This window comes from Streptomyces axinellae (genome assembly GCF_039532135.1).
Classification (GTDB): domain Bacteria; phylum Actinomycetota; class Actinomycetes; order Streptomycetales; family Streptomycetaceae; genus Streptomyces; species Streptomyces axinellae.
On sequence record NZ_BAAARJ010000022.1, the window covers coordinates 28832 to 86502 of the forward strand.

The window sequence follows — 57671 nt, forward strand, 5'->3', positions numbered from 1 at the left end:
CCGTTCTTCGGCCGACGGCCGTTCTTCGGCCGACGGCCGTTCTTCGGCCGACGGCCGTTCTTCGGCCGACGGCCGTTCTTCGGCCGACGGCCGTTCTTCGGCCGACGGCCGTTCTTCGGCCGACGGCTGAGCGCCGGGGGCCTGCTCGGCCCGCCGCCTCTCACATATGACCGCGCCCATCGCCCCCTTGCGGCCCGGCATCCGGAGCGCCGCCCCATTCCGCGCGGCATCCGGTGCGCCGCCATCTCACCCGGCATCCGGTGCGCCGCTCTACCGCCCGGCATCCGGTGCGCTCGCATCATCCGGCGCGGCATCCGGGCCCCGCCCGTATTCGGCGCGCTCTCAGCCGCGCTGCTCTTTCCGGCGGGCTCTGCGGCGGCGTGCCGTGAAGGTCACCAGCGCCGCGCAGCCCGCCAGCAGCAGGGCGGTCGGCAGTGCGGCCAGCGGCACCCAGAAGGGGACCTCCCATTCGCCCGCCGCGTCCATCAGGCAGACGGCGGCGACCCCCAGCATGGCCAGACCGAGCAGCAGCCGCGAGGGCTCGAAGGGGTGCCTGATCATCGGTTACCGTCCTCCAGGGTGGGCTCGGCAGGCGTCGCGGGGGGCTGCGGCGCCCGTACCTGATCGGAGCGGTCGCCCTTGGGCAGCTCTCTGACGATCTCGGCCTGCCCTACGCCGACGCTCAGCTTCAGCTCGACGGTGCCTCTCGGCTTCGCCCCGTCGAAGGGCCGCAGTGTCGCCTTGCGCTCCTGCCCGAAGCCGCCGGAGGAGTCGTCCGCGACGTTGCCGTCCGCGTCCAGGCTCCGGGGTACCCGCATCTCTCCCACGCCGACGTCCATGGTGGCCTTGACGAGCGCGTCAGCCGGTACGACGACCTTGAGCTGTCCGGCGCCGACCCGGGCCGAGCTGCGCAGCGTCTGGCCCTTCTTCAGCCCCGTCCCGCGCAGGTCGAGTTCGCCCGCGCCCGAGCCCAGCGCGTAGTGCGGCTTGACCTGTGCGGCGGAGGCGGGCACCCAGTGGCTCTCGCGCAACTGTGTGGAGATGTCGTGTGGCAGCGCGGCGGTCCCCGCCAGCAGCCCTCCGGTGAGGATGACGCAGAAGACGGTGCCGGGGCCGACCCGTCCCACGAACGCGCTGACCGCGAGGCCGAGTCCGAAGACGGCCAGGGCACAGCTGAGCCCGATGGTGAGGGTGGTGCCGAGGGGCTGGGTGTTCCAGCAGACCGCGGCGGAGATCCCTGCGGCGAGGAGAGCGAGCAGGAAGACCAGCCCGCCCAGCGAACCACCGGCGGGACCGCTCGGGCTGCCGCTCTGCCGGGCCGGGCGTAGGCCACCGGGGAAGCCAGGGGCGCCCGGAACGCCCGGGGCGCCGGGGAGGCCCGGGGGCCGCCACTTCCCGTCCCTGTCCCCGGGCCCGAACCCCCTGCCGTATCCGTACCCGCGCCCGGATCCGAACCCGAACCCGGAACCGAAGCCCGCCCCGCCCCGAACCGGTCCTCCGGCGCCCCGAGGCGCCGCGGCGTCCGGCGGGGTGTCCTCGGGGCCCCACAGGTAGCCGGAGACGGCGCCCGCGCCGCCCCGTCCCGGCGCCCGCGCCCCGTCCTTGGCCGCGCCCGCCTCCTTCGTGAGCGGTTCGCGCCACCACGAGGGGGACGCGGGGACCGGGGGTGCCTGAGTCTCGGGGGGCGCGTCGGCCACGGCGTGCGCCGTCGTCGGATCGACCTCCGCGCCCTCGGCGCCCGCCGCCTCGACCCGCCTGCGGTGCTGCGACCAGTACGCGGCCCCCGCCACGGCACCGATCAGCACGACCGAGAAGGGCACACTCCGGTTGCCGAGCGAGGCGAGGAAGAGACCGCAGCCGACGAGCGCGACGAGGATCGCCGACAGCGCCGGCCCCTCGACGCGCCCCGAGAGCAGCCGCCGCCCCTCGTTCTCCTTCTCGCCGTCGACGGGGATGAGCAGCCAGGCGAAGCCGTAGAAGACCAGCCCCAGCCCGCCGACGACCGACAGCACGACCAGCGGTACGCGGAAGATCACGGGGTCCAGGTCGAAGTAGCGGCCCAGCCCTCCGCACACACCCCCGACGACCTTGTGCGAACGGCTCCGCCTGAGCCTGGGCCCCCCGGAAGAGCCCCCCGCCTTGCCTGGCCCCTTTTCCCCGTCTTTCGCCGCGTCCTTCCCGCCCGGCTCCTTCGCCCCGCCCGCCGGTCCGGCGTCCACCGGGCCGGTGCCCTCCGCCCCGGCGCCGTCCGCGTCGCGCTGCTCCTCCTCGGTCATACGCCTATGGTCGCGTCCCGGCCGGGCGCGAGCATCGGGGCCTACCCGGAGCGATCCCTGAGATCGCCGAGACGCCGAGACGCCCTGAGATGCTCTGAGGTTCCCCGGGCTGTTCCGCGGGCCTCCGGGACAGCTCAGGGCTCGACCCTGATGTCGGGCGCGGCACGACATGTGACGATCGGAGCATGACAGCGCCCGCCCCCTCGACCGCGCGTGCGACCGCGCACCCGGCCTCTGCGGCCCGCCCGGCAACGGAGCCGCCCGCCGAAGAGCCGTCCCCGCGCAAGCTCTACCGCAGTGCGGAGGGCCGGATGCTGGGCGGGGTGGCGCGCGGTCTGGCCGGGCACCTGGCGCTGCCGGTCTCCTGGGTGCGTGTCGTCTTCATCGCGCTCACGGTCGCCAACGGGCTGGGGGTGCTGCTGTACGCGGCGTTCTGGTTCGTCGTTCCCCTGGGTGCGGGCGGCGTCGGCAGCGGGCGCCGCCTCGTGGACGGCCTGCTGCCGGAGTCCGCCCCGGGGCAGGGGGGCCGCCGCAAGCTGCTCCGCAAGCCGGACAAGGGCCAGTTGTTCGCCTTCCTCGCGCTGATCGCGGCGACGGTGATCATGGGAGACAACCTCCAGTTCGGCCGCGCCAACACCTATCTGTGGCCGGTGGTGCTGATCGGTGTCGGCGTCGCGCTGGTGTGGCGCCAGGCCGACAACTCCCGCCGCGCCCACTGGGCGGAGGTCAGCCGCCGCACCCGGCTGCTGCCGATCGCGCGCAGCGCGGCCGGTGTCGTGCTGGTCGCGGCCGGGGTCACCGGCATCGTCGTCGTCCAGGGCTCGGTCAGCCATCTCGGCGCCGTCCTCCAGGCGGCGCTCGCGGTGCTGGTCGGCATCGCGCTGATGGCGGGCCCGTATCTCGTCCGGATGATGCAGGACCTCTCGGAGGAGCGGACGATGCGCATCCGCGCGCAGGAGCGTGCCGAAGTCGCCGCGCACGTCCACGACTCGGTCCTGCACACGCTCACCCTGATCCAGCGCAACGCGGAAAAGCCGCGCGAGGTGGCCCGCCTCGCCCGCGCCCAGGAGCGCGAGCTGCGCGCCTGGCTCTACAAGCCGGACGGCAAGGGCGGGGCGGCCGACGAGGAGGAAGAGCCGAAGACGCTGGCGGAGGCCGTCCGCACGACGGCGGCCGAGGTCGAGGACTACCACGGGGCGCCCGTCGAGGTGGTGTGCGTCGGCGACTGCCCCCTGGACGACGGGCTCGGCGCCCAGCTTCAGTCCGCGCGCGAGGCGATGGTCAACGCGGCCAAGTACGGTGGCGAGGGCGGCGCCGTGCAGGTCTTCGCCGAGGTGGAGGGGCGTACGGTCTTCATCTCCGTACGGGACCGTGGCCCCGGCTTCGATCCGGACGCTGTTCCGGAGGACAGGATGGGCGTGCGCGAGTCCATCATCGGCCGGATGCGGCGCAACGGCGGCACGGCCCGGCTGCGCACCGCACCGGGTGAGGGCACGGAGGTCGAACTGGAGATGGAGAGGGCGGCGGAGTCGTGAGCGAGGCAACAGCGGGCGGGCAGGCGGACGGCGGAGCGGATGCCGGAGCGGCCGGCGACAGGGGCGGGGGCTGGGGCGGCGAGGGCCGCCGGGTGCGGGTCGTGCTGGTGGACGACCACCGCATGTTCCGCGCCGGGGTCCAGGCGGAGATCGGCCGCACCGACGAGACGGGCGTCGAGGTCGTCGGCGAGGCGGGCGACGTGGACCAGGCCATGACGGTCATCCAGGCGACGCGCCCCGAGGTCGTCCTCCTCGACGTCCACCTGCCCGGCGGCGGCGGCGTCGAGGTGCTGCGCCGCAGCGCCCCCCTGATGACCGATCCGGAAGCGCCCGTCCGCTTCCTCGCCCTGTCGGTCTCCGACGCCGCCGAGGACGTCATCGGCGTCATCCGGGGCGGCGCGCGCGGCTACGTCACCAAGACGATCACCGGCACCGACCTGGTCGGCGCGATCTTCCGCGTCTCGGACGGCGACGCGGTCTTCTCCCCCCGCCTGGCCGGCTTCGTCCTGGACGCCTTCGCCTCCACGGACGCGCCCCCGGTGGACGAGGACATGGACCGCCTCACCCAGCGCGAACGCGAGGTCCTGCGGCTGATCGCGCGCGGCTACGCGTACAAGGAAGTGGCCAAGCAGCTGTTCATCTCCGTCAAGACGGTCGAGTCCCACGTCTCCGCCGTGCTGCGCAAACTCCAGCTCTCCAACCGCCACGAGCTGACGAGGTGGGCCACGGCGCGGCGGCTGGTGTAGCCGGTCCCGAACCCCCTGCCCGCCGCACCCCGCCTCGCGGAGCGCTGATCACACCGTTACTCTGTGCGCGGACGCTCAGTGACGGGGCGGGACGCGGAGAGGAGGGCGCATGCTGCTGAAGTTCCGCGTGGCCAATTTCCGGTCGCTGCGTGACGAGCAGACGCTGGCCTTCGTCCCGCCACCCGATGAGCCCAGCACCATGACGCGAGACCTGGAGCTGTCGGACGGCAAGGCCCTCTCCGTCTTCCCGGTGCTGGGGATCTTCGGCGCCAACGCCTCGGGAAAGTCCAACGTGCTCGTGGCCTTGCGCGAGATGCGTAAGGCGGTCCTCACCTCGTACTCCAGCTGGACCGCGCACGAACGCCTCCCGCGCGAACCGTTCGCCCTCGACCCGAAGTTCGCCGCGGACAGCACGTTCTACGAGGTGGATTTCGTCCTCGCTGACACCGGAGTCCGGTGGACCTATGGTTTCGAACTCGGGGACCGGCGCATCGAGTCCGAGTGGCTGCACGCCTACCCCAAGGGCCGCCGACAGGTCTGGTACGACCGCGACGCGGCACGGGACCGGGTGTTCGAGTTCCCCGGTGGACGCCTGCGCGACCGGGCACGGCTGGCGGAAACGACTCGTCCCGACGCCCTCCTCCTCACCCGTGCGGCGAACGACAACCACCCTCAACTCACGCCGGTCTTCGCATGGTTCCAGCAGAACCTCTGGGACATCACCCCGGAGACCGAGCACCGGCAGCGCGAGGCGTACACCGCGGAACGGCTGCTGGAAGCGCACAACCGCGAACGCATCGAGGAGCTGCTCCGCGTCGCGGACCTCGGCATCAGCGGGGCCAGGGTGGAGCGGAAGCCCGGCGAGCAGCCACGAGTCCAACTCATGCACGGCACACAAGGCGGAGAGTCGTTCGCCATCGACTGGGCGCGTGAATCCTTCGGCACCCGCTCCTGGTTCGCGCTCATCGGCCCGATACTGCTCGCCCTGGACAAAGGCGCCGTCCTCCTGGTCGACGAGCTGGAATCGAGCCTCCATCCGAAGATGGCCGCCGAGGTCGTGCGCCTCTTCCAGACCCCTTCGATGAACACCAGCGGGGCCCAGCTTCTCTTCACCTCGCACGACGCGTCCCTGCTGAGCCTTCCCCGGGGTGGGCGCCTGCTCGATCCGGGACAGATCTGGCTGACGGAGAAGGACAGGGGCGGGGGCACGGAGCTGTATCCCGTGGCGGATGTGGATCCGGGCGAGGAGGAAGACCTCACCGACTCCTACCTCGCCGGGGCCTTCGGCGGCGTGCCGCGCCTCCCGGCGGGGAAGATCGGCCGCAGCCTGCGGATGACTGAGGAGATCCAGAACGCGATGGAGCGCGAAGCGATGGGGGCCGGCAACTCCTGATGGGCAGACAGCGGGGAGAGGACGACGCTCACCGGAAGCAGAGCAAGAAGCACGGTAAGCGCGTGCGCGAGGTGTACGTCTTCGCCGAGGGCGAGGTGACGGAGGAGGAGTACGCCGAAATCGTCCGGGAGCACGGGGCCCGGGGTACGCCGGGCCTCGACGTCAACTGCGAGTTCCGCACCCCGAGGGAACGCAAGCCGATGCCGATGGTCGAGGATGCCATCGACCTGGCCCGTCAGGTACGGCGGGCGGCTCGCAAGGCGAAACTCAAGGAGCACGACGAGCGCTGGCCCCAGGTGTGGTGCCTCTTCGACTGCGACCAGCACAAGCTCGTCCCCGAGGCCATGGCCCTCGCCAAGCGGGAGAACATCGGCGTCGCGTACTCCCACCCCTGCTTCGAGTTCTGGCGGCTCCTGCACTACCAGAACTACACCAGCACCTTCGCGACCGTATGCAACAGCGCGCGGGACAAGCTGCGCGGACAGGACGGCTTCGCGAAGACCTACGGCCCGACGTTCACCAGGGTCGACGACAACCTGGTGAAACACGTACGTTCCGGCCAGCTGCTGGGCAAGTACAAGCAGGCCAAGAAGTACGCGAAGCAGATCAACGAACAGCACCACCATCCGGACCCGTGCAAGTGGGACCCGTACACAGGCATGTGGATGTTCGTCGAGGAAGCCCTCGACATCACGGACTACTGAGCACTCCCGCTACCACACGTGCGCGGTCCATCACCCCAGCGTGACTGTTCCCCACTGGCCACCCCGCCGCGTCGGAAGCCGTAGGCTCTTCTCCGCACACCCCCGGACAAGAGCAGAGGGAGCCGTCACACGTGGCCAAGCTGACACTCGCCCAGCTGGAACGGCACCTGTGGGCCGCGGCCGACATTCTGCGCGGCACCATGGACGCCGCCGAATACCGCGATTTCATCTTCGTCCTGATGTTCCTCAAGCGCGTCAACGACGAGTTCGACGCGGCACGGGACGACATCGTCCGGGAGTGCGAGGCTCGCGGCGATTCACCGGAGGAGATCGCGGAGGAGCTGGCGACCGCCGAGAACTACGACGCCCGGGGCGTGCTCTTCGTCCCCGACGAAGCGCGGTGGGACCACCTCGCGGAGGGCGTCAACAATGTCGCCTCGGAGTACCTGACCCCCGCCCTCAACGCGCTCACCCAGCACGAGAAGAACCAGAAGCTCCAGGGCATCTTCAACCACATCAACTTCAACCGCATCGGTGGCGGCAATTCCGCGAGCAGTTCCGCCGGAAAACTCGCGGACCGGCGCCTCTCCCAGCTGATCGAGCACTTCTCGCGGCTGCGCCTGCGCGGTGTGGACTTCGAATTCCCGGACATGATCGGTGCCGCGTACGAATACCTGATCAAGGACTTCGCGGACGACTCCGGCAGCAAGGGCGGCGAGTTCTACACCCCGCGTGCCGTGGTCCGCATGATGGTCGAGCTGGCCCGCCCCTCCCAGGGACAGCGCGTGTACGACCCGTGCGTCGGCTCCGGCGGCATGCTCATCCACGCCAAGGAGTACATCGAGGAACGCGGCGAGAACACCGAGGACCTGCTTCTGGCCGGACAGGACGCGAACAGCAGCTCACGCGTCATGGCCACCATGAACATGCTGTTCCACGGGGCCAAGCACTTCAGCCTCGAAGTCGGTGACACTCTCACCGGCCCCATGCATCTGAGCCACGACTTCGACCTGGTCCTGAGCAATCCGCCGTTCTCCAGCGACTACGACAAGGCGCAGATCCTCGACATCAAGGACCGGATGCCGCACGGCGCGACCTCCGAGCGCGGCAAAGCCGACCTGATGTTCCTCCAGCACATGCTGTACATGGTGCGGAACCGAGCCGGCTCCGTCTTCACCGTCATGCCGCACGGCGTGCTCTTCCGCAGCGGCGAAGAGCAGCGGATCCGCACCAAGCTGCTGGACGCCAACCTGATCGAAGCCGTCATCGGCCTCGCCCCGAACCTCTTCTACGGCACGGGAATTCCGGCCTGCGTTCTCGTCCTCCGGGCCGGAGGAAGCAAGCAGAAGAAACACAAGGACGACGTCCTCTTCATCAACGCCGACCGCGAATACCACGCGGGCCGCGCCCAGAACTTCCTGCTGCCCGAGCACGTGGAAAAGATCGTCTCCACGTTCCACGCCTACCGCGACAACGACATCTTCGAGGACATCGACGGATTCGCGAGCGTCGTCACCCGCGAGAAGCTGCGCGAGAACGACGACAACCTCAACATCCGCCGCTACGTGGACAACAACCCGCCCCCGGAGCCGCAGGACGTGCGGGCCCACCTGGAGGGCGGCGTCCCCCGCGCGGAGGTGGAAGCCCGCAAGGACCTGCTGGACGCGTACGGCCTGAAGGTGACGGACCTCTTCGCGGAGCGCGACGGCGACAGCTCCACGTACCTGGACTTCCTCCCGGAGGGCTCCCGCCCCGACGCGGAACGGCTCGCCGAGCTGGCCCGCCCGAGGGAGGAAAAGCTGTGGGCCGCCTTCGCCGACTGGTGGAAGGAAGAGACGGCGACTATCACTCGGCTCGCTCCGGTGGAGGACGACGGCCTGACGGAGAGCGAGCGCCGGTCCCAACTCGCGCGAGCGCGGGGCGAGTTGCTGACGTCGTTCCGGAAGCGGCTGGAGGAGGTCGGCCTGCTCGACCGCTACGCCCTGGACGGCGCGGTGGCCGGCTGGTGGCAGGACGCCCGCTACGAGTTGATGGCGCTCAGCAACCACGGTTTCGAGGAGGTCGTGGACGGCTGGGTCGAGATGGTCGAGACCCTGCTGCTGCCGGAACGCGATCCGCGTACGGGTGGCGCGCGGAAGCGCAGCGGCGCGGAACGGCGCCAGGCGTACGACCACAAGGTGGTCGCCGCGATCGCGCCCGACTTCTTGAGCGAGTTGGCGCGGGCCGACGCGCGGAAGGCCGAGCTGGACGCGAAGTGGAAGGCCGCGCAGGCGGCGGATTCCGCGGAATCCGCTGACGCGGAGGACTCGGAGGATGAGGGCTCCTCGTCGGGGGAGGGTGCCGCTGCAGCTCTGTCCGAGGAGGATCTGAAGAAGCTGAAGCGTGACCGCACCAAGGCGAACGCGGAAGTGAAGCGGATCGAGGATGCGTTCTGGCCGCTGGATTCCACGCGGAAGTCTGTCGCGGCGGCGGAGGCGAAGGCGGAAGCCGCCGAGGCGGCTGGGCAGGGTTCGTTGCTGGAGTTGGTGGGGGCTGACGAGGATGATCGCCCGGGGTTGACGCGGGCGCGCGACGCGGTTCGGGGTGACGGTGATCGCGAGGTCGTACTCGGGATTCTCAGGGCTGACCTGGCGGGCAAGCTGGAGGGGCATGTGGTGCGGCGGAGACGGGACTTGGTCGAGGCGTATCGCAACTGGGAGGACAAGTACGCGGTGTCGCTACGCGTGATTGAGGCCCGGCGGGCTGAGGCGGCGGAGCGGATGGAAGGCTTTCTTAGGGAGCTGGGTTATGCGGAGTGAAGCCGATGTCACCTGGGTTCCAGTTGGGAATCTCGGCCAGGTTCGTATGGGAAAGCAGCTCTCCCCTGCTGGCCGCACGTCGGGTGAACAGTTTCCCTACCTTCGCGTGGCCAATGTCTTCGACGGCCACATCGACTACTCCGACGTTAAAACCATGGGATTCACCGAAGCTGAGCGGAAAACCTACGCTCTTCACCCCGGGGACATCCTTCTCAATGAGGGCCAGAGCCTCGAACTGGTCGGCCGAAGCTCTATCTACAACGGGAGTAGCGGAGAGTTCTGCTTCCAGAACACGTTGGTGCGATTCAGGCCGGGTGACGGGGTACTGCCGGGTTACGTGCAAGAAGTTTTCAGTCACTGGCTCGCTACAGGCGTCTTCGCGCAGATCGCAAAGAAAACCACGAGCATCGCCCATCTGGGCGGTGACCGTTTCGCCGCGTTGCCGTTCCCGGTACTTCCTCTCCCGGAGCAGCGCCGCATCATCGAAGTTCTCGACTCAGTAGCCGACTCCGAGCGGGCGATCGAGGCTTCCATCGCCAAACTGCGCGTAATCCAGCATGCGCGACTTGCTCAAGCGACTGAACCGACATCCGCCGTCGAGGTCAGCCCACTGAAGACTCGCCTGCTTCGCATCGACGCGGGGAGGAGTCCGGATCTGCCCAATACCCCGGCAGCTCCGGGCGAGTGGGGCGTGCTGAAAGTAAGCGCTATCCACCGAGATGGCTTCCGTCCCAGCGAAAACAAAGTCATCGATGTTGTCACCGAGCTGGACGAGAAGCATGAGGTACGCCCCGGTGATCTACTCATGTCGCGAGCCAATACCCCGGAACTTGTAGGCAGTTCCTGCATCGCAGCTGATTCGTCGACGCGCCTATTGCTCAGCGACAAGACTCTCCGCCTTGTGGAGAATCCACGCCGCGCGAACCGGGCGTACATCAATCTCTGCCTCGCCAGTGAGTTCGTGCGACGTCAGATTCAGAATCTTGCGTCAGGCAGCAGCCGAAGCATGCAGAATATTAGCCAAAAGGCCATTGAGAGCATGTCCATTCCCTGGCCGCATCTGGCGCAGCAACAACGGGTAGTTGCCGAGTTCAATAGCACCAGCGATCAAATTCTTTATGCGAAGGCCGAATTGGCCAAGCTCCGTACACTCAAAACCGGCCTCGCCGATGACCTGCTCAGTGGCAAGGTGCGGGTAGGCGAGGTCGCCTAGCTCACTTTCAGCGGCCGACGTGCCCGACGAAGGCCGCCCAGGCACCGGCCCCGAACGCAAGCTCAGGCTCGGTGAGGTCCTTGGAGTCGCGGACGTGGATGGTGTGGGGGCAGGTGGCGACCTCGACGCAGGCCCCACCCTCGCTGTTGCTGTAGCTGGACTTGTGCCAGGCGACCTCGACGCAGTTCCCGCCGTCCGTGTTGCTGTAGCTGGACTTGTACCAGGAGAGAGCAATCTCGACGCAGTTGCCGCCCTCCGTGTTGCTGTAGGTGGACTTGAACCACACCAGATCGGTGCTCATAGCTCCTCCGCCAACTTCCTGATGAACCGGGCCGACTCCTCGGGATTGAGGGCCTGCCTCAGGATCATTTCATGGCGCTGCCGCAGGGTGCCGATCTTCCCACCATCTCCGTAGAGCAACCCTGTGGTTTGCCCTTCCTCGTAGCCTAGGTACTCGTGCTCTGGTGTCTCCAGGAGCACGAAAGGACCCAGTCGGCCGGGGTGCGCTCCTCGCCCGTACGGCATCATCTGGATGGTCACATTCCGTCGGGCGCTCACTTCCAGCAGGTGGCCCAACTGCCGCTTGTTCGCCTCCTTGGAACCCACCCAGTCGTGCAGCGCAGTCTCCGAGATCACGAAGCTGAACGCTGTCGTCTGCTTGTTCAGAAGGACTTGCCGTTCCAACCTCGCGCCCGACCGCTCCGCGATGGTCTCGTCATCCAACGGTGGACAGTGCGCGTGAAGCATTGCCAGCACGGTCTCTTCCGTCTGCAACAACCCCGGGATGAACTCGTTCTCATACGAGCTATGCGCCACCGCCTCCCCCTCCGCCTCCATGAAGTCCTTCGAGTACGACGGGAACGGCTCCGGCCGGAGGAACTCCTCCGCTGCCGCCAACTTACCCTTCGCGCCGCACAGTTCATCCGCGATCCGCAGCACCCGCGCCTGCGGCTTGCGGACGCCGCGTTCCATGCACTTGATGGCCTCGTAGCCGTACCCGGCCTCGTCGGCGAGCTTCTGGCGGGTGATGCCCGCCGCCTCGCGCCACAGTTTCATCTGGTCACCGGCGTAGCGCCACGCCATGGGGCGGTCGTCGCCGTTCTTGCCCTGGGGCACTGCGGGCCACCTCCTGGCTCTTGGGACGCCGGGGGTACGTGCACCGTGCGTACCCATGCCGTTACTCCTCAACGTACGCCGTGACCAGCAGCCTTTGAGCCATGAATGACGAGATTCCCCCGGCCGGTGCGTACGCGGTGGACACCCGGACCGACCGGATCGGGCAGGTCATGGACGTGTGGGGGCCGTACGTCCAACTCCGGCCGCCCAAGGGCGGATGCGAGTGGGACGTGCCACGGGAGGCCATCCGGCCGGCGCGCGTCAGCGAGGAATTGGGTGCCCGGGTCAGCGATCTCAACTGGCAGAGCCGGTACCTCCCGTGAGCGGCCCACACACACCCCGCGCGGTGCTCCGCTTCGTGAACTGGACGCTCACACCTGACCGTGAGCCGGATGCCGCGCCGATGACGTACGCGATGCGGTGCGACGTGTGCGGCAAGGGGTCCGTGGCGGCGGTCGACTTCGGCGTCGGCCATTCCTGGGCCCTGCGGCACTCGGGGCGCAATCCGTCCCATCACACGTACACGGAGGTGGCGACCCGGCCGTGGCGGTGCTGGATGAGTGGGTGATGAGCCGCAGGCCGTGAGGGCCGCCCCCGCGTCCAACTGGCGGCTCTGGGCAGTGCCCAACTCACGGCTCTGGGCGGGGATTTACGGAACGTAGCAGCGTGTCGCACGCCGTACACACGCCGTGTACTCTGCCGCTTGTCAGCTCGTCTCATTCTGTACATGAGACGGCCCCCGTCGGTGCGCCAACACCGGTCCGGGGGCCTTCACCACCGAGGTCTACGAAGGAGACCCGGGATGCACCGGCATGTTATCGCGCCTACGCGCTTCTTCTCCCAGTTGCCGAACGACATCATCCGGCACCCGCGCCTGTCCGCGAACGCCGTACGGCTGCTGGCCTGGCAACTCTCGCTCCCCGAGGGCGCCGATGAACCACTGTGGAAGACCGCCGAGCGCGCCGGGATCGGGAAGATCGCGTTCCAGCGCGCCAAGTCCCAACTCCGCGCCGAGCGCTACCTCTTCGAGTGGCGCCGTCAGCGCGAGGGCGGACGGTGGATGACCGTACAGCTCGTCTCGAACACCCCGCTGTCGCCGGACGAGGCCCTCGCCCTCGTCCGACCGCCAGGCGCTGTCACACCGACAGCCGTCCCACCGGCCGCCGGTGCCCCGGCCGACCGGCCCGCCACCCCTCAACCCCGTAAAACACCCGTAGAGAACACCTCCCACCCGGCAAGCGAGCGCGAAGCCGCAGCCGAGGCGCTCCTCCTCTCCCTCGCACGTACCGTTCCCGCCCTGGCGATGCCCGCCCGCAAGGCCCGCCGCTGGGCTCCGCTCGCCGCCGTCTGGCTCGAACGCGGCATGGCACCGGACGACGTGCGCCGGACGCTCCTCTCCGGTCTGGAGCGGGCCCGTTCACCGCTCGGCGTCCTGCGTTGGCGGCTGGAGCACGCGCTGCCCGAACCGGCCGCACCGACGCCGCCACCCCGCGTCGCCGCCATGCGGGAGTGCGCGGGCCCGCACACACAGCCCCGCCTGTTCACCCCCGTCGCCGACGAGTCCCGGTGTCCCGGCTGCCGCGCCTCACAAGCGGCGGCGACGCCTCACTCCGACCCCCGCACCCCCGGCCTCGCCACCTTCCGCGCCGCGCGCAAGGCCCTCGCGGGAGCCCTCCCAAGGCCCTGACCTGCCACGACGCCCCGTCCGGCCAGGCCCCTCCCCCGCCCCCGCCGTACCGGGCGCACAATGGTGCCCCGGCGCGGGCGGGGTGCGGGTCAAGTCGAGGGAGGGGCGCGGCAGATGGTGGGGCGGCGACAGACGGTGGAGCGGGACGAGACCGAGGTTCCGTTCCTCGCGCAGCTCGAAGCGATGGGCTGGACGCACCTGCCCGGCTCGGCGCTCACGGAGGAGGACCGCGAACCGGGTCAGCCCCTCCTCACGGGCCGGATCAGGGCGGCGCTGCGGCGGATCAACAAGCTGCCCGGTCAGCTCGGCTGCTGGATGGACGACGCGGCACTCGATGAGGCCGTGGCCCAGTTGCGGCGGCGCACCGACGTGGCGACCGGCGATTCGCTGAAGGACCTGAACCAAGAGCTGACGGATCTGCTGACCCACGGCACTCCCCCGCTCCGTGGCCCGGACGGCAAGGATCATTCGGCGTACTTCATCGACTGGGAAGCGGGCTCGCCGCACAACGAATTCCTCGCGGTCAGCCAGTTGCGCGTCCGCAACTCCGGCGGGAAGCACGAGATCCCGGACATCGTGCTGTTCGTCAACGGCATCCCGCTGGTCGTCATCGAGGGCAAGAGCCAGGATCTTGAGAACCCGCTGGGCGACGCCGTCGAGGATCTGCGCGCGTACGCCGGGAAGCCGCTGGACACCGACGAACGGCCGGCCCGCGACCGTCCGGCCGGTATCCCCGGGCTCTTCGTACCGGCGCAGCTGCTCGTCGCGGCGAGCGGGGTGGACGCCGTGCTGGGGACGATCGACGCGGAGGTGAAGCACTTCGTCTCCTGGGGAAGCGCCACACCGGACCACGAGGACGACAAGGCTCTGCACCGGGCGCTGCGTGAGGCCCAGCACCTGCACACACCCCGCGCGTCCCCCTTTCTCAGCACCGAGGAGGACATCAACGGCCAGCACCGGCTGATCGCCCTCGTCCTCACCCCGCGCAACCTCCTCAACATCGTCCGGCACTACGTCATCGAACTCCCGGTGAAGAACGCCGAGGGCGAAGTCGTCAAGCACGTCAAGGTCGTCTGCCGGCATCAGCAATACCGTGCGGTCGAGCAGATAGTGCGGCGTCTGCGCGCGCATCGCAGCCCTCTCGACGCGGGCGCGGACGGCGACGAGCGCGGCGGCGTCATCTGGCACACCCAGGGCTCGGGCAAGAGCCTCACCATGGCGTTCCTGGCCCGTCGGCTGCACCAGAGCGACGACCCGGCCCTCAATCAGTTCACCGTCCTCGTCGTCACCGACCGCACCCAGCTCCAGGAGCAACTGCACGCCACGGTGCAGCTCAGCGACAGCGCGTCCGTGATCGCCACCTCGCGGGCCGATGTCGAGGGGCTGCTGGAGACGGCCGGCGAACCCGGCGGGCGGCGCGTCATCTTCGCGATGATCCAGAAGTACTTGGGGCACGTGCCGGGGCTGGTACTCGGTGACGAGGCCAAGGAGGAGCGGGATCTCGCCGAGGAGTTCCGGAAGGCCGAGAAGCGCATCGAGGCCGGACGGGAGCCGGGCGATGTGGCGGACCCGCCTCCGGACGAGGTGGAAGCGCGGCGCCGCGAGTTCAGGCTGTGCAGCGACTCGCCCCGCGTGCTCGTCCTGGTCGACGAAGCGCACCGTTCGCACTCCTCCGTGCTGCACGCCTGCCTGCGGGACGCCGTGCCGAACGCGGCCCGTATCGGCTTCACCGGCACCCCGATCCTCAAGGGCCGCAAGAGGCTGACCAAGGAGATCTTCGGCCCGACCATCGACACGTACCGGATGGACGAGGCCGAGCGGGACGGTGTGGTCGTACCCGTGGAGTACGAGGGCCGCACGGGCCCGGCCCACGTGAACGAGAGCGGGGAACTCGACACCAAGTTCGTCAATCTGCTCACGTCACTCACTGACGAGCAGCAACTCGCCCTTCAGGCCCGCTGGACGCCGCCCACCGACAGGGACGTGGCGGAGTCCGCTCCCATGATCCGCGCCAAGGCGAAGGACATGCTGGAGCACTATGTGCTGGGCCCCCTGCGGCACGGGTTCAAGGCCCAGGTCGCGGCCGTCAGCAGGGAGGCCGTGGCGACGTACCGGAGCGCACTCCAGGACGCGCGCGCCGCGCTGCTGGAACAGCTGCACACCTTCGACCCCGAGCGGCTGCGCGGAGTGCCACCGCACACGATCTCGTACCAGGACAGTGTCCTGCTGGCGGCGTGGCACCAGCAGGCGCTGCTACGCCGCATCGACTTCGTGCCGGTGATGTCGGCGGGCAAGGAGTGGGCCAGCGGCCGGTGGCGGGAGTGGACCGACAAGGACCGGCAGGAAGAGCACGTGGCGCGCTTCCTCCAGCCGATGCCCGCGCTGGCTCCGGACAACCCGTGGGCCGTCACGCGCCTCTCCGGAGCCGACCCGCTGCCCGCCGGACGTACCGGGCAGACGCTCGGGCGCACCGACGGCCTGAACCCCTGGAGCGGAAGCGGGACCGCGGCCCCGCCCCCCGCCGAGGCCGCGCCGATCGCCTTCCTCATCGTCAAGTCGATGCTGCTGACCGGCTTCGACGCACCGATCGAGCAGGTCCTGTACCTGGACCGGCCGATCCGCGACGCCGAACTCCTCCAGGCCGTGGCCCGGGTGAACCGTCCCTTCACCGGGAAGAAGAACGGGCTCGTCGTGGACTACTACGGGGTCTTCGCCGACCTCAAGCGCACACTCGCCTCCTACCGCGGCGAACCGGAGGGTGACAACGGCGGCATGCGCACCATGGGCGCGGCCGTACCGGACATGGAGGAGGCGGCCAAGGCACTGGTCACCTTCTTGCGCGACGAGCTGGGCATCACCACGCTCGACACGAGGGACGAGCGGAACCGGGCGGTGCTTGCTCTCGCCCAGGAGCAGGACAGGGCGATGTTCGACCGTCTCCTCGGCACGTTCCTCAGCGCGCAGGACCGGGTGCTGCCGCACGAGGCCGCGCTGAAGTGGGTCGCCAGGGCCCAACAGTGGACGGTGCTGCAAAAGCGTGCCCGACGCCTCTACCGGGACGCACCGAACGGGGACTTCTCGCTGCGGTCGTACGGCCGCCAGGTGCGGGCCATGATCGCGGACCACCTTGTACTCCCGGAGATCCAGCAGGAGATCCTGCCCATCTCCCTCAACGATCCCGGATTCGACGCGGCCGTGGAACAGCTCGGCAGCACGAACACCCAACTGGCAGCCGCCGAGCAGGCGCACGGCCTGCGCCACCACCTGGAACAGCACGAGCGCCGGGAACGGCCCCACGTGTACAAGGAACTGTCGGAGGCGCTGGAGGAGGTGCTCCGCAGGTTCGACGGCCGGTGGGCGGAGATGAAGGAGGCCCTTCGTCCCCTGATCGAGCGGGCGCGCAGCCAGGCGGAGGAGGACCCCGAACTGGTGGGCCTCACACCGGCCGAGCGGCTCCTGTACACGGAGCTGAGCGAGTTCTCCCCTCGCTACGAGTCACTGGCCATGCTGTCGCCCGAGACGCGGCGCGCGCTCGTTGTCGAGGTGCACGCCACCATCGTGGACAAGGTGTCGCTCGCGTCGTTCCGCAGCGATTCCACACACCTCGCCGGGCTGGAGACGGCCATTTTCACCGCAGCACGGAACACGGTGCGGGAAACCGGCGGACGCCTCGGAACAGAGCCCGCCAAAGCACTCGCCCGGCACTTGGGCGGCCACGTGGTGGAGCACCTGCCACGCTATCGGCGTGAGGGCGGCGCGATGCGCTGATGTCGGTGCCGGAGGCTAGTTTGGGTCTGTGCAGCCACTCGCTTTCTCCGCGGATCCCCCGTCGCAGCCGGACGAGGTGCTGTCGGAGGGCCAGATCATCACCGTCGACGGCCGGCGTTTCACGGTGCGTGTCAGCGGACGCCGCAAGCGGCTGGGACTGACCGTCGAGCGGGACGGCTCACTCACACTCCGCGCCCCCGAAGGCTGCTCCGCCGAGCGGGCCGAGAGCTTCGCGCGGGGAAGTCGCCGCTGGATCGAGGGGAAGGTGCGCCTCCAGGAGCAGCACCGTCCGAGGAACATGGTGCGACGGTTCGCCGAGGGAGAGATCTTCCGCTACCTCGGGCGGGACCACCGGTTGAGCCTGGTGGACGCGCCCGCCGCCCCCGTCCGCATGCTCGCGGGAGAGCTTGTCCTCGATCGCACGACCGCTGCCGACACCACAGCAGGCCGCCGGGCCCTCCTGGACTGGTACTGCCGGGTGGGGCTCCGCTGGGCAGGGGGGCGTACGCAGCCGTGGGCGGGGAGGATGGGTGTGCCGGAACCTGCCGTCGAAGTACGCGACATCGGCCGACGCTGGGGCGTCTACCGCCCGTTGGCCGATTCCGCGCCGGGACGGGTAGCGCTCCACTGGGCCGTCTTCCAGTTCCCGCCACCGCTCATCGACTACGTGATCGCCCACGAACTGGCCCACATCAAGGTGAGCGGGCACGGCACCGACTACTGGCGGCTGCTCCGCCGGGCGATCCCCGAAGCCTCGGATCTGAAGGCCGAGCTGGACGAGATGGGCAAGTACGTCTGGCTCGGGGACACGGAGAGTTAGCGGCTGTTTCGCGGGAAGCGGCCCCCTCTCGCCCACCCGGCCTGCGGGCGGGCGGCGGTTGTTGTACCCGCCGGCGCCGGCGTCCTTCGGACGCCCACCCTGCCCCCTCGCGGAGCGCTGATCGCGCCGTTACGTTCTCCCGCTCATCCGTACGGCGAACGGGCCTCGTCCCCAACTCACGCCGGTCTTCGCGTGTTTTCACCGGAAGGCGTCTTCCCTCTCGCTCGACACCACGGGCTACTGGGACAATCGCCGGTCCAGATGTTCTGGTGTCGGGGGGGCGTTGCGGCGATGTTCGAGCGTACTGACAACCAGCTCGTGAACTTCGTGCTCTTTCTGGTGGATGTGTTCCTGAGTGCTTGGTGGCTCTGGCTTCCCGGGCTCGTGGTGTGGTGGTTCGAGGACGGCCACCGGCACTTCTCCGGTGGTTCGGGAGGTTCCGGCGGTTCCGGCTACCGCCACGACGGTGCCGGTGGTGAAGCCGGCCGGGGCGAGGGCGGGTTCGGCGGCGGTGACGGCGGCGGAGGGGACGGCGGCGACTGACGCGCAGGCGGGGGAGAGCGCCCCCAGGGTGCGACACCTGGCCGGGTCACGGCCGGGGCACGGTCTCGGGGCACATGGCCGGAGCACACGGCACACGTCGCGAAGGTCATGCGGGATTCGCGAAGGTCGTGTACGGGTCGCGGAGAAAAGAGGGGTGATTTTTCGCGACGCGTACAACTATTCGGGGTGTTCGGGGATCTCACCGACGAGTCACCAGACTCCTTCGAATCTCCGGGCCCATCGGAACCTTCCGTTCCAGCGGCCCCTTCTCCACCTGGGGAACACATGCGTATGCGAGCCACTGCCGTTGCCCTGAGCAGCGCCCTGGCCCTGTCCGCCCTCGCCGTACCGGCCGCGCAGGCCGTCACCGGTTCAACCGGTGACGCCGCCGCGAAGGTGTCGGCCGCCCGCGAGGCCGCCGTGCACAAGGCCGCCGCCGCCCACAAGGCCGCCTCGTCCGCCAAGCGGACGGCCCGTGTGGCCGACACCGGCTCCGGCGACACCGAGATTTCCGACGCGGTCGTCAACGGTGGCAAGGACGTGGTGCTGGGCACCACCAACACCAAGAAGATGACCGTCAGTTTCACCGTGCGGGACAACTCGGGCGTCGACTGGGCGCAGGCGATCCTGTGGCACGGCACGGACTTCGAGAATCTGGACACGGGCGTGGTCCCCTTCGACGACGCCGCCTGCACCAAGACGTCGGCCACCACCGCCAACTGCAAGCAGACGTTCGAAATCGACCCGAAGATCCACCTGTTCAACGGCGCTGCGGGCACCTGGAAGGTCACGGCGATCGCCGTCGGCAACGACGAGGACTTCACCGACCAGGACAACATCAAGTCCTTCAAGATGCAGCGCAACTCCCGGCTCACGGTCAACGCCGCACCCGAGCCCGTCAAGAAGGGCAAGACCCTCACCATCAGCGGGGCCCTGACCCGCGCCAACTGGGACACCCACAAGTACGCGGGCTACACCAAGCAGAAGGTGACGCTCCAGTCCCGCGCCGCCAGCGGCAAGACCTACACCTCGCTCAAGAGCTACACCACGGGCAGCGGTTCGTCCGCCGGCAAGGTGAAGACCACCCGCACGGCCACCACCGACACCTGCTGGCGCTACACCTTCGCCGGCACCTCCACCACCCCGTCGATCACCTCGACCGGCGACTGCGTGGACGTCCGCTGACCCGATCGCCGATGGCCCGCTCGCCGATGACCCGAAGCAGCGTTCCGGGCTCGCGTACGTACGACACCGAGGGCCGGTAGGAGATACGACGAGGGGCTGCGCCGATTCCGGCGCAGCCCCCTTCCGGCTCGGCCCGACGGTCACCAGCACGGTGCCTGGCCGCTGCCCGCTTCCCGCTTCCGCTGCCCCCGTTCCCACTCCCCGTTCCCCGCAGCAGGGCGGTCACCAGCGGCCCCAGTTGTCCGGAAACACCGGTAGAGGCGGGAAATTGCTCTTTCCCCCGCCTCGCCCCGGGATAAAGCTGAGGCGCATGACTCACTTACCGAGACCCGGCACGGGTCTGTCCACCAAGCGGCTCCGGGCCGGGAGCAAGGGGCGGCCCCCAGCCCGGCGCGCGGCGCGGCGGGTGGTCGCGGCGCTTGTGACCTGCGTGCTGGCGGGCACTCTGCTCGTCGCGAGCGGCGGCACGGCGCAGGCCGCAAACCCCGACACCCACCGTACGGCGACGTGGAACATGCAAAACGGGCGGGACCGGTGGGCCGGCGCGTACGGCCTCGCGCGGACGAACTCCGTGGTGGCGCTCCAAGAGGTCCCCGACGTCCAGCCCGCCGCTGCCAGATACCTCGGCATGCGCGGCACCGTCCGCGTCTACGAGTGGCAGGAATCCAGCCGCGACCCGGTGCGCTACCTGCACATCCTGGACCAGAACTCGCAGAACCTCGCGATCATCACCTCCTGGTGGCCCGAGGACGTGCTGGAGGTGCCCGGCGTCTACCGCTCGGCCCTCGCGGTCGGCAACATGGACGACAACGTCCTCTTCGCCGCCGTCCACGCCTCCGCCGACGGCGGCTCCGACGCCGCGTCCCTGGTGCGCCGGGTCGCGCGGGCCGCGTACGACGAGGTGTACACGAACTGGGCAGTCCTCGGCGACTTCAACCGCCCGCCGGACCGGCTGCGGGTTTCCGGCCTCCCCCTGGGCTCGTACATCTACAACCCGGGCCAGGCCACCCAGCGCAGCGGAGGCGAGCTGGACTACATGGTCTCGAACCTCCAGACCGACAACTGGCAGGCCACCGTCGAGGGCAACCCGGGCAGCGACCACTGGCCCGTCCGCTTCGGCTCGCTGCGCGCCGCCGCCGGACCCCGCGAGCTGACCATCCACCCGGAGAACAGCGACACGCGGGTGCTGGACGTCTACGAGGGCCAGGACCGCAACGGCAGCCACGTCATCATCTACGACCCCAACGGCGCCGCCAACCAGCGCTGGCGCCTCTTCCAGATCGGCACCGCCGCCAGCGGCAAGCCCATGTACCGCGTCGTCAGCTCCGACAGCAACAAGTGCCTGGACGTCCAGGACGGCCTGCGCAGCGGGGCCGGCAGCTACCTCAACATCTGGGACTGCCACAGCCCCGGCGGCGAGCCCGACCCCCAGCGCGACACCCAGAACTTCACCCTGGAGCACCCCGTCACCTCGATGCCCAACTTGACGATGCTCCGCAACAACGCCACCGGCCTGTACGCCAACATCGACCACGGCGGTACCGGCAACGGCACCTGGGCCATCCAGTGGCCCGACCAGAGCGGCCAGTTCCCCGTCCCCAACGAGTCCTTCTACCTCCACCCGATCGACTGATCCACCAGCGCCCGGCCCCGGCAGCCGGGGCCGGGCGGATGCCTCACCTGTCGTCCGGTTCGTCCAGCGGCTCGTCCTGGACGCGCAGCGCCGCGATCCACAGCGGCAGCAGATGGTGCAGCACCGCGAGGAAGACCGCCGTGACGGCCAGCGGAACGGACAGGTCCCGCGGATCGTCACCGGTTGAGGTGGTGACGAAAAAACCCAGCAGGGCGGCGGCCATCAGCCCCGAAGTGGCCCGGTGGGCCCGCGAGTAGACGATGCCGCGCTCGGCGAGCTGCCGTTCGTCCAGCACACGGGCGCGCAGTTCCAGCAGCCCCCGCGTCATGGAGTTGAGCAGTCCGGTGGCCGGAATCCAGACCAGCAGCGCGACCAGCGGCACGGCCAGCAGCCATGTGCGGCCCGTGGCGCAGCCGGCCGTCATGCCCGCCAGAGCTACGGCGGTGACGACGGCATGCGTCGCCACGATGCCGCGCCGGGCCGCGCGGGTGGCGTGGTACCGCTTGATGCGCGGATCGTTCATGGTCCTGAACGACCATGTGTCGTAACGGGTCGCGTGGATGTTCATCGGACGCTCTTCCTTCCGCCGGCGTCGCCGTACAGCTCGTCGGTGAGCGGGCGGAACGGCTCCAGGGAGAACAGGGCCTCCACCGGCAGCCCGAAGTAGCCGGCGATACGCAGGGCCAGATCGAGGCTCGGGTTGTACTGCCCGCGCTCGATGTAGCCGACCGTCTGATAGTGCGCCCCGACCGCCTCGGCAAGCTGCTGCCGGGAAACACCACGCTCGGCCCGCACCACCGCCAACCTGTTGTGCACGTGCTCGCTCATGTATAAGAACTACTACATTCATGAGCAGCTACACAACAGAAAAGCACAGAAGCAGAACGGCTCACGGCTCACGGCTCACGGCTCACGGCTCACGGCTTACGGCTTACGGCTTACGGCTTACGGCCGACGCCCCCGTACAGCGGCACCTCCTGCCGCTCCTCCAGTGCCGGGGCCTCGGGGCGCCACCGGGGGCAGGGGACGACGCCGGGCTCGATCACCTCCAGGCCGTCGAGAAAGGCGGCCACCTGCTCCGGGGTGCGGGGCTGGTAGGGCACGGACCCGCTGCGGTTGTAGCCCTCCAGGGCCTTCACATACTGGGGGTCGGTGTTCGTACCGTCCCGCACCGCCAGGTAGCTGCCCGAGGGCAGGTCCCGCATCAGGCGCCGCACGATCGCACGGGCCTGCTCGTAGTCGGGGACGTGCGCGAGGATCCCCATCAGCATCACCGCGACCGGCTTGTCCAGATCCAGGGTCGAGGCGGCGGCCCGGAGGATCTCCCCCGGCTCGCGCACATCGGCGTCCACATAGCGGGTGGCGCCCTCCGGAGCGCTGGTGAGCAGGGCGTTCGCGTGCGCGAGCACCAGGGGGTCGTTGTCCACGTAGACGATGTGCGACTCGGGGGCGACCCGCTGGGCGACCTCGTGCGTGTTGTCCACGGTCGGCAGGCCCGTGCCGATGTCGAGGAACTGGCGAACGCCCGCCTCCTCGGCCAGATACCGCACGGTACGCCCGATGAAGTGCCGGCCCACCCGCGCGAGGGTCGTCATCTCCGGGAAGACCTCCCGCACCCGCTCACCCGCGCGCCGGTCGGCCTCGTAGTGGTCCTTGCCGCCGGTCCAGTAGTCCCAGATCCGCGCCGAATGCGCCACCGTGGCGTCGATCCGGTCCACGGACTCCCGCTCGTGAGGGCCCTCGGTCATCGCGCTCTCCCGCTCGCTCGGCTGCCGTTGCCCCACAACTTAGGGCGCGGACACCGTCACACAAGTCCGGGTGAATTTCCCGGGCGGACGTTCGCCCCGCAAGCATTGCGAGCGCAGTCGGTCAAGTTAGGCTTCACCCCATACGGAAACGTTCATCTGCCTTGCTATGTCGAGGACTTGTGGTCAGAACCGGAGGAACTGTGACGCACACCAATGAGGAGGTGGCCCGTCTCTACGAGTCCAGCGGATCCGGGCTGTCCGGCCTGCGGACGGACGAGGCCCACTCGGCGCGCATGTACGACTTCCTCCTCGACGGCAAGGACAACTACCCCCCGGACCAGGAGGCCGCCCAGAAGGCGATCGCCGCGTTCCCGACGCTGCGCGTCGCGGCCCGCGAGAACCGCGCCTTCCTCGGCCGCGCCGTACGCCACGTGGTCCGGGAAACCGGGATCCGCCAGTTCCTCGACATCGGCTCCGGGCTGCCGACCGCCCAGAACGTGCACCAGGTCGCACAGCAGCACGACCCCGAGGCCCGCGTCGTGTACGTCGACAACGACCCCATAGTCCTGGCCCACGGGCACGCGCTGCTCTCCTCCGACGCGCGGACGACCGTCATCAACGCCGACATCCGCGATCCGCAGGCGATCACCGAGCACCCCGAGACGCGGTCGCTGATCGACTTCACCCAGCCGGTGGCCGTACTCGCGGTGGCGATCTTCCACTTCATCTCGGACGAGGAGGACCCCGCCGGGATCATCGCGCGGATCCGCGAACACCTCGTCCCCGGCAGCGTGCTCATCCTCTCCCACGCCACGGCCGAGATCTCCCCCGAGACCGCGCTCGGCGTCCAGACCGCCTACCGGGCCCAGGGCGTACCGCTCACCCTGCGCGACCGCGCGGAATTCGCCGAGATGTTCGCGGGCTGTGAACTCATCGAGCCGGGCATCCAGGTGGTCTCCGACTGGCGCGCGACCGTCCCGGAGGCCGACCGCCCCACGCACGCCGAGGTCTCCTGGTACGGCGGCGTCGGACGCCTGCTCTAGACATACCTGGGCAGCACCGCGAAGGGCCCCATGGCGCCATGGCGGGCAGCCCGCATCGGGACGGTCAGCCCGGCACCGTGCCCAGGCCCGCACACACGCGGCACCGCACCCCCGCCCGCACGCACACGCGCCGCCGCTCCCGGCAGGGAACGGCGGCGCGGACGGGCGAACAGCCCTGTGCTCAGGAGGCGGAGGTCACTCCCACTCGATGGTCCCCGGCGGCTTGCTGGTGACATCGAGCGTGACGCGGTTGATCTCGGAGACCTCGTTGGTGATCCGCGTCGAGATACGGGCCAGCACGTCGTACGGCAACCGCGACCAGTCGGCGGTCATCGCGTCCTCGGAGGAGACCGGACGCAGCACCACCGGATGCCCGTAGGTGCGCGCGTCACCCTGGACGCCCACGCTGCGCACCTCCGCGAGCAGCACGACCGGGCACTGCCAGATGTCCCGGTCCAGCCCCGCCGCCGTCAGCTCCTCGCGGGCGATCGCGTCCGCCGCGCGCAGCAGGTCCAGCCGCTCCCGGGTGACCTCGCCGACGATCCGGATGCCCAGCCCCGGGCCCGGGAAGGGCTGACGCTGGACGATCTCGTCCGGCAGGCCCAGCTCCTGGCCGACCATCCGGACCTCGTCCTTGAACAGCTTGCGCAGCGGCTCGATCAGCTCGAACTCGATGTCCTCGGGCAGACCGCCCACATTGTGGTGCGACTTGATGTTGGCGGTACCCGTACCGCCCCCGGACTCGACCACGTCCGGGTAGAGCGTGCCCTGCACCAGGAAGGCGACCGGCTCGTCGCTGGGCGCCTCCGCGATGATCTCGGCCTGGGCCGCCTCGAAGACCCGGATGAACTCCCGGCCGATGATCTTCCGCTTCTCCTCCGGGTCGGAAACCCCCGCCAGCGCGCCCAAGAAGCGCTCGGAGGCATCGACGACCTTGAGCTTGGCGCCCGTGGCCGCGACGAAGTCCTTCTCGACCTGCTCGGTCTCGCCCTGACGCATCAGCCCGTGATCGACGTACACACAGGTCAGCTGCGGCCCGATCGCCCGCTGCACCAGCGCGCCGGCGACCGCCGAGTCCACCCCGCCGGACAGCGCGCAGATCGCCCGCCTGCTGCCGACCTGCGCCCGCACGGCCTCGACCTGCTCATCGACGATGCTCGCCGTCGTCCACGACGGGGTCAGACCGGCACCCCGGTAGAGGAAGTGCTCCAGCTCCTGCTGCCCGAATGTGGAATGCATCACCTCGGGGTGGTGCTGGACGCCGTACAGCTTGCGCTCGTCGTTCTCGAACGCCGCCACCGGCACCAGCGCGCTGGACGCGGTGACGGTGAAGCCCTCCGGTGCCGCCGAGCAGGCGTCGCCGTGCGACATCCACACCTGCTGCTCGGCCGGAGTGCCCTCGAAGAGGGTCGAGGACGGCTTGGAGACCGCCAGCTCCGTGCGGCCGTACTCCCGGCTGCCGGTGTTGTCGACGGTGCCGCCCAGCGTGGTCGCCATCAGCTGGAAGCCGTAGCAGATGCCCAGGACCGGAACCCCGGCCTCGAAGAGCGCACGGTCGAGCGAGGGCGCACCCTCCGCATACACGGAGGAGGGGCCGCCGGACAAGATGATCGCCTTCGGATTCTTGGCGAGCATCTCGGCGACCGGCATGGTCGAGGGCACGATCTCGCTGTAAACCCGCGCCTCACGCACCCGGCGCGCGATGAGCTGGGCGTACTGCGCGCCGAAATCGACGACGAGGACGGTGTCCGGAGCGGGATCGGACGGTGAGGAAGCCACGGAGCTGGCCTTTCGGCGGTGAAGCGGGGTCTGGCACCGATGATAACGGTGCCAGACCCCGCAACCTCCGCCTCCGTCCCGCCGCGACCTTCCACCGCGACGACGGGACGCCCCCTCTCCCTGCCGCCTCTCTGCCGCGACGCACTCTCCTCCCGCCGCGACGGTGGACGCCCGACGGACCTGACCGGCGGTGCCGAACGAGGTCGCACGACCGCCCCACCGTCCGGACACCGCCGGACACCACCGTCGTGGCAACCGCCCTCGCGACGGAAAGCGGAAAGCACAAACGGAAAGCACAAACGGAAAGCAGAAAGCGGCAAGCGCCCCATCGCGGGGAGCCCCCAAGGGCTCCCCGCACACGAACAGAGCGAAGCTCACCCGCGCGGAGACGGGCCGCGAGGCCCATGCGGCATACTGGGGGGCATGTTCGCGCAGACTCGATTCTGGTTTACCTATGGCATCGGCCCGTCCGGCTGCCATGGTCGTCGTCGATCCGTGTGAACCACTGACACTCACGACTCAACCAGGCGCCCCGGGCCGATCAAGGCCCGGGGCGCCGGTATGTTCGCTCCAGGGCCGCAGCGGCCCGCGGGCTCCCCGGACCCAAGGAGCAGCCGGATGACCAGCACCACTTCCCTCGGCGAGAACCACACGGACCCCACCGCGATCCCCACCGCGACCCCCTCCGCGAGCCCCGCCCCGACCCCCGCCGGACTCGGCGACGACACCGGAAGGGCCATCGCCGCCGAGCGGGCCCGGATCGACGCCCTTGACGCCCGCCTCATCGCGCTCGTGCGCGACCGGATGGAGGTCTCCGAACACATCCAGCGGGTGCGTCTCGCAGCCGGTGGCAGGCGGGTGCATCTGGCCCGGGAGATGGAAATCCTCGATCACTACAGCAGCGAGCTGGGCCGTCCCGGCCGAGATCTGGCGATGACACTGCTCGGCCTGTGCCGGGGCCGGTGAGGCCGGGCGCCCCGGTAAGGCCACAACGGCCGCCGGGCTCCTCACCCGTACGGCGCGTGACCGCCCCGAAGGGGCTTCGTTGGATGGGGTGTCCCTGATGTCCGCCGGGCGCCCGGCGGCGAATGGGGCGGCGTCATCGGAGTGATGAGACGCCCGGCCTCCCCGGGAGGGGAGTCCGGAGGCGTCGTGGGACCTCGCTCCGGTGCTGTGACCGGACAGCAGGGGACAGCAGCCCGGTCACGAACAGCGGCCGGTCCCGGGGACGCTCTGGGCCGGCCGCTCCGCGGACTCTCCCCTGACACCCCGTCAACTCCCCCGGCTTCTCCACGCGTTACCGCGCGCCGCCGCGTCCCCGCGTCCCCCACGTCTCCGCCTACCTCGACTTCCCTGGTGAACGCCGCATTCCGCGAAGGAACCCGCGCGGGCCGGCGGCCGTCCAGTCGAAGAGTGAGACGGTCGGGCGGACTGCGTCGAAATGGTTGCGCGGCACGAGCCGCATCCACCACGATGCTGTGAGCGAACTCCCCGCCCGGCCCGCCAGTTGGTGCGGTGCGGCAGGGAGCCACCATTGGTCCGAACACCGGCGGCGCTACCCCCCGGCGCCGCCGTCCGCAGCACCGGCGCTGCCCTGACGCCGGTGCTGACCGCCAAGGGCCCCGAGGCCGCCGCCCTTCACCCGGCCGGCACCCCGGGGCCCTTCGCCTTGTGACGGCTCGGCCACGTGAACCCCCGTAGCTGCGTGCCGCCGACACGGTACGCAGCCCGGCGGCTACTCCTGGCCGGAGGCTTCGGATACGGGGGCCTCGGACACGTGGACCTCGGCCACCGGAACCTCCGGTACGGGGACCTCGGGTACCGGGAGTAGGGGCAGACGGAGGGCGCCGAAGGCTTCTTCGGGGACGACGGGGTGCTCCGGGGGGACCGGGGTCAGGCGCTCGTAGGGGGCTTCCTGCGCGGGGCGCGGGTCCGTGCCGCCCTTGTTGGGCCAGAAGGACATGGCGCGTTCGGCCTGGGCCGTGATGGTGAGGGAGGGGTTCACGCCGAGATTGGCGGAGACGGCCGAGCCGTCCACGACGGAGATGCCGGGGTGGCCCCAGAGCCGGTGGTAGGGGTCGATGACCCCGCTCTCGGCGCTGTCCCCGATGGGACAGCCGCCCAGGAAGTGCGCGGTGAGCGGGGTGCCCATCAGCTCGCCCACGTTGGTGCCGGGGAAGCCGTTGATCTCCTCGGCGAGCACCCTGGCGGCCTCGGCGCCCTCGGGTATGTGCACGGGGTTGGGCGCACCATGCCCCTGACGGGCCGTCAGGATACCTTTGCCGAAGCCCTTGTCCTTGCGGTAGGTGGTGAGGGAGTTGTCATGCGTCTGCATGACGAGGCCGATGATGACGCGCTCCGACCACTTGCGGGCCGAGAGGGAGCGTGCGAAGAGCCCCGGATGGCGCAGGCACGTCACGAGGTAGGCCAGCACACCGGGGAGCTTCGCCTGAAGGCCGTGCGGGACTTGCAGCGTGGTGAGCGCGCTCATCGAGTTGGACCCCTTGCCGTAGCGGACGGGCTCGATGTGCGTGGTGGCGTTGGGGTGGACGGAGGAGGTGATGGCCACTCCCTTGGTGAAGTCCGGCTCCGCGCCCTTGCCCCACTTCTTGCGGTAGCGGCCCGGTACGGTCTGCGCGCCCACCAGGGCCTCGGAGTTGGTACGGGTCAACTCCCCCAGGCGCGGCGAGAGGCGGGGCAGCGTGCCCGCGTCCCGTACGCGGTGCAGCAGGGTCTGGGTGCCGTAGGTGCCCGCCGCCAGGACGACATGGCGGGCACGCAGGATCTTCGGGCGGGCACCGCGCCGCTTGTCGGTGCGGACGACCGCCACCTCGTACCCTCCGGAACCGGAACCGGAACCGGAACCGGAACCGGAACCGGAAGCGGAACCAGGCCCGCGCCCGGAACTCCCGGCATCCGGCGCGCCACCGGACCGCGAAGCATCCGGCGCGCCACCGGACCGCGAAGCATCCGGCGCGGCCCCGGAACTCCCGGCATCCGGTGCGGCCGACGCGGACAGCGCGCCCGCGCCGCGCTCGCGGATACCGACGGCCGTGGTCAGGGCGCGGATCTCGGCTCCGGCGCGTTCGGCGAGGTGGAGATAGTTCTCGTTGAGGGTGTTCTTCGCACCCCGGCGGCAGCCGGTCATGCACTCCCCGCACTCCACACACGCCCGCCTGCGCGGCCCCGCGCCGCCGAAGTACGGGTCGGGGACGCTCTCCCCGGCGGCGGCCCGCGCGCCGTCGCCGTCCGCGTCCTGGCCGTCGCCGAAGAAGACGCCCACCGGGGCCGGATGGAAGCTCTCCCCGTAGCCCATCCGTTCCGCCGCCGCCTTCAGGTGCACGTCCGAGGGCGTCATGGTCGGGTTCAGCCGTACGCCGAGCATCCGGCGTGCCTGGTCGTAGAACGGGGCCAGTTCCGCCTGCCAGTCGGTGATGTGTCCCCACTGCCGGTCCTCGAAAAAGGGGCGCGGCGGGACGTACAGGGTGTTCGCGTAGTTCAGCGAGCCGCCGCCCACCCCGGCACCTGCCAGGATCATGACATTCGCCAGCAGGTGGATCCGCTGGATCCCGTACAGGCCCAGCGAGGGCGCCCACAGGAAGTTCTTCACGTCCCAGGAGTTCTTGGGCAGTTCCTCGCGCGTGAAGCGCCGGCCCGCCTCCAGTACACACACCCGGTAGCCCTTCTCCGACAGCCGCAGCGCGGAGACCGCACCGCCGAAGCCCGAGCCCACCACCAGCACGTCGTAGTCGAACGGGCCGTCGGGAACCGCGTCCGTATCGGAGGCGGGGCCGGGGCCGGCCTCCGGATCCGCCTTTTTCCGGGCAGGGTTGGGCTGGGACATGGCGAGCCTCCGGTTCAACGTCGAACAGGCTGAACAGTGGTGGTGCAACGGGGCGGCGCCGCCCCTGGCGGCGCACGCTCAGCGCAGCCGCAGCGCCTTGAGTGCCTTGAGGGAACGGGACATGAACGCGGCGTACTTCTCGTCGTCCATCCCCAGCGACGGCGCAATGGGCAGCACCCGCTGATGGGCGACGGTCTGCGGCTCGGTGTACTTCAAGATGCCCTCCGCGCCGTGCCGCCGGCCCAGACCCGAGTCCCCCATGCCGCCCATCGGGGCCTGCGCGCTGCCGTAGGCGGCGGCGTAGCCTTCGTTGACGTTGACCGTGCCGGTGCGCAGCCGGGCGGCGATCCGCCGCGCCTGCCCGCCGTTGCCGCCCCACACGCTGGAGTTGAGACCGTAGGGGGAGGCGTTGGCCAGCTCGACGGCCTCGTCCACGTCCGAGTAGCGGTAGACGGAGACGACCGGCCCGAAGGTCTCCTCGCCGCACACCGCCATCGGCGCCTCGACGCCCTCCAGCACGGTGGGCTCGTAGAACAGCGGCCCGATGTCCGGGCGCGGGCAGCCGCCGGCCAGCACGGTGGCGCCCTTGGCGACGGCGTCCTCGACGTGCCGGGCGACGGTCTCCAACTGGCGCCGGGAGACCAGCGAGCCCATGTCGGCTCCGTAGGCGAGCGAGGCGCCCAGCCGCATCGCGCGCGTCCGGGCCACGAAGCGCTCCAGGAAGGCTTCGGCCACCGACTCGTGGACGTAGAGGCGTTCGATGGAGACGCACAGCTGCCCGGCGGAGGAGAACGCTCCGCGTACGGCGCCCGCCGCCGCCTTGTCGAGGTCGGCGTCCGGCAGCACGAGCATCGCGTTCTTGCCGCCCAGCTCCAGCGAGCAGCCCACCAGCCGGGCCGCGGCGCGCTGGGCGACCTCGCGGCCGGTGCGGGTGGAGCCGGTGAAGGAGACGTAGTCGCCCCGGTCGGCCACCTCGGGGCCGACCACGGGCCCGTCACCGAGGACGACCTGCCACACGCCCTCCGGCAGCCCCGCCTCGACCAGCACCTGCCGGGCCCACAGCGCGGTCAGCGCCGTCTCGGTGTCCGGCTTCATCACCACCGCGTTGCCGGCCGCGAAGGCGGGCAGCGCGTCACCGACCGACAGCTCGAACGGGTAGTTCCAGGGCGCGATCTGTCCGACGACGCCGCGCGGGTGGCGCAGTTCGGTGACCTTGGTCAGCACCGGGAGGGCGCCGGTATGGCGCTTGGGCCGCAGATACGCGGCGGCCTTGCGCCCGTAGTGGCGGGCGGCGACGGCGACCGCCTGCACCTCCTCGTGGGCGTGCAGGCGGGCCTTGCCGGTCTCCAGCTGGATGAGGTCGAGGACCTCCGACTGGCGGTCGAGCACCAGGTCGTGGAAGCGCAGCAGCGCGGCGGCCCGCTGCCGGACGGGGGTGGCGGCCCAGGCGCGCTGCGCCGCGCGCGCCGCCTCGAACGCCGCCGCGACATCCTCCGGGGTGGACTCGGGCAGTTCGGCCAGCACTTCCCCGGTGAAGGGGGTATGGCTGCTGGTCTTGCCGCTGCCCGTGACGCCCCGGGAGAGCGCGGCGACGAGGGACGGGGTGACCACGTCCGCCGCCGTGCGCACCCCCGAGGGCGCGGGGGCGACGGGGTTCCCGGCGGGGCGGCGGGTGCGGCCGGTCACTGGCGCGGTCGCGGGCTCCGCCTCCGGAGCTGCGGCCGGATCCGTCTCCGTGGCCGCGGCCGGGGCCGTCCCCGTGGCCGCGGCCGTCTCCTTCGCGGTGGCGGGGCCCGGTTCCGACGCGGTGGCGGGGCCGGCGCTGTCCTGCGAGTCCGTCATGCGACCGAGAGTACGACTCGCGGCGCCGGGCCGTATACCCAGCGGTAACCCCTTTTCACGGAATCTGCCAGCAATCACTGGCAGAGCTGCGCGGCGCGGGCCCCCCGCACCTTGTCCGAGTTGACGTAGGTCAACTCGTGCCGCCGTCGGCGGGGTCCGGTGGAAACCGCGGCAGGAGACGAGACGGCCGCGCGCACGGCACCGGCGCGGATACGCGCCGGTCAGCGGCGGGCGGCACGGTAGGTGTCGGCGACCGCCTCGAAGTGACGGTCGATCTCCCTCTTACGACTCTCCGAGCCGATGACGAGCAGCACGTGGTAGCGCCCGTCGAGGATCATCGCGCGGTTGCGCGCGTACACCTCCCGGCCGCCCTGCTCGCGCCAGGTGAAGGTGCCCTCGGCCATCGCCGTGCTGCCCACGTCGATGCGCCGCAGGCCGCCCGTGCTCGCCCAGTCCGCGGCACGGTAGGCGGCCAGTTCGGGCTCGTGTTCGCTCTGGTACGCCATGGGGTCCTTGCCGAACTTCTTCGTGGTGTCGCGGCCGTTGGCGAGGACCATCTCGACCTCGCCGCCGTTGTAGCGCACCTGGCCGCGCCCGTTGGCCGCACGCCGGTCCCACTTCTGCGGCACGGCGATCTCGAAACCGGCGGGATCGCGGCTCATCTTGTACCCCTTGGGGGCCTTCGAGGACGACGCTCCGCCGGCCTCCCCCAAGCCCTTTTCCGAACCCTTCTTCCTCCCGGAGGAGCCCTTGCCGCCCTCGGTGTCACCGGATGCCCCGGATTTCCCGGCCGCACCGGATGCCCCGGGCTTTCCGTCCGGGCCGCCGCCCTCCTCGGGGACGACGACGGAGCCCTTCTGCTCGCCGCCGCTCCGCTCCTGGCCGGGCATGAACAGCATCGCGAACAGCACGGCCGCCGTCAGCCCCAGCAGCACCAGCCCGAGCAGCAGCCGCCCGAGTCGCCGTGGACCGGCGCCGCCCTCCTGCCCGGGCGAGCGCGTCTTCTTGTGACGGTGCTGCCGCTGCCGTTGCCGCTGTTGCTCACGCATCGGCTCAGGGCCGGAACCCGGGCCGTGGTCGTGGCCGGAATCGGGGCCGGGGCCAGGACCAGACTCCAGCGTCTCCGGTTCGCCCTGCGAAGGGGAGCCGCGATCGGGCACGGAAGCCTGTTTCCGCTCGCGTCCGGATCCGGGGACGCGCTCGCCGCGAGTCGCGGCTGCGGCGAGCCGTCTGTCGCGGCGGCGTCTGCGCACCAGTTCGCCGCGCCGCCGCACGATCGGCAGCCGCCTGGGGTCGGACGGCTCGCCGGGCCCCAGCGAGGGAGGCGCCGTCACCGTGCGCAGGCCCACCTCCGGCTCGGGCGCCGAGCGGATCAGCGACCGCAGCCAGCCGCGCAGCTCCTCGAAGTCCGGCCGCTCGGTGGGGTCCTGGCGCATCAGCGACTCGACGACAGGCCGCAGCGGACCGCAGTCCTCCGCGAAGGCGGGCGGCTCGGCGCACACCATCTGCACCAGCTCCGCCGCGCTGTCCTCCGGGTAGGGCGCGTGGCCCTGTACGCAGCGGAAGAGCAGAACACCCAGCGCCCACAGGTCGGCCGCGGGGCCCACGGGCGGGGCCAGCCGCCAGTTCTCGTACACAGGGCCGGCCTGCTCGGGTGCCCAGCGCTCGGTGACGGGCCCGACGACGGTCATCCGCGCATGCCGGGCCCGCTCGGCCGCCAGCGCGGTCGCCGGCCCCCGATACCGCCCCTCCCCCACCTCCTCAAGCCCCCACGGCCGCTCCTCATCGTCTTCGGACTCGGCGAACGCGTCGGGCTCAGCGAACGCGTCGGGCTCAGCGAACGCGCTCCCAGGTGCGGCGTCGCTGCCGTACGCGGCGTCGCTGCCGTGCATGGCGCCGCCCTCGTACGCGGCGCCATCCCCGTACACGACGTCGGTACCGCCCCCGTACGGAGAATCCGCGTCGTACGGGGAATCCGCGTCGTACGGGGTGCCGGGCGGCGGCTCGAAGATGCGGAGCCCTTCGTTCTGACCGGTATCCGGCTCGCCGCCCCGCTCCGGGCTCTCGTCCCTGTCCCTGTCCCGGCCCGGGTCCGGGGCGGGGTGCGTCCCCGACCCGGCGTCCGCTTCGACCACGCGGGGCTGCCAGGACGCCGGGACACTGCGGCTGCCGCCGGTACGCGCGCCCGGCAGCGCGGTCGGGCCGCTCGCCGGCCCGGTACGGCCCTGCCCGTACGGGCCCGTGGCGCGCGGGCCGTAGACCTCGTCCGGCGCGCTCCGGGGGGCGCCGCCCCGCTCCTCGCTCTCCAGCGAGCCGGGCCGGACCTCGTCCTCGTCGGAGGGCAGCCAGCGCACGTCGTCGTCGAGGGCGCGCCCCGGATCGCCCTGTCCCGGGGCCCTGCCACCGCTCGCCTGCCCCGGGGAGGTGGACCACCAGTCGGTGACGGGCGGCTCCCGGCCGTCACCGGAACCGGCGGGCCGCACGCCCTCGCGTGCCCCGCTCTGCCCCGAACCGCTCTCGTGCGCCCCGCCCTCACGGAACTCCGCAGCCGCACGCTGCGCCCCGGCGCGGTAGGCCGCGATGGCGCCACGTCTGGCGGCCCGCGCGGAGGCTCCCTCGTCGAGGGCGTCGAGGGCTTCAGCGGCGCCGACGGCCCGGAAACCCGGGGCGCCCGGGGCGCCCGGGGCGCCCGGGGCGCCCGGCGCGCCGCCTTCACCGCCGGATGCGTCCGCCTGCGGCTCCGCGCCCTCGACCGGCGACTCGAACTGCGGCTCGACGCCCTCGAAGCCGAAGATGCCCCTGCCGCGCGCCGCGCCGCGCGCGGGCCCGTACCCCGGCCGCTGCCCGGTGCCACCGGCCGGTCCGCTCTCGCGTGCGGGGAAGCCCTCGGGCAGCGGCCGGCCCGTCCACGTCGCGGGCCCGCCCCGCCCTTCGGAACGTTCGGAGCCCGGGGCACCCGTGGAGCCGGTGCCGGGGTCCGCGAAACCCGTGGAGCCCGAGGGGTCGGCGCGGCCCGTGTGGTGCGGCTGGTCAGCGAAGTCCTGGGCGCCCGCGCCCCCGGCGGCGTCACCCGTACGGGTACGAGTACGGGAACGGCCGCGGGAAGCGCCCTGGGCCTCCGCACGCACGGGCCCCGGGCCGCCCGCCGCCGGGCCGCCGTCGGGCGCGCTCTCCCGCGAACTTCCGCCGGGCGGCAGCGGGTCGTAGCCGCACAGCGCCTCCTCGGCGGCGCCCACGGCCAAGCCGGTGAGCAGGGCGCGGCCGTCCTCGCAGATGAGGACCGTGCGGGCGGTGATGTTGCGGTGGGTCCAGCCGCGCGCGTGCACGATCCGCAGCGCTGCCAGCAGGTCGGCGGCGATCTCGGCGGCACGGTGCGCGCCCAGTGGGCGTTCGGCCAGCAGCGCGGCGAGGGGCCGCGAGGGCACCAGTTCGCTCACTATCCACAGTCCGTCCGCCTCGACGAACACGTCGAATACCTGGTCGAGCCGGGGATGGTCGGGCACCTGCGAGGCGGCGACGGCGGCCTCGACGGCCCGGCGCACCACGGGATCGGCGGGCCTGCGGGTGGCGCGGCCCGCGAAGCCGTACGGCGGCCCGTCCGGATCCTGGCCGTGGCCGTGGCCGTGGGCACCGACGGTGCCGTAGCCGTCGGCGGGGCCGTAGCCATCAGCCGGGACGCCGTCGGGCCTGGCGTCCATGACCTCGGCGTCCACGACCTCGGGCAGTGGCACCTGGCGTACGAGGACTTCCTGGCCGCTGGCGGTGTCCCAGGCGAGCGACTCGGCGAGTTCGTACTCGTCGGCGGGAGGAAGCGGCAGGCGATAGCGGTCGGCCAACAGCCGCCCCGCATAACCTTCGTATTCCTCCACGACGCCTCCCCACCGTGCGCGAGACCGTCAATTCCGTTCGCTTCCCGCATCATTGCGGAGGTTTTACGGTCCGCGCCCTTCACGATACGTGCCAGGACCACCTCGCGCGCCCGTACAGCCCACTCCGCGGGCCCGGTCCCCGGCCCATCCGTTCCACCACCCCGCCCTGACCCACCCGCCCCACGGCCCGCCCGATCCGCCACACCCTCCGGTCACCCGGTGAGGCGGGGCGGGGCCCGGCTCCTAGGCCCTTCCCCGGAAGGGCCGGTCCGGAACCAGCCGGTGTCCCACCAGCGCGTGCGAAACAGCCGCACCCCGCACTCCGCCCCCGCACGCCCCTCGCGCCCATACCGCACCTCCCGCACCTCCCCCGCCCCGCGCCTCCCGGAAGCGCGCCCGCCTCACCCGTGACGGGCACGAAGGAGCCCGAAAGCGCAGTATTACGAGGAGGATTGCCCGGATTCCCTGCGTGATTCTGCGCGAAACAAGCGGGTTTCACGCAAGAGCGAACTCTTGACAGCCGTCGAGACGGTGGGTTTACTCCGGGACACGTCGCAGTCGAGCACTCGACGCCAGAGGTACGCCTAGCCGGTAGGTGGACGCGCTGCTCCGCAGCCCAGAAGCCACGAGCCCGGACTGAGTCGCCAGGAGCCATCGGCATCCGAGGCGGGGTCGTGCCCTCCATCTCTCTGGAGCTCGACGATGAAGCTCTTGCCCTCGCGCCGTGGTGTCCTGCGTGGTGGTGGAGCGCTGGCGCTGAGTACGGGCCTGGGCTCGGCGCTGACCAGCTGCTCCTCCACGGCGGACGACGGAGTCGGCCCGGACGGCCGCGTGACCATCGAGATGTGGCACGGCCAGAACGACACCGCGCGCGCCGTCCTCAAACGCCTGGCCGCCGACTTCGAGCGCACCCATCCCCACATCCGCATCGATCTGGGCGGCGGCGTCCTCGCCGACGCCATGCTCCAGAAGATCACCGCCGCGCTCGCCTCCGGCGCCTACCCGGACATCGCCTACGTCTTCGGCTCCGACCTGGCCAACGTGGCCCGCAGCCCGGAGACCGTGGACCTGACGGGGCGCCTCGGCTCGGACAAGGTGCCGTGGAAGAACTACTGGCCCTCCGCCCGCGCGGCCGTCACCATCAACGACCGGGTGCGCGCCTCGCCCGCGGTGCTGGACGCCCTCGCGGTCGTGTGCAACAAGAAGCTCTTCCAAGAGGCCGGGATCCCGCTGCCCGAAGCAGGCTGGACCTGGGACGACTTCATCGAGATCGCCAAGAAGCTCACCGACAAGGCCGGCGGCCGGTTCGGCACCGGCTGGCCCGGCACCGGCGACGAGGACACGGTCTGGCGGATCTGGCCCCTGCTCTGGGACCTGGGCGGCGACTTCATGGGCGAGGACGGGCGCAGCATCGGCTTCGCCGGCCAGGGGGCCCGCGCCCTGGGCGTCGTCCGGGACCTGGCCCGCGACAAGAGCGTCTACATCGACCCCAAGCCCGGCAGCGAGCAGCTCTACCAGGTCTTCAACTCCGGCCGGATGGGCATGGTGCCCACCGGCCCCTGGCAGCTCCCGGACATCCGGACGGCCAAAATCGACTACCACGTCGCCCCGCTGCCCAGCTTCTCCGGCAAGCCCGTCACCATTTCCGGGCCCGACACCTGGACGCTCTTCGACAACGGACCCGCGCGGTCCAAGGCGGCCCGCACCTTCATCAACTGGCTCGCCCAGCCCGCCCAGGACGTGCGCTGGGGTGTCGAGGCCGGCAGCCTGCCGCTCAGCCGCACCGCCGAGGCCGAGCCGGTCTGGCGGAAGCACACCAAGAGCGTCGAGGGGCTGACGGTCTTCACCAAGGCCCTGGAGACCGCGCGGGTCCGCCCGGCGCACCCCGCCTACCCCCAGGTCTCACAGGCCCTGGGGCAGGCCATCACCTCCGTGCTGCTGGGCCGGAGCACGCCCGCAGCCGCCATGCGCTCCTGCGCCGAGTCGGCCAACGCCGCCCTGCTCATCCCCCGCTGAGGAGCCCCCGATGCCGCCAACTCCCGCCCCGCTCACGGTGGCGCCCACCCCCGCACAGCACTCCCTTCGCCGGGCCCGCCGCCGCGAGTCGATGACCGCCTGGGCATGGATATCGCCCTCCGTGCTGATCATCCTCGGCCTCAGTGTCGTCCCGGTGATCTGGTCGCTGCTGCTGTCCTTCCAGGCCAACGACCTGGTCACTCCCAGCCGCTGGGTCGGCCTGGACAACTACCGTGCGCTGGCCGCCGATCCGCACTTCAGCGAGGCCGTGCGCAACACCCTGGTGTACACGGTGCTGTATGTGCCGCTCAGCCTCGCCGGCGGGCTGCTGCTCGCGCTCGCGCTGAACCGGCGCATCCGGCTGGTCGGGATCTACCGCACCCTGATCTTCGTCCCGTTCGTGATCTCCGCCGCCGCCCAGGGCGTCCTGTTCTCCTTCATCCTCGACCCCGAGTTCGGCGCCGCCAACTCGCTGCTCTCCCGTATCGGGGTATCGGCGCAGGGCTTCTTGACCGATCCCAAGCAGGCGCTGCTGGTGCTGGTCGCCATCACGCTGTGGAGCGGCACCGGCTTCTGCGTCGTCGTCTACCTCGCCGCGCTCCAGGACGTACCGCAGTCCCTGATCGAGGCCGCGCGGCTGGACGGGGCGGGGCGGCTGCACCTGCTGCGCCATGTGACCTTGCCGACGCTCGCGCCGGTGTCGGTGTTCCTGGTGCTCTGGCAGATCATCCAGTCCCTCCAGGTGTTCGACCTGGTCTATGTCACCACCAAGGGCGGGCCGCTGGGCTCGACCACCGTGATCGTCTACTTCATCTGGGAACAGGCGTTCAAGAGCTTCACCGCCGGGTACGGGGCTTCCGCCGCATATGTACTGGCCGTCGCGCTGTGTGTGGCCGGCGGCGTGATGCGGTTCGTCTCCGGCCGTGCGGCACGGCGCGAGGAAGGAGCCGCACGATGACCGCCACCACGGTCGGACCGACGACCACCACCACCGGCAACGGGCCGGGCCCGGCCCCCGCCGCGGAGCCCGCGCCCGGACGCCGCCGCCGCGGGCTGCCGTTCAGCGGCTGGCATCTGCTGCTGGCCCCGCTCGCGCTGCTGTTCGCGATTCCGCTGATCTGGCTGCTGCTCAGCTCTGTGATGAGCGACGCCGAGATCAACAAGTTCCCGCCCGCGCTGTGGCCCTCCGGGATCCACCTCGACGGCTACCGCTATGTGCTGGGCAACGCGATGTTCCCGCGCTGGTTCCTCAACTCGCTGATCGTCTCCGTCGTCGCGGTCGCCTCCAACCTGCTGTTCGGGGCGCTCGGCGGATACGCCTTCGCCCGGATGCGGTTCGGCGGGTCGAAGATCTTGCTGATGCTGATGCTGGCCACGATGGCCATCCCCTTCCAGCTGACGATGATCCCGACGTTCCTGGTCATGAAGCGGCTCGGACTCATCGACACCCTCGGCGCCCTGATCGTGCCCTCGCTGGTGACGCCCTTCGCGGTGTTCCTGCTGCGGCAGTTCTTCCTCTCGCTGCCCAGAGAACTGGAGGAGGCCGCCTGGATCGACGGCTGTTCGCGGCTGCGGGTGCTGTTCACCATCGTGCTGCCGCTCTCCCGCCCCGCGCTGAGCACCGTCGCCGTGCTGACCTTCCTGACCACCTGGAACGACCTGACCTGGCCGCTGATCGCCATCAACCACGACACGCAATACACCCTCCAACTGGGCCTGACCACCTTCCAGGGGCAGCACCACACCAAGTGGTCCGCCGTCATGGCCGGGAACGTGATCACGGTGCTGCCCGTGCTGCTGGCCTTCCTCGGCGCGCAGAAGTCGTTCATCCGCTCGATCACCTCCACAGGGCTCAAGGGCTGACCGGAGCGGAACCGACCTCCCCGCTCCCCGGACTCCCCCTCCCCGCCGTCCCGTACCGCGCATCCCGCTCCTCCGCGGGTACCACGACCCGATCAGTACCAGGACCCCGACCACCCTCACCCTCACAGGGGGAACCCATGCCGCACACCTTCGACCTGCTCGTCGTCGGAGACGCCAACCCCGACGTCATCGTCGGCCCGCTGGCCGAGCCCCTCGCCTTCGGACAGCGCGAACAGCTCGTCGACTCCGGCGCGCTCACCCTCGGCGGCTCCGCCGCCATCACCGCCTGCGGCGCGGCCCGCCTCGGGCTCTCCGTCCGCTTCGCCGGGCGGGTCGGCAACGACGCCGCCGGGCACTTCGTACGCGACGCGCTCGGCAGCGCCGGCGTCAACACCGAAGCCCTGCGCCTCGACCCGGGGCTGTCCACCCCGCTCACCGTCGCCGTGACCGGCACCGGCGACGACCGCGCGATCCTCACCAGCCCCGGCACCCTGGCCGCCACCACCGGCGACGACGTACCGCCGGACCTGCTTGCCAGCGCCCGGCACGTGCACGCCGGTTCCTACTTCCTGATGCCCCGGCTGGCCGCCGCCTTGCCCGCGCTGTTCAAGACGGCCCGCTCGCACGGCGCCACGACCTCCCTGGACACCGGCGACGACCCCTCCGGCCGCTGGGAGCCCGGCGGCCCGGCGGCCGTCTTCCCCGAGACCGACTACCTGCTGCCCAACGCGCGCGAATCCGTACGGCTCGCGGGCCCCGGCACCGGCTCCCAGGGCCAGGCGGCGGCGCTGCTGGCCTCGCGCGGCCCGGTGACCGTCGTCAAGAACGGCGCGGACGGCGCCCTGGCCCACGACGGCCGCGCCATGGTCACCACCCGCGGCATCTCCGTCGCCTTCCGCGACGCGGTCGGCGCCGGTGACAGCTTCGACGCCGGATTCCTCGCCGCCACCTTGTACGGGATGCCGCTGCGCGAGGCGCTGGAGATGGCCGCCGTCTGCGGCGCGCTGTCCACCCGCGCCACCGGCGGCACCCCCGCGCAGGCCACCTGGGAAGAGGCCCTCGGCCACCTGCCGCCCAGCGCACAGACCTCCTTCGTCACCACCAACGGAAAGAACGCCTCATGACCACCAAGATCGCCTTCATCGGCGCCGGCAGCGTCGTCTTCACCCAGGGTCTGCTGGCGGACATCTTCGCCTTCCCCGAGCTGAAGAACGCCCACATCGCGCTGCACGACATCGACGCCGAACGCCTGAGGACGGCGGAGGCCGCGGCCCGGCACATCGCCTCGGTGCGCGGCGCCGAGCCCCAGGTGACCGCGCACGCCGAGCGCCGCCCGGCGCTGGAGGACGCCGATTTCGTCATCAACATCGTCCAGATCGGCATGGGTGAGGCCACCCGCACCGACTTCGACATCCCCGCGCGCTACGGCATACGCCAGACCATCGGCGACACCCTCGGCGTCGGCGGCATCTTCCGCGCCCTGCGCACCTTCCCCCACCTACGGGAACTGGGCGAGGACATCAAGGAGATGTGCCCGCGCGCCTGGCTGCTGAACTACACCAACCCGATGGCCATGAACATCCAATACCTCACCCAGGCCACCGGGCTCACCCGCGTGGTGGGCCTGTGCCACTCGGTGTACTGGACGATGCGCGACCTCGCCGACCTGGTGGGCGTGCCCTTCGAGGAGATCACCTACCGCGCGGCCGGCGTCAACCACCAGGCGTGGGTGCTCCAGTTCGAGCGTGACGGCGTGGACCTCTACCCCAAGCTGGACGCGCGGATCGCCGAGGACGAGCAGCTGCGCAGGCGGGTGCGCGTGGACATGTACCGGCGCCTGGGCTTCTACCCGACCGAGACCAGCGAGCACTCCAGCGAGTACGTGCCCTGGTACCTGCACCACGACAGCGAGATCGAGCGGCTGCGGCTGCCGGTGGGCGCCTACCTCGGCATCGTCGAGGAGAACGTCGCCGACTACGAGCGGACCCGCGCGGCCCTCGCCGCCGGGCAGCCGCTGGAGGTCGAGGGCACCATGGAGTACGCCCCGCAGATCATCCACAGCATCGTCACCGGCACCCCGCGCACCGTCTACGGCAACGTGCCCAACAACGGCCTCATCGACAACCTCCCCGCGCACGGCGTCGTCGAGGTGCCCTGCCTGGTGGACGACGCGGGGGTACAGCCCACCCGCGCCGGCGCCCTGCCCCCGCAGCTGGCCGCGCTGAACCGCACCTACCTGAGCGCGAACGACCTGGTCGTACGCGCCGCGCTGGAGGACTCCCCCATCCGCATCCGGCAGGCCGCCATGACCGACCCGGCCACCGCGGCGGCGCTCCCCGTGGAGCGCATCTGGGCCCTGTGCGACGAAATGGCCAAGGCCCACGCCGACCGCCTCCAGCCCGCCCTCCGCGCCCGGTTGGGCAGCTGAACCCTGGCCGGGCGGGCACTCCCGAACACATAGCTGAGCCCACTCGATGAGCCCCGCCGAGCGGCGGGGCTCATCGCCATGCGGGTGGGGCAGGACGGCCATGAGGGGGCGCCCCGAAGGGGCGCGGGGAACTGCGCGCCCAGCGCAAACGCACCCGCACCCGCACCCTGCAAAGCACACACAGGGGCACCCCCTACCCAGCACCGGAGCCGGCACCGGCACCGGGGCCGACAAAAGCCCGCCGACCAGCCTCAACCCGGCCCGTCAGGGCCAAACGCGGAACCCCGGCCCGACAGGACCAACGCGGAAAACTCCGGCCCGACAGGGCCGCGAGTCACCCCTTGGGCTTGAAGCTCTTGAACGCCGTCCGACGCAGAGTCTCGCAAGGCTTGTCCTGCCAGCCCTCAGCCGTGCAGGTGATCATGATGGCGTAGCCACTGTTCCCGTTCGCTTTGAAGCCGCGGTCGAGAACGCGCACCTTCTTGCCGTTCTCCATCCGGGTGAACTGCCAGTCCGCCACGGTCGGGTAGCCGCGCCACTCGACCTTCTTGATGCCCAGCCCCTTGTATCCGGGGCTGGACTTCTTCACGGCGGGCTCCAGCCCGCGCCAGGCCCCCGCCGCGTCGGACGAGGGGCTGCCGTTGTAGTCCACCTGGATCTTGGGCAGCGAGCCGCCCGAGGCCGCGTACTTCCCGCCCGAGTTCTGGCCGGCGATTCCGGTGCGCTTCCAGCCCTTGGGCAGAGCCATGGTGAAGTGGAACCTGCTGTCCGTCACCTTCTCGTACCCGGCGGGGAGTGCGGAGTCAGCGGGCTTCTTCCCGGCCTCGTCGCCGGCCTCCTCGTCGGTCTTCCCGCCGCCCTTCGCGGCGCCCTCGTCCCCGGCACCGGCCGAGGAGTCCGAGGCGTCGCTCTCCTTCTGAGCGTCCTCGGAGCCGCCGCCCTTGTTCTCGCCCGCGCTGGAGGCGCCCTTGCTCTTGTCGTGGCCCGAGCCCTCGTCGTCCCCGCTGGCGGCCGTGGCGATCAGGACGATGATGACGATGACCGCGACGACGGCGGCCACGCCGATGGCCACGATCCGGGCGGGCACGCCCTTACGCAGCTCGGGCAACTCCCGCAGGTCGCGCAGTGAGTTGATGGCTCCGCTGCCGCCGCTCTCGGGCGGCAGCGCCCTGCTTCCGCTGCCGGTGACCGGCGTCGGCGGCTCACCCGGCTCCGGCCCGGCAGCCGACGGCGACGAGGCCGGGGACCCCGAAGCCCGGGACGCCGTCTCCGCCGAATCCGCCGGAGACGCAGCAGCCGCAGCCGCGGACGACGCGGTGCCGGGCTGCTGCCCGCCGTTCCTGCGCCCGCTGTGGCCGCCCGCGTGCTTGGGCGCGCTCTCCTCGTTCTTGCGGAACGAGGGCGCTTTCGGCGGCTTCGCGGGCGGCGCCGGGTGGCCGGGCGGCGACGAGGGCACCGGTGGCACCGCGGGGGGCGGCCCGGCGGAGGCGGGCGTGGTGGCGCCCGCGCCGGAACCGGCGGCGCCGCCCGGACGAGAGCCCGGGCCCGCCTCGGAACCGGAACCCGCACCGGATCCCGTACCCGCGCCGGAGGCCGCCGCGCCCGCGCCCGCCGCCGACGCGGCGTTCCGCACCGACTTCAGCGCCCCGCGCAACCGCTCGCCCGAACTGGTGCCCTCCGTACGCCGCTTACGGCGCCCGTGCCCGGAACCGGCGCCGCCCTGCGCGGCGCCAGGGCCCGGCCCCGCGCCGGGCGGCGGCGCGGGGACGGCGGGGAGCACGGAGGTGCGGGTGTTGGCCGAGCCGCCGTCCGGGCCGGAACTCTTGGGTCCGCCCGGCACGCCGAAGGCGACGGGCTCCAGCAGCACCCGGGCGCCGTCCACATCGAGCCGCTTCTCCGGGTCCTTCACGAGCAGTCCGGCGATGACCTCGCTCAGCTCGCCCGCGTTCCGCGCGACGGGCACCGGCTCGGTCATGACGGCCGTCAGGGTCGAGATCGCCGAGCCCTTGTCGTAGGGCGGGCGGCCCTCGACCGCGGCGAACAGCAGCCCGCCCAGCGACCACAGGTCGGCCGGGGGGCCGGGGGGCTTGCCGCGGGCGCGCTCGGGCGAGATGTAGGAGGGGGCGCCGACGAGCATGCCGGTGGAGGTGACGGACGGGTCTCCCTCGACCTTCGCGATGCCGAAGTCGGTGAGGACCACACGGCCCGTCACATCCTCCAGCAGCACGTTGGACGGCTTCACATCGCGGTGCAGGATGCCCTCGCGGTGCGCGGCGCGCAACACGTCGAGGATGGCGAGTCCGACCTCGGCGGCCCGCTGCGAATCCAGCGGGCCGTCCTCCTTGATCTTGTCGGCCAGCGAGCGGCCCTCGACCAGCTCCATGACGATCCAGGGCCGGCTGTCCTCGTTCACGACGTCGAAGACGGTGATGGCGCTGCCGCTGCGGATACGGGCGATCGCCTTGGCCTCACGCAGGGTGCGGGTGATGAGCCGCTGCTTCTCCTCCTCATCAACGCTGGAGGGGAACCGAAGCTCCTTCACCGCGACCCGGCGGCCCAGGATTTCGTCCTCGCCGGCCCAGACGGTGCCCATCCCGCCGCGCCCGAGGACCTCCCCGAGCCGATAGCGCCCGCCTACCAGCCGTCCCGCGTCCTCGCTCATGAATCCCCTTGTGTCCCCTCTGCGTGAGAGCCCGCCCCCGGCAGAGCCTCATTGTGAACCATCGCTCTGACAAGACGTGTACGGGGGCGGCACAGTTACACCACAGCCCCACCACTTCTCACCGGGCTTCACACGGCCAACAGCCCTTGCGGGAAAGCCCGGTCCGGCGGGTCCGGGCGCCCCCGCCCCGTCACAGCGGCACGATGTCCTCCGCGCCCAGCCGTGCCGCGTCCGCGGTCTGGTCGTCCGGCTGCACCTGCGACTCCCGTTCGGCCTCGACGCGCTTCTCGTAGTGTGCGACCTCCCGGTCGATCTGGTCCACGTCCCAGCCCAGGACGGGCGCCATCAGTTCGGCCGCCTCCCGTGCGCTGAGCGTGCCCCGGTCGAACGTCTCGATGGAGATGCGGGTGCGCCGGGTCAGCACATCGTCCAGGTGGCGTGCTCCCTCGTGGGTGCAGGCGTAGACGATCTCGGCCTTCAGATAGTCGTCGGCCGCGGGCAGCGGCTCGCCCAGTCCGGCGTCGGCCGCGATCAGGTCGAGGACCTCCTCGGCCATCGATCCGTAGCGGTTGAGCAGATGCTCGACGCGGGCCACGTGCAGCCCGGTGCGCGCGGCGATGCGGGCCCGCCCGTTCCACAGCGCGTGATAGCCCTCGGCGCCCGCCAGCCGCACCTCTTCGGTGACACATTCGGCGACCCGATGGTCGAGCCCGTGCACGGCCTCGTCCACCGCGTCCTTGGCCATCACCCGGTAGGTCGTGTACTTGCCGCCCGCGATCACCACGAGCCCCGGCACCGGGTGGGCGACGGTGTGCTCCCGCGACAGCTTGCTCGTCGCGTCCGACTCGCCCGCCAGCAGGGGCCGCAGCCCGGCGTAGACGCCCTGCACGTCATCGCGGGTCAGCGGCACGGACAGCACGGAGTTGAGGTGGTCGAGCAGGTAGTCGATGTCGGCGCTGGAGGCCGCCGGGTGCGCCTTGTCGAGATCCCAGTCGGTGTCGGTCGTCCCGATGATCCAGTGACGGCCCCACGGAATGACGAACAGGACGCTCTTCTCGGTACGGAGAATGAGCCCGGTCGTGGAGTTGATGCGGTCCTTCGGCACGACCAGGTGGATGCCCTTGGAGGCGCGTACGTGGAACTGGCCGCGCTCGGCGATCAGCCCCTGCGTGTCGTCCGTCCACACACCCGTCGCGTTGACCACCTGACGGGCCCGCACCTCGAACTCGCCGCCCTGCTCCAGATCCTGGACGCGCGCGCCCACCACGCGCTCGCCCTCGCGCAGAAAGCCGACGACCCGGGCCCGGTTGGCCGCCAGCGTCCCGTACTCGGCGGCCGTACGCACCAGCGTGGCCACGAACCGCGCGTCGTCCACCTGCGCGTCGTAGTACTGGAGCGCGCCCACCAGCGCGTTCCGCTTCAACGCGGGTGCGACACGCAGCGCGTGACGGCGGGTGAGGTGACGGTGGGTGGGCAGCCCCCGCCCGTGCCCGGAGGAGACCGACATGACGTCGTACATCGCCACACCCGCCCCCGCGTACAGCCGCTCCCACCCCTTGTGTTGCAGCGGGTAGAGAAAGGGCACCGGCTTGACCAGGTGCGGGGCGATGCGCTCCAGCAGCAGACCGCGCTCCTTGAGCGCCTCCCGCACGAGGCCGAAGTCCAGCATCTCCAGATAGCGCAGCCCGCCGTGGATCAGCTTGCTGGAACGGCTGGAGGTGCCCGAGGCCCAGTCCCGCGCCTCGACGATGCCGGTGGCCAGGCCACGTGTCGCCGCGTCCAGTGCCGTACCGGCGCCGACGATGCCGCCGCCGACGACCAGCACGTCCAACTCGGCCTCGGCCATTTTCGCCAGTGCGTCGGCACGCTGTTCCGGTCCCAGTGCCGCTGTCCTCACTGCTGCCTCCTGTGGTGCTCGTGTCGGTCATCGGACACCGCCCCCTGGACTACCCCTCCGATGGTCCCCCATTTCCGCGACTTTGGCCGTTCGCTGGCCCGGCTGAACGGCCAATCCGAAATATCTTTCATATAGGCCCTTAACCTCAAAATGCGCTACTTACCACCGGAGGCTTTCTTCAGGGACAGCCCCGGGACGATAAGGGGAAGGGAAGACCGCTGTCATGCCCGCAGATCTCGCCGTCATCGGACTCGCCCATTCGGGGCTGCCGCTCGCCCAGGCCGCCACGGCGAGCGGCATCAGCACCATCGGGTACGACCCCGACAAAGCCGCCGTCGCCGAGATCAGCGCGGGCCGCCCGCCCAAGGACGCCCCGCTCAGCGCCTCCGAGGTGCGCCGGATACTGGCCAGGGGATTCCGCGCCGACACCGACCCGGCCGTCCTCGGCCGCGTCCGCACCACCGTCATCTGCGCCCCCACCGCCCTCGGCGCCGACCGGGCGCTCGACATGAGCGCCGTGCGCTCCGCAGCGCGCACCCTCGCCACACGGCTGCGCCCCCGCGCCACCGTCATCGTCGAATCGAGCGTCTACCCGGGCACCACGGAGGACGTCGTACGCCCCCTCCTCGAAGAAGGCTCAGGACTCCGCGCCGGCCGCGACTTCCACCTCGCCTGCTCCCCCAGCCGCATCGACCCGGGCAGCCGCACCCACGGCTACGGCAACATCCCCAAGGTCATCGGCGGCCTCACCCCCGCCTGCACCGAGGCGGCAGCCGCCTTCTACGCCCGCCTCACCGACAAGGTCGTCCGCGCCCGCGGCCCGCGCGAGGCCGAGACCACCAAGCTGCTGGAGACCAACTACCGGCAGATCAACATCGCGCTGATGAACGAGATGTCCGTCTTCTGCCACGACCTCGGCATCGACCTGTGGGACGTGGTGCGCTGCGCCGAGACCAAGCCGTTCGGCTTCCAGTCCTTCCGCCCCGGCCCCGGCGTCGGCGGCCCCGGCGTCCCGCTGGACCCCAACTACCTTCCCTACCACAGCCGTTCACTCGGCTACCCGCTGCGCATGGTCGAACTCGCCCAGGAAGTCAACGAACGCATGCCGCGCTACGTCTCCCAGCGCGCCGCCGCGCTCTTGAACGAACACGGCAAATCCGCGCGCGGCGCGCGCATCCTGCTCCTCGGCGTCACCTACAAACCCGACCTGTCCAGCCAGGAGGGAGCACCCGCCCGCGAAGTCGCCACCCGCCTGCTGGAACTGGGCGCCCAGCTCAGCTACCACGACCCGTTCGTACCGCAGTGGCGAGTGGCCGGACGCCCCGTCCCCCGCGCCGACTCCCTCTACGAGGCCGCCGCCGCGGCAGACCTCACGATGCTGTTGCAGAACCACCGCACCTACGATTTGCAGGGCCTCGGCGCGAAGGCGCAATTGCTGCTGGACACCAGGGGAGCCAGCCCGGCAGGGGCCGCACACCGCCTGTAGCCCCCACCTGTGACCTTTGACTCCCCTTGTGCGGCTCTCTGACTCAAGAGCGCACAAAGGCAGAAAGACGGGGGAAACCTCAAAGCAGCCGGGTCCCAGGATCAGAGGGCGAAGCCCTCAGCGACTGCGAGCGACGGTCACCTCGACCCGCTGGAACTCCTTGAGGTCCGAGTATCCCGTGGTCGCCATCGCGCGACGCAGCGCACCGAAGAGGTTCATGGACCCGTCCGGCGTGTGCGAAGGCCCGAGCAGAACCTCCTCCAGCGTCCCGACCGCACCGAGATCGACCCGACGCCCACGCGGCACATCCTCGTGCACCGCCTCCATACCCCAGTGCCGCCCCCGGCCGGGCGCGTCCGAGGCGCGGGCCAGCGGCGAGCCCATCATCACGGCGTCCGCACCGCAGGCGATCGCCTTGGGCAGGTCACCGGACCAGCCGACGCCACCGTCGGCGATGACGTGCACGTAGCGCCCGCCGGACTCGTCCATGTAGTCCCGCCGCGCGGCGGCCACATCGGCGACGGCCGTCGCCATGGGCACCTGGATGCCCAGCACGTTCCGCGTCGTGTGCGCGGCACCGCCGCCGAAGCCGACGAGCACCCCGGCCGCGCCGGTACGCATCAGGTGCAGCGCGGCGGTGTACGTCGCGCAGCCGCCGACGATGACCGGAACATCCAGCTCGTAGATGAACTGCTTGAGATTCAGCGGTTCGGCGGCACCGGAGACGTGCTCGGCCGAGACAGTGGTGCCGCGGATCACGAACAAGTCCACGCCCGCGTCCACGACGGCCTTCGAGAACTGCGCCGTACGCTGCGGCGACAGCGCGGCGGCGGTCACCACGCCCGAGTCGCGGACCTCCTTGATCCGCTGACCGATCAGCTCTTCCTTGATCGGCGCGGCGTAGATCTCCTGCAACCGGCGGTTGGCCGTCTGCTCATCCAGCCCGGCGATCTCCTGGAGCAGCGGCTCCGGGTCCTCGTACCGCGTCCACAGCCCCTCCAGGTTCAGAACGCCGAGACCGCCCAGCTCGCCGATGCGGATGGCGGAGGCCGGTGAGACGACCGAGTCCATCGGGGCGGCGAGGAACGGCAGCTCGAAGCGGTAGGCGTCGATCTGCCACGCGATGGAGACCTCCTTCGGATCGCGGGTGCGCCTGCTGGGCACCACGGCGATGTCGTCGAAGGCGTACGCCCGCCGCCCGCGCTTGCCGCGCCCGATCTCGATCTCAGTCACGTCTACAGCCCTTCACTCTGGTGTGCCGCGTTCCAGTATCGCCGACGCACCGGAGCCCGCGGCCACGAGGGCCACGGGCTCCGTCACCTACACGCCGCGCTCACAGCGCCACACCTCAGCGCCGCGAATAGTTCGGCGCCTCCGTCGTCACCTGACCCCACCTCCCGGGGGACAACCCCCGGACCCCCGGCCGGGAAAAACCTCAGCGCCGCGAATAGTTCGGCGCCTCCGTCGTCACCTGACCCCACCTCCCGGGGGACAACCCCCGGACCCCCGGCCGGGAAAAACCTCAGCGCCGCGAATAGTTCGGCGCCTCCGTCGTCATCTGGATGTCGTGGGGGTGGCTCTCCTTGAGGCCGGCCGCGGTGATGCGGACGAAGCGGCCCCGTTCCTTCATTTCGGGAATGGTGCGCCCGCCGACGTAGAACATCGCCTGCTTGAGGCCGCCCACCAGCTGGTGCACGACGGCGGAGAGCGGGCCGCGGTAGGCGACCTGGCCCTCGATGCCCTCGGGGATCAGCTTGTCGTCGCCGTCGACGCCCTGTTGGAAGTAGCGGTCCTTGGAGTACGACCGGCTCTCCCCGCGCGTCTGCATCGCGCCGAGGGAGCCCATGCCGCGGTAGGACTTGAACTGCTTGCCGTTGATGAACAGCAGCTCACCGGGGGACTCCTCGCAGCCCGCCAGGAGGCTGCCGAGCATCACCGTGTCGGCGCCGGCGACCAGGGCCTTGGCGATGTCGCCGCTGTACTGGAGGCCGCCGTCGCCGATGACCGGGACTCCGGCTTCCTTGGCGGCGAGGGACGCCTCGTAGATGGCCGTGACCTGCGGGACGCCGATACCGGCGACCACGCGGGTGGTGCAGATGGAGCCGGGGCCCACGCCGACCTTCACCCCGTCCACACCGGAGTCGATGAGCGCCTTGGCGCCGTCGCGGGTGGCGATGTTGCCGCCGACCACATCGACGCCCGGCATGTTCGACTTGATCTTGGCGACCATGTCTCCGACCAGCCGGGAGTGGCCGTGCGCGGTGTCCACGACGAGGAAATCGACCCCGGCTCCGACGAGGGCCTGCGCCCTGTCGTACGCGTCACCCGCGACGCCGACGGCCGCGCCGACCAGCAGGCGGCCCTCGGCGTCCTTGGACGCCTGCGGGTACTGCTCGGCCTTCACGAAGTCCTTGACGGTGATGAGGCCCTTGAGCGTGCCGGCGGTGTCCACCAGCGGCAGCTTCTCGATCTTGTGGCGGCGCAGCAGCTCCATCGCCTCGTCGCGCGAGATGCCGACCTGGCCGGTGACCAGCGGCATCGGCGTCATGACGTCACGCACCTGGCGGCTGCGGTCCAGCTCGAAGGCCATGTCGCGGTTGGTGACGATGCCCAGGAGCTTGCCGGCGGCGTCGGTGACCGGGACGCCGCTGATCCGGAAGCGCCCGCACAGCGCGTCCGCCTCGCCGAGTGTGGCGTCGGGGCGGATGGTGATGGGGTCGGCGACCATGCCGGACTCGGAGCGCTTGACCCGGTCCACCTGGTTGGCCTGGTCCTCTATCGAGAGGTTGCGGTGGAGGACGCCGACGCCGCCCTGGCGGGCCATCGAGATGGCCATGCGGGCCTCGGTGACCTTGTCCATCGCGGCGGACAGCAGCGGCACGTTCACCCGTACGTTGCGGGAGATGTGCGATGCGGTGTCGATGTCATGCGGGGCCATGTCCGACTCGCCCGGCAGCAACAGGACGTCGTCGTATGTCAGGCCAAGCGTGGCGAATTTGGCGGGCACTCCGTCGACGTTCTCTGTCATGACACCTTTCCAGGGTTGGTCCCGCTCGGATGGGGCTCGGGCGGGGAGCCGCTGCTTGTCCAGCCGCGACTCCCATGCTATCGGCCCGGCGCGGGTGACCGGACCGGCTGTGGACAACCTCCCGGCCCCCGGCGGCTACTGCTCGGCCAGCGCTCGCAGCCTGCTCAGCGCCCGGTGCTGGGCAACACGCACCGCACCGGGTGACATTCCCAGCATCTGCCCGGTCTCCTCGGCCGTCAGCCCGACGGCGACCCTCAGCAACACCAGTTCCCGCTGGTGCTCGGGGAGGTTGGCGAGGAGTTTCCTGGCCCACGCCGCGTCGCTGCTGAGCAGTGCCCGCTCCTCGGGGCCGAGGGAGTCGTCGGGCCGCTCGGGCATCTCGTCCGAGGGCACCGCCGTGCTGCCGGGGCCGCGCATGGCGGCGCGCTGGAGGTCGGCGACCTTGTGCTGGGCGATGGCGACGACGAAGGCTTCGAAGGGCTTTCCCGTGTCCCGGTAGCGCGGCAGCGCGCACAGGACGGCGATGCAGACCTCCTGCGCGAGATCGTCGACGAAGTGGCGCGCGTCACCCGGAAGCCGGGTCAGCCTGGTGCGGCAGTAGCGGACCGCCAGGGGGTGCACGCGGGCGAGCAGGTCGTGGGTGGCCTGGCGGTCGCCCTCGACCGCGCGCCGGACGAGGGCGCTGACCTCCGCGACGTCCGCCACCTCGGCGGACTCCCCCGCCCGCGTCGGCGACTGGGCCGCCGGCGCGGACCGCGCGGCGTCCGCCGGGTGCGCGGACGGGCCGGGCGGGGCCGACGCCGTGGATTCCGTGGTGTCGGCCGCCGGAGCGCCGGGCGCCTCGACGGCGGCAGTGGTGGTGGCCGCTGTGGCGGCGGCGCTGACGACGACGGGACCGACGTGGCCCTGGCCGGAAACGGCCCCGGGCGGTGGCCCGTTCTCGTCGTCACGCATCGGTCCATGGTGCACCGATGCCGCGCGGTCCGCCGCACCGCGCTGTGAGAAATGAGCCGAAGCGTTATGAGCAGGCGCACTGGCCCTCATGTCCCACGCCCTCCCCTCACGCCTGACCGACCGGTCCCCGAGGAACTCCATACCTCAAGCATGCGGCACGCGCGAGATTTCTCGCCTGCCCCGCCGTGAGACTGTCCGGCCCCGGCCTGACGTCCCACCCGTCTACAGCCGTGGACGGGCGGGAGTCGGCGGCCGGTCCGCGACTACCGGACGAGGCCCCAGCGGAAGCCGAGCGCCACCGCGTGTGCGCGGTCCGAGGCGCCGAGCTTCTTGAAGAGCCGCCTGGCGTGCGTCTTGACCGTGTCCTCGGACAGGAACAGCTCACGGCCGATCTCGGCGTTCGAGCGGCCGTGACTCATGCCCTCCAGCACCTGGATCTCCCGCGCGGTGAGCGTGGGGGCCGCGCCCATCTCGGCCGAGCGCAGTCTGCGCGGCGCGAGCCGCCAGGTCGGGTCGGCGAGGGCCTGGGTGACGGTCGCGCGCAGCTCGGCGCGGGACGCGTCCTTGTGCAGATACCCGCGGGCACCGGCCGCCACGGCCAGCGCCACGCCGTCGAGATCCTCTGCCACCGTCAGCATGATGATGCGGGCGCCGGGGTCGGCGGAGAGCAGCCGGCGTACGGTCTCCACTCCGCCCAGGCCGGGCATCCGGACATCCATCAGGATCAGGTCGGATCGGTCGGCGCCCCAGCGGCGGAGGACTTCCTCGCCGTTGGCCGCCGTCGTTACACGCTCGACACCGGGCACGGTCGCGACCGCGCGGCGCAGCGCCTCTCGGGCAAGCGGGGAGTCGTCGCATACGAGGACGGATGTCATGACCGCCCTCCGCTGCTGATGCGCATCACCTTGAGCCTCCAGGCTGCTCTTCAGAATCTTCACCTGCGCGATTGACGGCCCCGGACAGATGTGCCCCGGCTTGTTTTCAAGTCAATCGCTTTCGCCCTTCCAACGACGGTCACCCGAAAGAGTTACGGCTTCCCGGGGCCGACGTCAGCACTCTACGTGAGCGCCTGTACACGGATCAGCACTATCGCGCGTTCCGGGGCGCGGGGCGACGATGCGTCCCGAAGTGCCCTATTTGGATCCATTCCTTCCGTTTTTCTGGATCACTCGCTAGATTCACAAAGAGTCATATTTACGCATGAGCGACTCATGAGCCCGCACAAGCCACAGCAGCAACCGAGGAGAGACGCGATGGCAGACTTCTCCCGCCTTCCTGGACCCAACGCGGATCTGTGGGACTGGCAGCTTCTGGCCGCCTGCCGAGGAGTGGACAGTTCGCTGTTCTTCCACCCCGAGGGGGAGCGCGGCGCGGCGCGCAGTGCGCGGGAGGCTTCTGCCAAGGAGGTGTGCATGCGCTGTCCCGTGCGCGCCGAGTGCGCGGCGCACGCCCTCCAAGTACGTGAGCCCTACGGAGTGTGGGGCGGGCTCACCGAGGACGAGCGCGAGGAGCTGCTGGGCCGGGCCAGGACCCGGATGGTGGCCGCACCACAGAGCGGCGAGGCGAGCTAGCGTCCCGCTGCTCCCTTCGGCCGAAGAAACGTTCAGCCGCCGACCTGCCGCCGAGCGGCGGGGAGAGCGCGGGACGCCCGGCCGCCACGCCCGGCCCGCCGTACGGCCCGGTCACGGCCGCGGACGCGCGCCGGCGCTTTCCCGCGCCCGCGTCAGCGCCTGGCCGCCGTCTCCAGCCGGTCGAGCATCGCGGCGACCGCGGGCACCCGTGCCAGGTCGGGAAGCGTCAGCGCCACCACCTCGCGCTGCACGGCCGGGGTGACCCGGACCGCCCGCGCGCCCTTGGGGCGTACGGACTCCACGGCCAGCTCCGGCAGCACCGCCACGCCCAGCCCCGCGCCGACGAGGCCGACCACGGCCGGATAGTCGTCGGTCGCGAAGTCGATGCGCGGGGTGAAGCCCGCCGCCTCGCACACCTCCACCAGATGGCGGCGGCAGCGCGGGCAGCCCGCGATCCACGGTTCCTCGGCGAGCGTGCCGATGCCGACCTCCTCGGCATCCGCGAGCGGGTGCCCCTCCGGCACCAGGCCGACCAGCCGGTCGGTCAGCAGGGGGCGCACCACCAGGTCGTCCCGCTCCCGGCCACCGGCCGGCAGGTCCCCCCAGGGGGCGGTGTCGTAGCGGAAGGCCAGCGCGATCTCGCAGTCACCGGCGCGCAGCATGTCCACCGAGCGCGGCGGCTCGGCCTCCACCAGCGAGACCCGGGTGCCCGGGTGGTCGGCGCGCATGGCCGCGACGGCCGTCGGCACCAGCGTCGAGCTGCCGCTGGGGAAGGACACCAGCCGCACCCGGCCGGCGCGCAGCCCCGCGAGCGCGGCGACCTCCTCCTCGGCCGCCGTCAGCCCCGCCAGGATCCCCGCCGCGTGCCGCACCAGGGCCTCGCCCGCCTCGGTGAGCCGCATCTCCCGTCCGGCCCGCACCAGCAGCGGGGTGCCCGCCGACTGCTCCAGCGCCTTCATCTGCTGGCTGACGGCGGGCTGGGTGCAGCCCAGTTCGCGCGCGGCGGCGGAGAAGGAACCGGTGGCGGCGACCGCACGCAGGACGCGGAGATGACGGGCCTCGATCATCCCCGGAGCATAAGGCCGCCTTGGGGAGTGCCCCAAAAAGCCTCTCGCTTCTTTGGGGAGGGGTATTAGTGCCGTGACTGACCGGCAATGTTTGCCCGTGAAGGAGCGTCGTCGTGGGGGCACCGCCCGCGCGCGCGGAGCCGAGCGTGGGGCAGCGTGCGAGCGCAAGACGGCCGGAAGTCCTTGATTGGGGTCTCCCCTGCTCGGAGGGGCCCTCACGGCCGAAGGCCGGGGGAGGAGTTGAGAGCTTGGGGAAGGAGCTACCAGGGCTTTGGGCCAACGCCGCTGGGGGCGCGCCCCCTGCTCGTAGAGCTCGGGGGAGTGCGTACCGGGCGGTGCGACAGGGCAAAGCCTGCCGGGAGGGGCACTAGCCTCGGGGAATGCGACTCCTTTCCGTGAACGTCGGCCGGCCCCGCCACTCCGACCACACCGCCACCGAGGACGGCCTGACCGGCATCGACAAGCGGCCGGCGGAGGGCCCCGTGGCCGTCTCCGCCCCCGGCCCGCGCGGCACCGGGGGCAGCGGCCTGGCCGGGGACGCGGTCTGCGACCTGCGGCACCATGGCGGCGACGAGCAGGCGGTCTACGCCTTCGCGCGCGAGGAACTGGACTTCTGGGAGCGCGAGCTGGACAAGAAGCTGCCCAACGGCGTCTTCGGCGAGAACCTCACCACCACGGGCATCGCCGTGGACGACGCGCTGATCGGCGAGCGCTGGCGGGTCGGCGCGCCGGATACGGGACCGCTGCTGGAGGTCTGCTCGATCCGGATCCCCTGCCGCACGTTCGCCGGATGGCTGGAGGAGCGGGGGTGGATCAAGCGGTTCATGGAGCGGCAGATGTCCGGCGCGTATCTGCGGGTCGTCGAACCGGGCGAGGTGCGCGCGGGCGACCGGGTGGAGGTGGTGCACCGCCCCGGCCACCAGGTGTCGGTGAGCCTGGTGTTCCGCTCGCTCACCCGGGAGCCGGAGTTGCTGCCGGGCATCCTGGCCGCCGGGGAGGCGCTGGATCCCATGGCGCGGGAGACCGCGCTGCGGCGTACGGCCTGAGAAATGCCGCGGCGCACGGCCGGAGAAAAGAGCCGTGCGGGCGGAGGCTGGGCCCCGGGACGACCGGGCCCGGAAAGGCCGGGCCCTGGAACGGCCGAAAAAGCCCTGCGAAGGCTCTGGGGATGTCCGGAAAAGCTCCGGCGTACGGCCGGGAAAGCTCCCGTCCACAGCGTGCGCGACCACGGCCCACAGCGTGCGCGGCCACGGCGCGCAGCCTGGGAAACGACCTGAAAAAGCGTCATTCGGAGTGCGCTGTCCGGCACTTGGACTTCGTACGCGGGGTTTCCCCGGGGGGCCGATAGCGTGCGCGTATGACGACTGCACTGATCACGGGAGCCACCGCCGGCATCGGCGCCGCCTTCGCCCGGCGGCTCGCCAAGGGCGGCTACAACCTCGTGCTCGTCGCGCGGAACACGGAGCGGCTGTGGCGCGAGGCGACCGAGCTGCACGACCGGCACGGCCTCGAAGCCACCGTACTGACCGCCGACCTGGCCACCGATGACGGCATCGCGGCCGTGGAGGAACGGCTCGGCGATCGCGAGCACCCGGTCGATCTGCTGGTGAACAACGCGGGCTTCGGCAACAAGGGCCGCTATCTGGAAGTACCGGTGTCCGAGGAGCTGACCATGCTCAAGGTGCACTGCGAGGCGGTGCTGCGGCTGACGTCGGCGGCGACCGAGTCCATGCTGGAGCGGGGCAGGGGCGGCGTGATCAACGTCGCCTCCGTCGCGGCGTTCTTCCCGCGCGGGACCTACGGCGCCTCCAAAGCATGGGTCACCCAGTTCACCCAGGGCGCCGCCCGGGATGTGGCGGGGCGGGGCGTGCGGCTGATGGCGCTGTGCCCCGGGCTGGTGCGCACCGAGTTCCACGAACGCGCCGGGATGGACGCCGAGGACGTGCCCGGCTGGATGTGGCTGGACGCGGACCGGGTCGTGGACACGGCGCTGCGCGATCTCGCGCGGGGCCGCACCCTGTCGGTGCCCGACCCCCGCTACAAGGCCCTGCTCGGCGCCTCCCGGCTGGTGCCCCGGGGCGTACTGGCCCGCGCCTCATCGACGACGGGCCGCAAATACGGCCCGAAGTAGCCGTACTTCCGGCTGGAAGTAGCGGCTTGAAGCAGAAGTAGCGGCCTGGAGCAGCCGCACTGGGAGCAGCCGTATGGGCCGGAGGCCGGAACGCGCCGGGCGCACCCCCGCAAGCTCCAGGGGGTGCGCCCGATGTGCCCGGTGTATCCGGTCAAGCGGAGGCTGAGCCTCAGTGCGCGTGGCCGTGGCTGTGGCCGCCCGCGGCGTCCTCTTCCTCGGCCGGCTTCTCGACGACCAGGGTCTCGGTCGTCAGCAGGAGCGAGGCGATCGAGGCCGCGTTCTCCAGCGCGGAGCGGGTGACCTTGACCGGGTCGATGACGCCGGCCTTCACCAGGTCGCCGTACTCGCCGCTGGCGGCGTTGAAGCCGTGCCCGGCCTCCAGCTCGGCGACCTTGGAGGTGATGACGTAGCCCTCAAGGCCCGCGTTCTCGGCGATCCAGCGCAGCGGCTCGACGGCGGCGCGGCGGACGGTGGCGACACCGGTGGCCTCGTCACCCTCCTTGCCCAGGTTGCCGTCCAGCACCTTGACCGCGTGCACGAGCGCGGAGCCACCGCCGGAGACGATGCCCTCCTCGACGGCCGCACGGGTCGCGGAGATCGCGTCCTCCAGGCGGTGCTTCTTCTCCTTCAGCTCGACCTCGGTGGCCGCGCCGACACGGATGACGCACACGCCGCCGGCGAGCTTCGCCAGGCGCTCCTGGAGCTTCTCGCGGTCCCAGTCCGAGTCGGTGGACTCGATCTCGGCCTTGATCTGCGCGACCCGGCCCTGCACGTCCTCGGACTTGCCGGCGCCATCGACGATCGTGGTGTCGTCCTTGGTGATGGTGACGCGGCGGGCCGAGCCCAGCACGTCGAGACCGGCCTGGTCGAGCTTGAGGCCGACCTCCTCGGCGATGACGGTGGCGCCGGTCAGCGTCGCCATGTCGCCGAGCATCGCCTTGCGGCGGTCGCCGAAGCCGGGGGCCTTGACGGCCACCGCGTTGAAGGTGCCGCGGATCTTGTTGACGACGAGGGTCGAGAGGGCCT

45 protein-coding genes and 1 pseudogene (1 of these 46 cut by a window edge) are annotated in these 57671 nt (G+C 71.0%); 26 read left to right on the forward strand and 20 right to left on the reverse strand.

Annotation, left to right across the window (positions count from 1 at the left end; all coding sequences use genetic code 11):
• The 3 genes and pseudogenes from ABD339_RS27835 to ABD339_RS27845 all read right to left on the reverse strand — a co-directional run.
• A pseudogene (locus tag ABD339_RS27835) lies at nucleotides 1–180 on the reverse strand (hypothetical protein); the annotation flags it as partial.
• A 162-nt stretch (nucleotides 181–342) separates the two neighbouring features.
• Nucleotides 343–561 (reverse strand): hypothetical protein, encoded by a 219-nt coding sequence (locus ABD339_RS27840; RefSeq protein WP_344569837.1) that lies wholly within the window; start codon nucleotides 559–561, stop codon nucleotides 343–345.
• A complete protein-coding gene (locus tag ABD339_RS27845) occupies nucleotides 558–2276 on the reverse strand; it encodes a PspC domain-containing protein (protein WP_344569841.1) in 1719 nt (572 codons plus the stop codon). Before ABD339_RS27845 ends, ABD339_RS27840 begins: the two co-directional genes overlap by 4 nt.
• 185 nt (nucleotides 2277–2461) lie before the next feature.
• On the opposite strand from ABD339_RS27845, the gene ABD339_RS27850 reads away from it, so the two are divergent.
• The 6 genes from ABD339_RS27850 (at nucleotide 2462) to ABD339_RS27875 (ending at nucleotide 10665) form a co-directional block, all read left to right on the forward strand.
• Nucleotides 2462–3811: a PspC domain-containing protein gene (locus ABD339_RS27850; RefSeq protein ID WP_344569843.1), complete on the forward strand. Its 1350-nt coding sequence runs from the start codon at nucleotides 2462–2464 to the stop codon at nucleotides 3809–3811.
• Nucleotides 3808–4557, forward strand: a complete 750-nt coding sequence (locus ABD339_RS27855) for a LuxR C-terminal-related transcriptional regulator (protein WP_425576120.1) — start codon at nucleotides 3808–3810, stop codon at nucleotides 4555–4557. The genes ABD339_RS27850 and ABD339_RS27855 overlap by 4 nt, the downstream gene beginning before the upstream one ends.
• A gap of 109 nt (nucleotides 4558–4666) precedes the next feature.
• On the forward strand, nucleotides 4667–5950 hold the full coding sequence (locus ABD339_RS27860) for an AAA family ATPase (protein WP_344569845.1): 1284 nt from the start codon (nucleotides 4667–4669) through the stop codon (nucleotides 5948–5950).
• Between the two features lie 62 nt (nucleotides 5951–6012).
• Nucleotides 6013–6654: an RloB family protein gene (locus ABD339_RS27865; protein ID WP_344569847.1), complete on the forward strand. Its 642-nt coding sequence runs from the start codon at nucleotides 6013–6015 to the stop codon at nucleotides 6652–6654.
• Between the two features lie 131 nt (nucleotides 6655–6785).
• Complete coding sequence (locus tag ABD339_RS27870; protein WP_344569849.1) at nucleotides 6786–9452, forward strand: type I restriction-modification system subunit M; 2667 nt, start codon at nucleotides 6786–6788, stop codon at nucleotides 9450–9452.
• Entirely contained in the window at nucleotides 9442–10665 is a 1224-nt protein-coding gene (locus ABD339_RS27875) for a restriction endonuclease subunit S (protein WP_344569851.1), read from the forward strand. The genes ABD339_RS27870 and ABD339_RS27875 overlap by 11 nt, the downstream gene beginning before the upstream one ends.
• Nucleotides 10666–10672: 7 nt before the next feature.
• On the opposite strand, the gene ABD339_RS27880 is transcribed toward ABD339_RS27875, so the two are convergent.
• Both ABD339_RS27880 and ABD339_RS27885 read right to left on the reverse strand, forming a co-directional pair.
• Entirely contained in the window at nucleotides 10673–10966 is a 294-nt protein-coding gene (locus ABD339_RS27880; RefSeq protein ID WP_344569853.1) for a DUF397 domain-containing protein, read from the reverse strand.
• The gene (locus ABD339_RS27885) at nucleotides 10963–11748 is read right to left on the reverse strand and encodes a helix-turn-helix domain-containing protein (RefSeq protein ID WP_344569985.1); all 786 of its coding nucleotides are present in this window, start codon (nucleotides 11746–11748) and stop codon (nucleotides 10963–10965) included. Before ABD339_RS27885 ends, ABD339_RS27880 begins: the two co-directional genes overlap by 4 nt.
• 134 nt (nucleotides 11749–11882) lie before the next feature.
• Here ABD339_RS27885 and ABD339_RS27890 point away from each other — a divergent pair, with 134 nt between their 5' ends.
• From ABD339_RS27890 to ABD339_RS27920, 8 genes are all read left to right on the forward strand, one after another.
• Entirely contained in the window at nucleotides 11883–12104 is a 222-nt protein-coding gene (locus ABD339_RS27890; protein WP_344569855.1) for a hypothetical protein, read from the forward strand.
• Nucleotides 11999–12349, forward strand: coding sequence for a DUF7848 domain-containing protein (locus ABD339_RS34040; protein ID WP_486388549.1), 351 nt, complete (start codon nucleotides 11999–12001; stop codon nucleotides 12347–12349). Before ABD339_RS27890 ends, ABD339_RS34040 begins: the two co-directional genes overlap by 106 nt.
• Nucleotides 12350–12583: 234 nt before the next feature.
• Nucleotides 12584–13468 (forward strand): hypothetical protein, encoded by an 885-nt coding sequence (locus ABD339_RS27895; protein ID WP_344569857.1) that lies wholly within the window; start codon nucleotides 12584–12586, stop codon nucleotides 13466–13468.
• Between the two features lie 114 nt (nucleotides 13469–13582).
• Nucleotides 13583–17236 (forward strand): type I restriction endonuclease subunit R, encoded by a 3654-nt coding sequence (locus tag ABD339_RS27900; protein WP_344569859.1) that lies wholly within the window; start codon nucleotides 13583–13585, stop codon nucleotides 17234–17236.
• A 28-nt stretch (nucleotides 17237–17264) separates the two neighbouring features.
• The gene (locus ABD339_RS27905) at nucleotides 17265–18056 is read left to right on the forward strand and encodes a M48 family metallopeptidase (RefSeq protein ID WP_344569861.1); all 792 of its coding nucleotides are present in this window, start codon (nucleotides 17265–17267) and stop codon (nucleotides 18054–18056) included.
• Between the two features lie 291 nt (nucleotides 18057–18347).
• Entirely contained in the window at nucleotides 18348–18599 is a 252-nt protein-coding gene (locus ABD339_RS27910) for a hypothetical protein (RefSeq protein WP_344569863.1), read from the forward strand.
• Nucleotides 18600–18890: 291 nt separating this feature from the next.
• Nucleotides 18891–19784: a DUF5707 domain-containing protein gene (locus ABD339_RS27915; RefSeq protein ID WP_344569865.1), complete on the forward strand. Its 894-nt coding sequence runs from the start codon at nucleotides 18891–18893 to the stop codon at nucleotides 19782–19784.
• Between the two features lie 310 nt (nucleotides 19785–20094).
• Nucleotides 20095–21417 carry an RICIN domain-containing protein gene (locus tag ABD339_RS27920; RefSeq protein WP_344569867.1) on the forward strand — a complete coding sequence of 441 codons (1323 nt, stop codon included), beginning with the start codon at nucleotides 20095–20097 and terminating at the stop codon, nucleotides 21415–21417.
• A 43-nt stretch (nucleotides 21418–21460) separates the two neighbouring features.
• Here ABD339_RS27920 and ABD339_RS27925 read toward each other — a convergent pair whose 3' ends face one another.
• From ABD339_RS27925 to ABD339_RS27935, 3 genes are all read right to left on the reverse strand, one after another.
• Nucleotides 21461–21985: a hypothetical protein gene (locus tag ABD339_RS27925; RefSeq protein ID WP_344569869.1), complete on the reverse strand. Its 525-nt coding sequence runs from the start codon at nucleotides 21983–21985 to the stop codon at nucleotides 21461–21463.
• A complete protein-coding gene (locus tag ABD339_RS27930; RefSeq protein WP_344569870.1) occupies nucleotides 21982–22245 on the reverse strand; it encodes a helix-turn-helix transcriptional regulator in 264 nt (87 codons plus the stop codon). The genes ABD339_RS27925 and ABD339_RS27930 overlap by 4 nt, the downstream gene beginning before the upstream one ends.
• A gap of 110 nt (nucleotides 22246–22355) precedes the next feature.
• Nucleotides 22356–23165 carry an SAM-dependent methyltransferase gene (locus ABD339_RS27935; RefSeq protein WP_344569871.1) on the reverse strand — a complete coding sequence of 270 codons (810 nt, stop codon included), beginning with the start codon at nucleotides 23163–23165 and terminating at the stop codon, nucleotides 22356–22358.
• Nucleotides 23166–23365: 200 nt separating this feature from the next.
• Between ABD339_RS27935 and ABD339_RS27940 the strand changes: the two genes are divergently transcribed.
• The gene (locus tag ABD339_RS27940) at nucleotides 23366–24208 is read left to right on the forward strand and encodes an SAM-dependent methyltransferase (RefSeq protein ID WP_344569873.1); all 843 of its coding nucleotides are present in this window, start codon (nucleotides 23366–23368) and stop codon (nucleotides 24206–24208) included.
• Nucleotides 24209–24403: 195 nt separating this feature from the next.
• Here ABD339_RS27940 and guaA read toward each other — a convergent pair whose 3' ends face one another.
• A complete protein-coding gene (guaA, locus tag ABD339_RS27945; RefSeq protein ID WP_344569875.1) occupies nucleotides 24404–25987 on the reverse strand; it encodes a glutamine-hydrolyzing GMP synthase in 1584 nt (527 codons plus the stop codon).
• Nucleotides 25988–26605: 618 nt separating this feature from the next.
• On the opposite strand from guaA, the gene ABD339_RS27950 reads away from it, so the two are divergent.
• Nucleotides 26606–26953, forward strand: a complete 348-nt coding sequence (locus tag ABD339_RS27950) for a chorismate mutase (protein ID WP_344569877.1) — start codon at nucleotides 26606–26608, stop codon at nucleotides 26951–26953.
• A gap of 568 nt (nucleotides 26954–27521) precedes the next feature.
• The gene (locus tag ABD339_RS27955; protein WP_344569879.1) at nucleotides 27522–27662 is read left to right on the forward strand and encodes a hypothetical protein; all 141 of its coding nucleotides are present in this window, start codon (nucleotides 27522–27524) and stop codon (nucleotides 27660–27662) included.
• A gap of 60 nt (nucleotides 27663–27722) precedes the next feature.
• Here ABD339_RS27955 and ABD339_RS27960 read toward each other — a convergent pair whose 3' ends face one another.
• The 3 genes from ABD339_RS27960 to ABD339_RS27970 form a co-directional block, all read right to left on the reverse strand.
• Complete coding sequence (locus ABD339_RS27960) at nucleotides 27723–29831, reverse strand: GMC oxidoreductase (protein ID WP_344569881.1); 2109 nt, start codon at nucleotides 29829–29831, stop codon at nucleotides 27723–27725.
• A 78-nt stretch (nucleotides 29832–29909) separates the two neighbouring features.
• Nucleotides 29910–31673, reverse strand: coding sequence for a succinic semialdehyde dehydrogenase (locus ABD339_RS27965; RefSeq protein ID WP_344569883.1), 1764 nt, complete (start codon nucleotides 31671–31673; stop codon nucleotides 29910–29912).
• 221 nt (nucleotides 31674–31894) lie between these two features.
• Nucleotides 31895–35542 carry a hypothetical protein gene (locus ABD339_RS27970; protein ID WP_344569885.1) on the reverse strand — a complete coding sequence of 1216 codons (3648 nt, stop codon included), beginning with the start codon at nucleotides 35540–35542 and terminating at the stop codon, nucleotides 31895–31897.
• Between the two features lie 702 nt (nucleotides 35543–36244).
• Here ABD339_RS27970 and ABD339_RS27975 point away from each other — a divergent pair.
• The 5 genes from ABD339_RS27975 to melA all read left to right on the forward strand — a co-directional run bounded on the left by ABD339_RS27975 (nucleotide 36245) and on the right by melA (nucleotide 41849).
• Nucleotides 36245–37558: an ABC transporter substrate-binding protein gene (locus ABD339_RS27975; RefSeq protein ID WP_344569887.1), complete on the forward strand. Its 1314-nt coding sequence runs from the start codon at nucleotides 36245–36247 to the stop codon at nucleotides 37556–37558.
• 10 nt (nucleotides 37559–37568) lie between these two features.
• Nucleotides 37569–38516: a carbohydrate ABC transporter permease gene (locus ABD339_RS27980; RefSeq protein WP_344569889.1), complete on the forward strand. Its 948-nt coding sequence runs from the start codon at nucleotides 37569–37571 to the stop codon at nucleotides 38514–38516.
• Nucleotides 38513–39421 carry a carbohydrate ABC transporter permease gene (locus ABD339_RS27985; RefSeq protein ID WP_344569891.1) on the forward strand — a complete coding sequence of 303 codons (909 nt, stop codon included), beginning with the start codon at nucleotides 38513–38515 and terminating at the stop codon, nucleotides 39419–39421. Before ABD339_RS27980 ends, ABD339_RS27985 begins: the two co-directional genes overlap by 4 nt.
• Before the next feature lie 137 nt (nucleotides 39422–39558).
• Nucleotides 39559–40545, forward strand: coding sequence for a carbohydrate kinase family protein (locus tag ABD339_RS27990; protein WP_344569893.1), 987 nt, complete (start codon nucleotides 39559–39561; stop codon nucleotides 40543–40545).
• Nucleotides 40542–41849 carry an alpha-glucosidase/alpha-galactosidase gene (melA, locus tag ABD339_RS27995; RefSeq protein ID WP_344569895.1) on the forward strand — a complete coding sequence of 436 codons (1308 nt, stop codon included), beginning with the start codon at nucleotides 40542–40544 and terminating at the stop codon, nucleotides 41847–41849. Before ABD339_RS27990 ends, melA begins: the two co-directional genes overlap by 4 nt.
• 334 nt (nucleotides 41850–42183) lie before the next feature.
• On the opposite strand, the gene ABD339_RS28000 is transcribed toward melA, so the two are convergent.
• Both ABD339_RS28000 and ABD339_RS28005 read right to left on the reverse strand, forming a co-directional pair.
• Entirely contained in the window at nucleotides 42184–44511 is a 2328-nt protein-coding gene (locus tag ABD339_RS28000; protein ID WP_344569897.1) for a serine/threonine-protein kinase, read from the reverse strand.
• A gap of 190 nt (nucleotides 44512–44701) precedes the next feature.
• Nucleotides 44702–46408: a glycerol-3-phosphate dehydrogenase/oxidase gene (locus ABD339_RS28005; RefSeq protein WP_344569899.1), complete on the reverse strand. Its 1707-nt coding sequence runs from the start codon at nucleotides 46406–46408 to the stop codon at nucleotides 44702–44704.
• A 223-nt stretch (nucleotides 46409–46631) separates the two neighbouring features.
• On the opposite strand from ABD339_RS28005, the gene ABD339_RS28010 reads away from it, so the two are divergent.
• Entirely contained in the window at nucleotides 46632–47894 is a 1263-nt protein-coding gene (locus tag ABD339_RS28010; RefSeq protein ID WP_344569901.1) for a nucleotide sugar dehydrogenase, read from the forward strand.
• Between the two features lie 117 nt (nucleotides 47895–48011).
• On the opposite strand, the gene ABD339_RS28015 is transcribed toward ABD339_RS28010, so the two are convergent.
• The 4 genes from ABD339_RS28015 to ABD339_RS28030 all read right to left on the reverse strand — a co-directional run bounded on the left by ABD339_RS28015 (nucleotide 48012) and on the right by ABD339_RS28030 (nucleotide 52751).
• Nucleotides 48012–49127, reverse strand: a complete 1116-nt coding sequence (locus ABD339_RS28015; RefSeq protein ID WP_344569903.1) for a GuaB3 family IMP dehydrogenase-related protein — start codon at nucleotides 49125–49127, stop codon at nucleotides 48012–48014.
• A gap of 289 nt (nucleotides 49128–49416) precedes the next feature.
• Nucleotides 49417–50922 carry an IMP dehydrogenase gene (gene guaB, locus ABD339_RS28020; protein ID WP_344569905.1) on the reverse strand — a complete coding sequence of 502 codons (1506 nt, stop codon included), beginning with the start codon at nucleotides 50920–50922 and terminating at the stop codon, nucleotides 49417–49419.
• 135 nt (nucleotides 50923–51057) lie between these two features.
• On the reverse strand, nucleotides 51058–51627 hold the full coding sequence (locus ABD339_RS28025; protein WP_344569986.1) for a sigma-70 family RNA polymerase sigma factor: 570 nt from the start codon (nucleotides 51625–51627) through the stop codon (nucleotides 51058–51060).
• A 512-nt stretch (nucleotides 51628–52139) separates the two neighbouring features.
• The gene (locus ABD339_RS28030; RefSeq protein ID WP_003948568.1) at nucleotides 52140–52751 is read right to left on the reverse strand and encodes a response regulator transcription factor; all 612 of its coding nucleotides are present in this window, start codon (nucleotides 52749–52751) and stop codon (nucleotides 52140–52142) included.
• 378 nt (nucleotides 52752–53129) lie between these two features.
• Here ABD339_RS28030 and ABD339_RS28035 point away from each other — a divergent pair, with 378 nt between their 5' ends.
• Nucleotides 53130–53447: a WhiB family transcriptional regulator gene (locus tag ABD339_RS28035; protein WP_344569907.1), complete on the forward strand. Its 318-nt coding sequence runs from the start codon at nucleotides 53130–53132 to the stop codon at nucleotides 53445–53447.
• Between the two features lie 152 nt (nucleotides 53448–53599).
• Here the strand turns inward: ABD339_RS28035 and ABD339_RS28040 are convergent, their stop codons facing one another.
• The gene (locus ABD339_RS28040) at nucleotides 53600–54514 is read right to left on the reverse strand and encodes a LysR family transcriptional regulator (RefSeq protein WP_344569908.1); all 915 of its coding nucleotides are present in this window, start codon (nucleotides 54512–54514) and stop codon (nucleotides 53600–53602) included.
• A 380-nt stretch (nucleotides 54515–54894) separates the two neighbouring features.
• Here ABD339_RS28040 and ABD339_RS28045 point away from each other — a divergent pair, with 380 nt between their 5' ends.
• On the forward strand, nucleotides 54895–55560 hold the full coding sequence (locus ABD339_RS28045) for an MOSC domain-containing protein (RefSeq protein WP_344569909.1): 666 nt from the start codon (nucleotides 54895–54897) through the stop codon (nucleotides 55558–55560).
• A 311-nt stretch (nucleotides 55561–55871) separates the two neighbouring features.
• On the forward strand, nucleotides 55872–56645 hold the full coding sequence (locus ABD339_RS28050) for an SDR family NAD(P)-dependent oxidoreductase (RefSeq protein ID WP_344569911.1): 774 nt from the start codon (nucleotides 55872–55874) through the stop codon (nucleotides 56643–56645).
• A 169-nt stretch (nucleotides 56646–56814) separates the two neighbouring features.
• On the opposite strand, the gene groL is transcribed toward ABD339_RS28050, so the two are convergent.
• Nucleotides 56815–57671, reverse strand: the 3' portion of a protein-coding gene (gene groL, locus ABD339_RS28055; RefSeq protein WP_344569913.1) for a chaperonin GroEL. 769 nt of this gene lie beyond the right edge of the window; only the last 857 of its 1626 coding nucleotides appear in the window; its start codon lies beyond the right edge, outside the window — the gene reads right to left on this strand; it ends in the stop codon at nucleotides 56815–56817.

Excerpts from the sequence above, each read along its gene's own strand:
- ABD339_RS27840 (WP_344569837.1), bottom strand. The coding sequence starts at position 561 with ATGATCAGGCACCCCTTCGAGCCCTCGCGGCTGCTGCTCGGTCTGGCC.
- ABD339_RS27845 (WP_344569841.1), bottom strand. The coding sequence starts at position 2,276 with ATGACCGAGGAGGAGCAGCGCGACGCGGACGGCGCCGGGGCGGAGGGC.
- ABD339_RS27850 (WP_344569843.1), top strand. The coding sequence starts at position 2,462 with ATGACAGCGCCCGCCCCCTCGACCGCGCGTGCGACCGCGCACCCGGCC.
- ABD339_RS27860 (WP_344569845.1), top strand. The coding sequence starts at position 4,667 with ATGCTGCTGAAGTTCCGCGTGGCCAATTTCCGGTCGCTGCGTGACGAG.
- ABD339_RS27875 (WP_344569851.1), top strand. The coding sequence starts at position 9,442 with ATGCGGAGTGAAGCCGATGTCACCTGGGTTCCAGTTGGGAATCTCGGC.
- ABD339_RS27880 (WP_344569853.1), bottom strand. The coding sequence starts at position 10,966 with ATGAGCACCGATCTGGTGTGGTTCAAGTCCACCTACAGCAACACGGAG.
- ABD339_RS27885 (WP_344569985.1), bottom strand. The coding sequence starts at position 11,748 with ATGGCGTGGCGCTACGCCGGTGACCAGATGAAACTGTGGCGCGAGGCG.
- ABD339_RS27890 (WP_344569855.1), top strand. The coding sequence starts at position 11,883 with ATGAATGACGAGATTCCCCCGGCCGGTGCGTACGCGGTGGACACCCGG.
- ABD339_RS34040 (WP_486388549.1), top strand. The coding sequence starts at position 11,999 with ATGCGAGTGGGACGTGCCACGGGAGGCCATCCGGCCGGCGCGCGTCAG.
- ABD339_RS27895 (WP_344569857.1), top strand. The coding sequence starts at position 12,584 with ATGCACCGGCATGTTATCGCGCCTACGCGCTTCTTCTCCCAGTTGCCG.
- ABD339_RS27900 (WP_344569859.1), top strand. The coding sequence starts at position 13,583 with ATGGTGGGGCGGCGACAGACGGTGGAGCGGGACGAGACCGAGGTTCCG.
- ABD339_RS27910 (WP_344569863.1), top strand. The coding sequence starts at position 18,348 with ATGTTCGAGCGTACTGACAACCAGCTCGTGAACTTCGTGCTCTTTCTG.
- ABD339_RS27915 (WP_344569865.1), top strand. The coding sequence starts at position 18,891 with ATGCGAGCCACTGCCGTTGCCCTGAGCAGCGCCCTGGCCCTGTCCGCC.
- ABD339_RS27920 (WP_344569867.1), top strand. The coding sequence starts at position 20,095 with ATGACTCACTTACCGAGACCCGGCACGGGTCTGTCCACCAAGCGGCTC.
- ABD339_RS27925 (WP_344569869.1), bottom strand. The coding sequence starts at position 21,985 with ATGAACATCCACGCGACCCGTTACGACACATGGTCGTTCAGGACCATG.
- ABD339_RS27930 (WP_344569870.1), bottom strand. The coding sequence starts at position 22,245 with ATGAGCGAGCACGTGCACAACAGGTTGGCGGTGGTGCGGGCCGAGCGT.
- ABD339_RS27935 (WP_344569871.1), bottom strand. The coding sequence starts at position 23,165 with ATGACCGAGGGCCCTCACGAGCGGGAGTCCGTGGACCGGATCGACGCC.
- ABD339_RS27950 (WP_344569877.1), top strand. The coding sequence starts at position 26,606 with ATGACCAGCACCACTTCCCTCGGCGAGAACCACACGGACCCCACCGCG.
- ABD339_RS27960 (WP_344569881.1), bottom strand. The coding sequence starts at position 29,831 with ATGTCCCAGCCCAACCCTGCCCGGAAAAAGGCGGATCCGGAGGCCGGC.
- ABD339_RS27965 (WP_344569883.1), bottom strand. The coding sequence starts at position 31,673 with ATGACGGACTCGCAGGACAGCGCCGGCCCCGCCACCGCGTCGGAACCG.
- ABD339_RS27975 (WP_344569887.1), top strand. The coding sequence starts at position 36,245 with ATGAAGCTCTTGCCCTCGCGCCGTGGTGTCCTGCGTGGTGGTGGAGCG.
- ABD339_RS27980 (WP_344569889.1), top strand. The coding sequence starts at position 37,569 with ATGCCGCCAACTCCCGCCCCGCTCACGGTGGCGCCCACCCCCGCACAG.
- ABD339_RS27985 (WP_344569891.1), top strand. The coding sequence starts at position 38,513 with ATGACCGCCACCACGGTCGGACCGACGACCACCACCACCGGCAACGGG.
- ABD339_RS27990 (WP_344569893.1), top strand. The coding sequence starts at position 39,559 with ATGCCGCACACCTTCGACCTGCTCGTCGTCGGAGACGCCAACCCCGAC.
- melA (WP_344569895.1), top strand. The coding sequence starts at position 40,542 with ATGACCACCAAGATCGCCTTCATCGGCGCCGGCAGCGTCGTCTTCACC.
- ABD339_RS28000 (WP_344569897.1), bottom strand. The coding sequence starts at position 44,511 with ATGAGCGAGGACGCGGGACGGCTGGTAGGCGGGCGCTATCGGCTCGGG.
- ABD339_RS28010 (WP_344569901.1), top strand. The coding sequence starts at position 46,632 with ATGCCCGCAGATCTCGCCGTCATCGGACTCGCCCATTCGGGGCTGCCG.
- guaB (WP_344569905.1), bottom strand. The coding sequence starts at position 50,922 with ATGACAGAGAACGTCGACGGAGTGCCCGCCAAATTCGCCACGCTTGGC.
- ABD339_RS28030 (WP_003948568.1), bottom strand. The coding sequence starts at position 52,751 with ATGACATCCGTCCTCGTATGCGACGACTCCCCGCTTGCCCGAGAGGCG.
- ABD339_RS28035 (WP_344569907.1), top strand. The coding sequence starts at position 53,130 with ATGGCAGACTTCTCCCGCCTTCCTGGACCCAACGCGGATCTGTGGGAC.
- ABD339_RS28040 (WP_344569908.1), bottom strand. The coding sequence starts at position 54,514 with ATGATCGAGGCCCGTCATCTCCGCGTCCTGCGTGCGGTCGCCGCCACC.
- ABD339_RS28045 (WP_344569909.1), top strand. The coding sequence starts at position 54,895 with ATGCGACTCCTTTCCGTGAACGTCGGCCGGCCCCGCCACTCCGACCAC.
- ABD339_RS28050 (WP_344569911.1), top strand. The coding sequence starts at position 55,872 with ATGACGACTGCACTGATCACGGGAGCCACCGCCGGCATCGGCGCCGCC.